This window comes from Nonomuraea sp. NPDC049129 (genome assembly GCF_040648495.1).
GTDB lineage: Bacteria > Actinomycetota > Actinomycetes > Streptosporangiales > Streptosporangiaceae > Nonomuraea.
Window position 1 is genome coordinate 55591 of record NZ_JBEZDU010000007.1, and the last position, 55049, is coordinate 110639.

At 69.4% G+C, this 55049-nt stretch carries 56 protein-coding genes (2 of these 56 only partly in view); 34 read left to right on the forward strand and 22 right to left on the reverse strand.

The window, feature by feature from the left end:
• The 9 genes from alr to tsaD form a co-directional block, all read left to right on the forward strand.
• Positions 1–43, forward strand: partial view of an alanine racemase gene (gene alr, locus AB0B64_RS22995; protein ID WP_357949468.1) — the end only. 1088 nt of this gene lie to the left of the window's left edge; only the last 43 of its 1131 coding nucleotides appear in the window; its start codon lies off the left edge, out of view; the stop codon is at positions 41–43.
• On the forward strand, positions 40–1089 hold the full coding sequence (locus AB0B64_RS23000) for an alpha/beta hydrolase (RefSeq protein WP_357948245.1): 1050 nt from the start codon (positions 40–42) through the stop codon (positions 1087–1089). The genes alr and AB0B64_RS23000 overlap by 4 nt, the downstream gene beginning before the upstream one ends.
• A complete protein-coding gene (gene tsaE / locus AB0B64_RS23005) occupies positions 1089–1553 on the forward strand; it encodes a tRNA (adenosine(37)-N6)-threonylcarbamoyltransferase complex ATPase subunit type 1 TsaE (protein WP_357948248.1) in 465 nt (154 codons plus the stop codon). The genes AB0B64_RS23000 and tsaE overlap by 1 nt, the downstream gene beginning before the upstream one ends.
• Positions 1554–1691: 138 nt before the next feature.
• Positions 1692–2387 (forward strand): hypothetical protein, encoded by a 696-nt coding sequence (locus AB0B64_RS23010; RefSeq protein WP_357948251.1) that lies wholly within the window; start codon positions 1692–1694, stop codon positions 2385–2387.
• A 3-nt stretch (positions 2388–2390) separates the two neighbouring features.
• A complete protein-coding gene (locus AB0B64_RS23015; RefSeq protein ID WP_225293872.1) occupies positions 2391–2927 on the forward strand; it encodes a class F sortase in 537 nt (178 codons plus the stop codon).
• Positions 2924–3853, forward strand: coding sequence for a phosphotransferase (locus tag AB0B64_RS23020; RefSeq protein ID WP_358179491.1), 930 nt, complete (start codon positions 2924–2926; stop codon positions 3851–3853). The genes AB0B64_RS23015 and AB0B64_RS23020 overlap by 4 nt, the downstream gene beginning before the upstream one ends.
• A 67-nt stretch (positions 3854–3920) precedes the next feature.
• Positions 3921–4565, forward strand: a complete 645-nt coding sequence (gene tsaB, locus AB0B64_RS23025) for a tRNA (adenosine(37)-N6)-threonylcarbamoyltransferase complex dimerization subunit type 1 TsaB (RefSeq protein ID WP_357948257.1) — start codon at positions 3921–3923, stop codon at positions 4563–4565.
• On the forward strand, positions 4562–5029 hold the full coding sequence (gene rimI / locus AB0B64_RS23030; RefSeq protein ID WP_357948259.1) for a ribosomal protein S18-alanine N-acetyltransferase: 468 nt from the start codon (positions 4562–4564) through the stop codon (positions 5027–5029). Before tsaB ends, rimI begins: the two co-directional genes overlap by 4 nt.
• A complete protein-coding gene (gene tsaD, locus AB0B64_RS23035; RefSeq protein ID WP_357948262.1) occupies positions 5022–6053 on the forward strand; it encodes a tRNA (adenosine(37)-N6)-threonylcarbamoyltransferase complex transferase subunit TsaD in 1032 nt (343 codons plus the stop codon). Before rimI ends, tsaD begins: the two co-directional genes overlap by 8 nt.
• Here the strand turns inward: tsaD and AB0B64_RS23040 are convergent.
• Positions 6034–6957 carry an NAD(P)-dependent oxidoreductase gene (locus AB0B64_RS23040; protein WP_357948264.1) on the reverse strand — a complete coding sequence of 308 codons (924 nt, stop codon included), beginning with the start codon at positions 6955–6957 and terminating at the stop codon, positions 6034–6036. The genes tsaD and AB0B64_RS23040 overlap by 20 nt on opposite strands.
• Positions 6958–7116: 159 nt before the next feature.
• On the opposite strand from AB0B64_RS23040, the gene sigJ reads away from it, so the two are divergent.
• Positions 7117–8004, forward strand: coding sequence for an RNA polymerase sigma factor SigJ (gene sigJ, locus AB0B64_RS23045; RefSeq protein ID WP_358179493.1), 888 nt, complete (start codon positions 7117–7119; stop codon positions 8002–8004).
• A gap of 1 nt (position 8005) precedes the next feature.
• Here the strand turns inward: sigJ and AB0B64_RS23050 are convergent, their stop codons facing one another.
• Both AB0B64_RS23050 and AB0B64_RS23055 read right to left on the reverse strand, forming a co-directional pair.
• Positions 8006–9928: a hypothetical protein gene (locus AB0B64_RS23050; protein WP_358179495.1), complete on the reverse strand. Its 1923-nt coding sequence runs from the start codon at positions 9926–9928 to the stop codon at positions 8006–8008.
• 191 nt (positions 9929–10119) lie between these two features.
• Entirely contained in the window at positions 10120–11367 is a 1248-nt protein-coding gene (locus AB0B64_RS23055; protein WP_358179497.1) for a class I SAM-dependent methyltransferase, read from the reverse strand.
• Positions 11368–11772: 405 nt separating this feature from the next.
• On the opposite strand from AB0B64_RS23055, the gene groES reads away from it, so the two are divergent.
• The 4 genes from groES (at position 11773) to AB0B64_RS23075 (ending at position 14960) form a co-directional block, all read left to right on the forward strand.
• On the forward strand, positions 11773–12087 hold the full coding sequence (gene groES, locus AB0B64_RS23060) for a co-chaperone GroES (protein WP_214633886.1): 315 nt from the start codon (positions 11773–11775) through the stop codon (positions 12085–12087).
• An 82-nt stretch (positions 12088–12169) separates the two neighbouring features.
• Positions 12170–13789 (forward strand): chaperonin GroEL, encoded by a 1620-nt coding sequence (gene groL, locus AB0B64_RS23065; protein ID WP_358179499.1) that lies wholly within the window; start codon positions 12170–12172, stop codon positions 13787–13789.
• 386 nt (positions 13790–14175) lie between these two features.
• On the forward strand, positions 14176–14811 hold the full coding sequence (locus AB0B64_RS23070; RefSeq protein ID WP_357651164.1) for a sigma-70 family RNA polymerase sigma factor: 636 nt from the start codon (positions 14176–14178) through the stop codon (positions 14809–14811).
• The gene (locus AB0B64_RS23075) at positions 14808–14960 is read left to right on the forward strand and encodes a hypothetical protein (protein WP_357650738.1); all 153 of its coding nucleotides are present in this window, start codon (positions 14808–14810) and stop codon (positions 14958–14960) included. The genes AB0B64_RS23070 and AB0B64_RS23075 overlap by 4 nt, the downstream gene beginning before the upstream one ends.
• Here AB0B64_RS23075 and AB0B64_RS23080 read toward each other — a convergent pair.
• Positions 14921–15298 carry a DUF5319 domain-containing protein gene (locus AB0B64_RS23080; protein WP_225293853.1) on the reverse strand — a complete coding sequence of 126 codons (378 nt, stop codon included), beginning with the start codon at positions 15296–15298 and terminating at the stop codon, positions 14921–14923. The genes AB0B64_RS23075 and AB0B64_RS23080 overlap by 40 nt on opposite strands.
• A 39-nt stretch (positions 15299–15337) precedes the next feature.
• Complete coding sequence (locus AB0B64_RS23085) at positions 15338–16369, reverse strand: LuxR C-terminal-related transcriptional regulator (protein WP_357948278.1); 1032 nt, start codon at positions 16367–16369, stop codon at positions 15338–15340.
• Between the two features lie 410 nt (positions 16370–16779).
• On the opposite strand from AB0B64_RS23085, the gene guaB reads away from it, so the two are divergent.
• A complete protein-coding gene (gene guaB, locus AB0B64_RS23090) occupies positions 16780–18261 on the forward strand; it encodes an IMP dehydrogenase (protein WP_357948280.1) in 1482 nt (493 codons plus the stop codon).
• Positions 18262–18264: 3 nt separating this feature from the next.
• Complete coding sequence (locus tag AB0B64_RS23095) at positions 18265–19386, forward strand: GuaB3 family IMP dehydrogenase-related protein (protein ID WP_357948283.1); 1122 nt, start codon at positions 18265–18267, stop codon at positions 19384–19386.
• A gap of 511 nt (positions 19387–19897) precedes the next feature.
• Here AB0B64_RS23095 and AB0B64_RS23100 read toward each other — a convergent pair.
• Positions 19898–20536 carry a helix-turn-helix domain-containing protein gene (locus AB0B64_RS23100; protein ID WP_358179501.1) on the reverse strand — a complete coding sequence of 213 codons (639 nt, stop codon included), beginning with the start codon at positions 20534–20536 and terminating at the stop codon, positions 19898–19900.
• 61 nt (positions 20537–20597) lie between these two features.
• On the opposite strand from AB0B64_RS23100, the gene AB0B64_RS23105 reads away from it, so the two are divergent.
• The 4 genes from AB0B64_RS23105 (at position 20598) to AB0B64_RS23120 (ending at position 22657) form a co-directional block, all read left to right on the forward strand.
• Positions 20598–21266, forward strand: a complete 669-nt coding sequence (locus tag AB0B64_RS23105) for a class I SAM-dependent methyltransferase (protein WP_358179503.1) — start codon at positions 20598–20600, stop codon at positions 21264–21266.
• Positions 21267–21353: 87 nt separating this feature from the next.
• On the forward strand, positions 21354–21827 hold the full coding sequence (locus AB0B64_RS23110) for a nuclear transport factor 2 family protein (RefSeq protein WP_358179505.1): 474 nt from the start codon (positions 21354–21356) through the stop codon (positions 21825–21827).
• 6 nt (positions 21828–21833) lie between these two features.
• The gene (locus AB0B64_RS23115) at positions 21834–22415 is read left to right on the forward strand and encodes a TetR/AcrR family transcriptional regulator (RefSeq protein WP_358179507.1); all 582 of its coding nucleotides are present in this window, start codon (positions 21834–21836) and stop codon (positions 22413–22415) included.
• A gap of 62 nt (positions 22416–22477) precedes the next feature.
• Positions 22478–22657: a hypothetical protein gene (locus AB0B64_RS23120; RefSeq protein WP_357948297.1), complete on the forward strand. Its 180-nt coding sequence runs from the start codon at positions 22478–22480 to the stop codon at positions 22655–22657.
• A 239-nt stretch (positions 22658–22896) separates the two neighbouring features.
• Here AB0B64_RS23120 and AB0B64_RS23125 read toward each other — a convergent pair whose 3' ends face one another.
• The 3 genes from AB0B64_RS23125 to AB0B64_RS23135 form a co-directional block, all read right to left on the reverse strand.
• Positions 22897–23664 carry an alpha/beta fold hydrolase gene (locus AB0B64_RS23125; RefSeq protein WP_357948299.1) on the reverse strand — a complete coding sequence of 256 codons (768 nt, stop codon included), beginning with the start codon at positions 23662–23664 and terminating at the stop codon, positions 22897–22899.
• Positions 23665–23758: 94 nt separating this feature from the next.
• Positions 23759–24631: an alpha/beta fold hydrolase gene (locus AB0B64_RS23130; RefSeq protein ID WP_358179509.1), complete on the reverse strand. Its 873-nt coding sequence runs from the start codon at positions 24629–24631 to the stop codon at positions 23759–23761.
• Positions 24632–24911: 280 nt separating this feature from the next.
• Positions 24912–25397 (reverse strand): hypothetical protein, encoded by a 486-nt coding sequence (locus tag AB0B64_RS23135; protein WP_358179511.1) that lies wholly within the window; start codon positions 25395–25397, stop codon positions 24912–24914.
• Positions 25398–26094: 697 nt separating this feature from the next.
• On the opposite strand from AB0B64_RS23135, the gene AB0B64_RS23140 reads away from it, so the two are divergent.
• The 3 genes from AB0B64_RS23140 (at position 26095) to AB0B64_RS23150 (ending at position 28946) form a co-directional block, all read left to right on the forward strand.
• On the forward strand, positions 26095–27528 hold the full coding sequence (locus tag AB0B64_RS23140) for a serine hydrolase (RefSeq protein ID WP_358179513.1): 1434 nt from the start codon (positions 26095–26097) through the stop codon (positions 27526–27528).
• A 180-nt stretch (positions 27529–27708) separates the two neighbouring features.
• The gene (locus AB0B64_RS23145; protein ID WP_357948309.1) at positions 27709–28269 is read left to right on the forward strand and encodes a sigma-70 family RNA polymerase sigma factor; all 561 of its coding nucleotides are present in this window, start codon (positions 27709–27711) and stop codon (positions 28267–28269) included.
• Positions 28266–28946, forward strand: a complete 681-nt coding sequence (locus AB0B64_RS23150; protein WP_357948311.1) for a hypothetical protein — start codon at positions 28266–28268, stop codon at positions 28944–28946. The genes AB0B64_RS23145 and AB0B64_RS23150 overlap by 4 nt, the downstream gene beginning before the upstream one ends.
• Positions 28947–28996: 50 nt before the next feature.
• Here AB0B64_RS23150 and pip read toward each other — a convergent pair whose 3' ends face one another.
• Positions 28997–29962 carry a prolyl aminopeptidase gene (pip, locus tag AB0B64_RS23155; RefSeq protein ID WP_357948314.1) on the reverse strand — a complete coding sequence of 322 codons (966 nt, stop codon included), beginning with the start codon at positions 29960–29962 and terminating at the stop codon, positions 28997–28999.
• Positions 29963–30171: 209 nt separating this feature from the next.
• Between pip and AB0B64_RS23160 the strand changes: the two genes are divergently transcribed.
• Positions 30172–31536, forward strand: coding sequence for a sigma-70 family RNA polymerase sigma factor (locus tag AB0B64_RS23160; protein WP_358179515.1), 1365 nt, complete (start codon positions 30172–30174; stop codon positions 31534–31536).
• Positions 31533–31877 carry a hypothetical protein gene (locus AB0B64_RS23165; protein ID WP_358179517.1) on the forward strand — a complete coding sequence of 115 codons (345 nt, stop codon included), beginning with the start codon at positions 31533–31535 and terminating at the stop codon, positions 31875–31877. Before AB0B64_RS23160 ends, AB0B64_RS23165 begins: the two co-directional genes overlap by 4 nt.
• A 21-nt stretch (positions 31878–31898) precedes the next feature.
• Here the strand turns inward: AB0B64_RS23165 and AB0B64_RS23170 are convergent, their stop codons facing one another.
• Positions 31899–33317: a hypothetical protein gene (locus AB0B64_RS23170; protein ID WP_358179519.1), complete on the reverse strand. Its 1419-nt coding sequence runs from the start codon at positions 33315–33317 to the stop codon at positions 31899–31901.
• A 229-nt stretch (positions 33318–33546) separates the two neighbouring features.
• Positions 33547–34824 (reverse strand): S1 family peptidase, encoded by a 1278-nt coding sequence (locus tag AB0B64_RS23175; RefSeq protein WP_358179521.1) that lies wholly within the window; start codon positions 34822–34824, stop codon positions 33547–33549.
• Between the two features lie 156 nt (positions 34825–34980).
• Here AB0B64_RS23175 and AB0B64_RS23180 point away from each other — a divergent pair, with 156 nt between their 5' ends.
• On the forward strand, positions 34981–35661 hold the full coding sequence (locus AB0B64_RS23180) for an SDR family oxidoreductase (protein WP_357948325.1): 681 nt from the start codon (positions 34981–34983) through the stop codon (positions 35659–35661).
• A gap of 8 nt (positions 35662–35669) precedes the next feature.
• On the opposite strand, the gene AB0B64_RS23185 is transcribed toward AB0B64_RS23180, so the two are convergent.
• Positions 35670–36401 carry a TetR/AcrR family transcriptional regulator gene (locus AB0B64_RS23185; protein WP_358179523.1) on the reverse strand — a complete coding sequence of 244 codons (732 nt, stop codon included), beginning with the start codon at positions 36399–36401 and terminating at the stop codon, positions 35670–35672.
• A gap of 110 nt (positions 36402–36511) precedes the next feature.
• On the opposite strand from AB0B64_RS23185, the gene AB0B64_RS23190 reads away from it, so the two are divergent.
• Positions 36512–36937, forward strand: a complete 426-nt coding sequence (locus AB0B64_RS23190) for a nuclear transport factor 2 family protein (RefSeq protein ID WP_358179525.1) — start codon at positions 36512–36514, stop codon at positions 36935–36937.
• On the opposite strand, the gene AB0B64_RS23195 is transcribed toward AB0B64_RS23190, so the two are convergent.
• Positions 36934–37503, reverse strand: a complete 570-nt coding sequence (locus tag AB0B64_RS23195) for a dihydrofolate reductase family protein (protein WP_357949471.1) — start codon at positions 37501–37503, stop codon at positions 36934–36936. The two genes, AB0B64_RS23190 and AB0B64_RS23195, sit on opposite strands and share 4 nt — an antisense overlap.
• Positions 37504–37593: 90 nt before the next feature.
• Here AB0B64_RS23195 and AB0B64_RS23200 point away from each other — a divergent pair, with 90 nt between their 5' ends.
• A complete protein-coding gene (locus AB0B64_RS23200) occupies positions 37594–38028 on the forward strand; it encodes a GNAT family N-acetyltransferase (protein ID WP_358179527.1) in 435 nt (144 codons plus the stop codon).
• A gap of 7 nt (positions 38029–38035) precedes the next feature.
• Here the strand turns inward: AB0B64_RS23200 and AB0B64_RS23205 are convergent, their stop codons facing one another.
• The 4 genes from AB0B64_RS23205 to AB0B64_RS23220 form a co-directional block, all read right to left on the reverse strand.
• Entirely contained in the window at positions 38036–38860 is an 825-nt protein-coding gene (locus AB0B64_RS23205) for a class II fructose-bisphosphate aldolase (protein ID WP_357948335.1), read from the reverse strand.
• A gap of 99 nt (positions 38861–38959) precedes the next feature.
• A complete protein-coding gene (locus tag AB0B64_RS23210; RefSeq protein WP_357948338.1) occupies positions 38960–39934 on the reverse strand; it encodes a 1-phosphofructokinase family hexose kinase in 975 nt (324 codons plus the stop codon).
• Positions 39934–41067, reverse strand: coding sequence for an N-acetylglucosamine-6-phosphate deacetylase (gene nagA / locus AB0B64_RS23215; RefSeq protein ID WP_357948341.1), 1134 nt, complete (start codon positions 41065–41067; stop codon positions 39934–39936). Before nagA ends, AB0B64_RS23210 begins: the two co-directional genes overlap by 1 nt.
• Entirely contained in the window at positions 41064–41936 is an 873-nt protein-coding gene (locus AB0B64_RS23220) for an SIS domain-containing protein (RefSeq protein WP_357948344.1), read from the reverse strand. The genes nagA and AB0B64_RS23220 overlap by 4 nt, the downstream gene beginning before the upstream one ends.
• A 128-nt stretch (positions 41937–42064) precedes the next feature.
• Between AB0B64_RS23220 and AB0B64_RS23225 the strand changes: the two genes are divergently transcribed.
• Positions 42065–42835 carry a DeoR/GlpR family DNA-binding transcription regulator gene (locus AB0B64_RS23225; RefSeq protein ID WP_357948347.1) on the forward strand — a complete coding sequence of 257 codons (771 nt, stop codon included), beginning with the start codon at positions 42065–42067 and terminating at the stop codon, positions 42833–42835.
• Positions 42836–43101: 266 nt separating this feature from the next.
• On the forward strand, positions 43102–44832 hold the full coding sequence (locus AB0B64_RS23230) for a glycerol-3-phosphate dehydrogenase/oxidase (RefSeq protein ID WP_357948350.1): 1731 nt from the start codon (positions 43102–43104) through the stop codon (positions 44830–44832).
• Positions 44833–44862: 30 nt separating this feature from the next.
• Here the strand turns inward: AB0B64_RS23230 and AB0B64_RS23235 are convergent, their stop codons facing one another.
• Positions 44863–46839 (reverse strand): beta-propeller domain-containing protein, encoded by a 1977-nt coding sequence (locus tag AB0B64_RS23235; RefSeq protein ID WP_358179529.1) that lies wholly within the window; start codon positions 46837–46839, stop codon positions 44863–44865.
• A 38-nt stretch (positions 46840–46877) separates the two neighbouring features.
• A complete protein-coding gene (locus AB0B64_RS23240; protein WP_358179531.1) occupies positions 46878–49019 on the reverse strand; it encodes a serine/threonine-protein kinase in 2142 nt (713 codons plus the stop codon).
• A 73-nt stretch (positions 49020–49092) separates the two neighbouring features.
• On the opposite strand from AB0B64_RS23240, the gene AB0B64_RS23245 reads away from it, so the two are divergent.
• The 3 genes from AB0B64_RS23245 to AB0B64_RS23255 all read left to right on the forward strand — a co-directional run bounded on the left by AB0B64_RS23245 (position 49093) and on the right by AB0B64_RS23255 (position 52419).
• Complete coding sequence (locus AB0B64_RS23245; RefSeq protein ID WP_358179533.1) at positions 49093–50598, forward strand: succinic semialdehyde dehydrogenase; 1506 nt, start codon at positions 49093–49095, stop codon at positions 50596–50598.
• A gap of 67 nt (positions 50599–50665) precedes the next feature.
• Entirely contained in the window at positions 50666–51424 is a 759-nt protein-coding gene (locus tag AB0B64_RS23250) for an MBL fold metallo-hydrolase (protein ID WP_358179535.1), read from the forward strand.
• A 14-nt stretch (positions 51425–51438) separates the two neighbouring features.
• The gene (locus AB0B64_RS23255) at positions 51439–52419 is read left to right on the forward strand and encodes a pyridoxal-phosphate dependent enzyme (RefSeq protein WP_358179537.1); all 981 of its coding nucleotides are present in this window, start codon (positions 51439–51441) and stop codon (positions 52417–52419) included.
• Between the two features lie 72 nt (positions 52420–52491).
• On the opposite strand, the gene AB0B64_RS23260 is transcribed toward AB0B64_RS23255, so the two are convergent.
• Entirely contained in the window at positions 52492–53229 is a 738-nt protein-coding gene (locus AB0B64_RS23260) for an N-acetyltransferase (RefSeq protein ID WP_358179539.1), read from the reverse strand.
• Between the two features lie 33 nt (positions 53230–53262).
• Entirely contained in the window at positions 53263–53739 is a 477-nt protein-coding gene (locus AB0B64_RS23265; protein ID WP_357948368.1) for an Lrp/AsnC family transcriptional regulator, read from the reverse strand.
• Between the two features lie 64 nt (positions 53740–53803).
• Here AB0B64_RS23265 and AB0B64_RS23270 point away from each other — a divergent pair, with 64 nt between their 5' ends.
• Positions 53804–55049, forward strand: the 5' portion of a protein-coding gene (locus AB0B64_RS23270) for a pyridoxal-dependent decarboxylase (RefSeq protein ID WP_358179541.1). Its footprint extends 113 nt past the window's final position; only the first 1246 of its 1359 coding nucleotides appear in the window; it begins with the start codon at positions 53804–53806; its stop codon lies beyond the right edge, outside the window.

Genomic DNA, 55049 nt, shown 5'->3' on the forward strand with positions numbered 1-55049 from the left:
CGGTTCGCGGGTGCCGCGGGTGTATAGGGGATCAGGGACATGACGACGACAACACGGCGGAAGGTCGGGATCGCCGGCGCCATCGTCGGTGCCGCTTCGGCCGGTGTGGCGGCGGCGGCGCTGGCCAAGCGTTACGCGGTGGGCCGTATGAGGCTGCGCCCCGACGCCGAGGCGAGCGAGCCGTTCGGCGAGCTGCGCGGCAGGGACCTCACGCTGGTCACCTCCGACAACACGGCGCTGCACGTCGAGATCGACGGGCCCGAGGACGCGCCGCTGACCATCGTGTTCTGCCACGGCTACTGCCTCAGCCTGGAGTCGTGGCACTACCAGCGCCGCGACCTGCGCGACAACCACCGCATGGTGCTGTGGGACCAGCGCTCACACGGCCGCTCGCAGCGCGCCACCGCCGAGGACTGCACGATCGACCGGCTGGGCGACGACCTGGCCGAGGTGATCGAACGCTTCGTGCCCGGCCCGTGCGTGCTGGTCGGCCACTCCATGGGCGGCATGACGATCATGGCGCTGGCCGACCGCCATCCTGAGCTGTTCGGTGACAAGATCCGCGCGGTGTCCCTCATCGCCACCTCGGCGGGCAAGCTGGCCGAGCTCACGCTGGGCCTGCCGGCGCTGCTGTCCAAGGCCGTGCACAAGGTCGCCCCGTCGACGATCTCGCTGCTGGGCCGGCGGGGCTCGTTCGTCGACAAGACCCGCAGCGCGGGCAGCGACATCGCGTTCCTGATGACCCGCTACATGGGCTTCGGCGACTCCAAGAACGTCAGCCCCACCCTGGTCGACTTCGCCGAGACGATGATCAGGGCGACGCCGACCGAGGTGTTCGCCAACTTCTACCCCGCGCTGATGAACCACGACAAACTGGCCGCCCTCGACGTGCTCGACCCGGTCCCGACCGCGATCCTGGTCGGCGACAAGGACTGGCTCACCCCGCCCGAGCACAGCAAGGCGATCGCCGCCGCGCTGCCCAACGCCCAGCTCACCGAGGTGCCCGACACCTCGCACCTGATCCAGCTGGAGCGCCCGGGCGTGGTCAACGACGCGCTGCGCGACCTGATCAAGCGAGTGGAGTTGTAGTGGCCGAGCGGCTTCCGACCGCCGAGGACATGCGCGCCTACGGCGCCCGGCTGGCCGCCGGCCTCCGGGCGGGCGACCTGCTGATCCTGTCCGGCCCGCTCGGCGCGGGCAAGACCACGCTCGTGCAGGGCATCGCCGAAGGGCTGAAGGTACGCGGCCCGATCACCTCGCCCACGTTCGTGATCGCCAGAGTGCACCCGTCGCTGCGCCAGGGGCCGCCGCTCGTCCACGCCGACGCCTACCGGCTGGGCGGTGACCTGGAGGTCGACGACCTCGACCTCGACGCCTCGCTGGAGGAGTCGGTGACGGTCGTGGAGTGGGGCGAGGGACTGGTCGAGGGGCTGTCCGACGACCGCCTGGAGATCCACATCGACCGCGAGAGCGGGGACGACGCCCGCCTGGTGACGCTGCGCGGCGTCGGGGCGCGATGGGCCGACACGCCGTCCGAACCTGCGGAAAAGTAAAATCCGCCCTGTCTTCCGGCAAAGCTGCCACCCTTGACGTACCTCACCATCGATAGAAAACATGATCATTGGTAAGGGATTCGCCCAGAAATTCTGGGTATCAGGAGGGGCGGCGTCCACTTTTTTGGTGGATGCTTGGTGCAGGACGGCGCGGAGTGGGGTGCGGCGGTGCTCAGGGTCAGGCGAGTCGCGTACGCGGGAGCCATCGTCATGATCGGTGCGGTCGGCTGCTCGGCCTCCGCGCAGACCTCAGCGACTCCCACACCCTCGGCCTCGGCCACCGGCTCGGTCAGCGCCACGCCGACCGCCACCGTGAGCAGGAAGCCCATCCTGGTCGAGCTCAGCCCCGCCAAGGTCACCGCGGGTGAGACCTCGAAGGTGTGGATCTTAGCCAATTGCCCCGTCCCCAGCGGCGGCCCCGCGCACACCGGCACCGCCACGTCCAAGGCGTTCATCAACGGCGTGTCGCTGACCACCGCGCCGACGTCCTCGACGGCCACGCCCGCCCCGACCGGCACCGCGGCCGGCAACCCGTGGGTACGCGGCGAGGCGCAGGTGTCGGGCACGGTCAAGCGCGGCACCTACCCGGTCGAGGTCAAGTGCGACGGCACCAACGACACCGGCAAGGCCACCCTGCGCGTCGTCAGCGCGACCGCTGACACCTCCGACGACAGCTCCACCAAGGCGCCCACGAAGGCGCCCAGAGCGGGCGGCGGCGGCACCTTCGGCAAGGACGTGGACGAGGGTTCGGGGATGCCGGTCGGCGGCGTACTGGTCGGTGCGGCCGTGCTGGCGGCGGCCGGGCTGCTGATCAAGCGCCGCGTCCGGGGCTAGCCGATGGCCCGCCCTGGACGGGTGGTCATCGCGGGCGCCGTCACCGGCCTGGTGCTGGTCGCGTTCGGCAGGTCCTATCAGGCCACCACCAAGTCGGCCGGCTCCGTCGTGCCCGAGAGCATCGACATCCCGTCGATCGAGGTCGAGGCGCCGCTGATGAAGCTCGGCCTGAGCAAGGACGGCGAGGTCGAGCTGCCGCCGTACGAGAAGCCCAAGATGGCCGGCTGGTACACCGGCAGCGCGGTGCCCGGCGACAAAGGCGCCTCGGTCATCATCGGCCACGTCGACACCAAGACGGCCCCGGCGGTGTTCTTCAAGCTCAGGCAGGTACGCAAGGGCGAGATCGTCAAGGTCGAGCGGAGTGACGGCAAGGTCGTCAAGTACAAGGTCGACTCGGTCGAGCAGGTGTCGAAGGACCACTTCCCGGCCAAGCGGGTGTACATCGAGGACGGCCTCAAGCTGGTGACCTGCGGCGGCAAGTTCGACTATGCCAAGGGCGAATACGTCGACAACATCATCGTCTACGCTTCCAGAGCGTGAGCGAGGAGACCGATCCGCCCGCGTCGGGCACGCGCGTTCCCTGGCCGGAGGTGCATCCGGCGGCCCGCGCCGCCGTCGAGGAGTTCCTCGGCGCCCCTGTGACCGAGGCCGTGACGCAGACGGGCGGGTTCTCGCCCGCGGCGGCCGCACGGCTGCGCGCCGCGAACGGCCGGCGCGTCTTCGTCAAGGCCGTCGGCCCGGAACCGAACCCCGACAGCGTCCGCATCTACCGGGCCGAACGCAGAATCGCCGCCGCACTTCCCGCGTCCGTGCCCGCGCCGCGGCTGCTGACCTCCTTCGAGATCGAGGGCTGGGTGGTGCTGGTCTTCGAGGACGTCGAAGGCCGCCATCCCGAGCTGCCCTGGCGCCGCGCCGAGCTCCACCGGGTGATGGAGGCGGTGCGGGGCATGTCGGCCGCGCTCACGCCCGCGCCGATCGAGGCGCCGCCGGTCGCGGAGGTGTTCGACAAGGCGTTCCGGGGCTGGCGCAGGCTGCTCGGGGAGGACACCACCGGTCTCGATCCGTGGGCGCTGCGCCACCTCGGCGCGCTGGCCGAGCTTGAGTCCGGCTGGGCCGTGGCCGCCGCCGGGGACACGCTGCTCCACGCCGACCTCCGGGCCGACAACCTGCTGCTCACCGAGGAACGCGTCTACGTGGTCGACTGGCCGTGGGCCTGCGTCGGCGCTGCCTGGTTCGATTCCCTGGCCATGCTGCCCTCGGTCGCCATGCAGGGCGGCCCCGCGCCGCAGGAGCTCTTCCCCGACTCCGATCCCGCCGCCACGGCGGTGCTCGCCGCGTTCACCGGCTACCTGGTACGGCAGGGCCGGCAGCCGCCGCCACCCGGCCTGCCCACGCTCAGGGCGTTCCAGCGGGCGCAGGGCGTCGTGTCGCTCGACTGGCTGAAACAGCGCACCGGCTGGGAGTGACTCTCTTGACCGGCTGAAACTGTGCACCGGCCGGGCGTGACCCGGCGGGCGGGTAGGCTAAACAGTCGTGCTGGTCCTGGCCTTTGATACCGCGACGCCCGCCGTCACGGCCGCGCTCCACGACGGGCGGCGTGTCCTCGCCGAGTCGACGACGATCGACGCCCGGCGACACGGTGAGCTGCTCATCCCCACCATCGAGACCGTGCTGCGCGAGGCGGGTGCCGCCCTGTCCGAGGTCACCGCCGTCGTGGCGGGCAGCGGACCGGGCCCCTACACCGGGCTGCGTGTCGGGCTGATGACCGCGCAGGGGCTCGCCACCACGCTGGCCGTCCCCGCGTACGGCATCTGCACCCTCGACGCCGTCGCCTACGGCAGCGGGCTCGCCGAGCCGTTCCTGGTCGCCACCGACGCGCGGCGCAAGGAGGTGTTCTGGGCCCGCTACTCCGACGCGCGCACCCGGCTCGACGGGCCGTTCGTCGACCGGCCCGCCGAGGTGCCGGTGGAGGGCCTGCCCGTGGTGGGTGCCGGTGCCGGGCTCTACCCCGACATCCTGGGGCAATCCGACGCTCCGCCGTACCCCTATGCCGGTTTCCTGGCCTCCCTGGCGGCCGAGCGCATCGCGGCCGGGGAGCCGCTCGGCCCGCCGCGCCCGATCTACCTGCGGCGGCCCGACGCGGTGGTGCCCGGCGCCCCCAAGAGGGTGACGGCGTGAAACCCCGGCAGGTGGACGTGCGGCTCCGGCAGATGACCGAGGCCGATCTGCCGGCGGTCATGGCGATCGAGCGCGACACCTTCCCGCTCGACGCGTGGAGCGAGGCCATGCTCCGCGGCGAGCTGGCCGACCAGCCGCGGACCAGGCACTACGTGGTGGCCCTCGTCGACCAGGAGATCGTCGGCTACGCGGGCCTGGCCGCCGCGGCCGACCAGGCCGACGTCCAGACCATCGCGGTCGTCCAACCGCACCAGGGCACCGGCATCGGCGGCGCCATGCTGGCGGAGCTGCTGGCCGAGGCCGGTCGGCGCGCGGTGCGGGAGATCTTCCTGGAAGTACGGGCCGACAACCCGCAGGCGCGGGGGGTCTACGAGCACTTCGAGTTCGAGGTGATCGGCCGGCGCCGCCGCTACTACGACGACGGCACCGACGCGATCATGATGAGAAGGAAGCTGGATGGCTGACGCACCCCTGGTTCTCGGCATCGAGACGTCCTGCGACGAGACCGGCATCGGCATCGTCAGGGGCCACACGCTGCTGGCCAACACGATCGCCTCCAGCATGGAAGAGCATGCCAGGTTCGGCGGCGTCGTGCCGGAGGTCGCCTCGCGGGCCCACCTGGAGGCGATGACGCCGACGGTGGAGGCCGCGCTGGCGCAGGCCGGGCTGAAGTTCTCCGACATCGACGCGATAGCCGTCACGGCCGGTCCCGGGCTGGCCGGGGCGCTGCTCGTCGGCGTCGCCGCGGCCAAGTCCTACTCGCTCGGCCTCGGTGTGCCCCTCTACGGCGTCAACCACCTGGCCGCCCACGTCGCCGTCGACCAGCTCGAACACGGCCCGCTGCCCAAGCCGTGCATCGCCCTGCTGGTCTCGGGCGGCCACTCGTCGCTGCTGCTCGTGCCCGACGTGGCCGAAGACGTGATCTCGCTCGGCTCCACCGTCGACGACGCGGCCGGGGAGGCGTTCGACAAGGTGGCGCGGGTGCTCGGCCTGCCGTTCCCCGGCGGCCCGCACATCGACAGGGCCGCCACCTCCGGGTCGGGCACGGCCGTCGCCTTCCCCCGGGGCAAGATCGACGACGGCACGCTCGACTTCTCCTTCTCCGGGCTGAAGACCGCCGTGGCGCGCTGGGTGGAGGCCCGCGAGTCGGCCGGTGAGTCCATTCACGTACCCGACGTGGCGGCCTCCTTCCAGGAGGCCGTGGTCGACGTGCTGACCCGCAAGGCGCTCCAGGCCTGCCGCAAATACGAGGTGCGTGACCTGCTGATCGGCGGGGGTGTCGCGGCCAACTCCAGGCTGCGCGCCCTGGCCCAGGAGCGGTGCGACGCGGCGGGCGTACGCCTGCGCGTGCCCCGGCCCGGACTGTGCACCGACAACGGCGCCATGGTCGCCGCCCTGGGCTCCGACCTGGTCGCGGCGGGCATCACCCCGTCGACGCTGGACATCCCCGCCGACTCGTCGATGCCGATCACGACCGTTCACGTTTGAGTCCCGTGCGATAGGTGGGGTAGGCGGGGATCCAGCCGAGTTCCCGCTTCGCGCGGTCGCTGGAGAGCCGGATGCGCACGCCGGTCATGAAGGCGTGGATGTACGGCGTCGGCCGCAGCAGCCAGCCGGGCACCCGTAGCGGTGCGGGCGCGTTCGCCGCCTCGGCCAGCGCCCGGACATATGCGTCGAAGCTCACCGGCTCGTCGTCCGCGATGTTGTACGCCCGCCCGGCCCCGCCCCGGTCCAGCGCGGCGACGGCGGCCGAGGCGGCGTCATGGACGTGCACGAGCGAGATGACGCCGGCCGGGTGGACCTCCGGCAGCATTCGCCGCCGCGCCATGGCCATCATCTTCCGCGTCGTCACCTCGGGGCCGTAGAACAGGCCGTAGCGCAGGGAGACGCCGTCGATGCCCGGCGTGTTGAACACCTGCTCCTCGTTGGCCCGAATCGTCCTCATGTGCACGCCGAAGGGGCCCCTGGCGGGCTCGGCGAACGGCCGGTCCTCGGTCACCGGCTCCGGGCCGTGGTCGCGGTAGCCGTACCCGAGGAAGAACGACTGCGTGACGAAGCGGTGCGCGCCGACCTCCTTGGCGGCCGCGATCAGGTTGGCCGTGCCCCGGTCGCGCAGCGCGCCCGTCGGATACAGCTGGCGGTGGAACAGCGGCAGGCCGGTGATCGCCGTGGCCTGGTGCATCACCGCGTCGGCCTGGTGACCCTTCACCGCGGCGAGCAGGGCGTCGCGGTCCATCATGTCCGCGACCAGGCCGGTCGCGCCCGCCTCCGCCAGTTTGGCGGCACCGCGCTCGGAACGGGTGAGGCCGAGCACCGAGTGGCCGGCGGCGAGCAGCTGCGGTATCAGCTCGGTGCCGATGGTGCCGGTGGCTCCTGCCAGAAGTACCTTCATGCCTGCTCTGTCTCCTTGTGCGTCGTGGGGTCCTCATTCAACGGATGCGTGGCGGGGTGCCGGATGTGACATGCCGAGCTGTCAGGTGCCCGCTGCGTGTCTGGTCCACGTGCCCGTTACGGTGGGCCGAAACCGTCTCCCAAAGATCTGGAGGGGGCCGTGGCCGATGCTGAGGCGGTGTTCGGAGAGCACCGGAGCCTGCTGTTCACGCTGGCCTACGACATGCTCGGCAGCGTGGCCGACGCCGAGGACGTCGTGCAGGACACCTGGCTGCGCTGGGCCGGTGTCGACCTGGCCCAAGTGAGCAATCCGCGGGCCTATCTGATCCGCATCGCCGTCCGGCGGTCCCTGGAGCGGCTGCGCGGCCTGCGCGCCGCCAGAGAGGACTACACCGGCCCGTGGCTGCCCGAGCCACTGGTGACCCCCGACTACCCGGTGACGGCCGCTGAGAACGTCACCACGGGCCTGCTGGTCGTACTGGAGACGCTGTCGCCTCTGGAACGGGCGGCGTTCGTGCTGCGGGAGGCGTTCGGGTTCGAGCACGCCGAGATCGCCCGCATCCTCGACCGCACACCGGCGGCGGCGCGCCAGCTCGCCCGCCGGGCTCGCGAACACGTCCGCTCCCGTCGCCCGCGTTACCCGGCCGACCCCCGGGTGGCGCGCGAGGTGGCGGAGCGCTTCGTCGCGGCGATGGCGGGCGGCAGCCTCGCCGACCTCCTGGCGGTGCTGTCTCCCGACGTCACCATGTGGAACGACGGCGGTGGCCGCGTGCACGCCTCACTACGCCCGATTCACGGCTCGGACCGGGTGTCCCGCGTACTCATGGGCATCGGGCCCAGGTACGTGGACCTGGACCTCCTCTGGACGGCTGGGCCGACGTTCCTGCTGCTGGCCGGGGGTCAGGTCCGGGTCGCGCTGACCGTGGAACCGGACGAGACGGGCACTCGGGTGGGCGGGCTGTATGCGCTGGTCAACCCGGACAAGCTTGCACATGTGCGTCGACCTGCTCGCGTTGGGTCGCGCGCCATGGCTGTGTCGGACGGGTAGCTCAGTCTTTTCTCGTGGGGCGGAGGAGGGCTTCGGCGAGGGCGAGCATGGTCTCCTCCAGAGCGCCCAGACGCCTGGTGAGGTCGGTGGTGGCGGGCTCGACGATGTCGGTCACCGTCTGGGTGAGCTCGGTGCGGTCGGGGCGGGCCGCGACCAGCTCCGTGAGCACCGCCGCGGCGGCGGCCAGGCGCTCGCCCTGGTGGGTGGTCTGGGAGTCGAGGAGCTCGCCCACCCGCTCGCCGATGCTGAGCGTCGCGGGCAGCTGGCCGATGCGCTGATTGACGGCCTCGATCCGGTCGTCGACGGCTTCGAGGTGCTCGCCGGCCTGCTCGGCGCGCTGGGCGAGGCCGGTCAGGTGGGTTTCCACGCCGTTGAGCTGGGTGCCGAGACCGTCGAAGCGGGTGGTCACCCGCTCCTCCACCTCGCCCAGGCGTTCGTCGAGCGTGTCCATGCCGTTGTCGAGCTGGTTGAAGCGGCCCTCGTTGCGGGTGGCGGAGTCGATGAGGTGGCGGTCGGCGGCGGCCAGGCGTTCGTCGAGCCGGATGAAGTGGCCGTCGACGCGGCCGTCGAGCGTGTCGAAGCGGTTGTCGTGGCGGGACAGGTGGCCGTTCACGGTGGTCAGATGTCCGCTTACCGTGCTCAGATGGCCGTTGACCGTGGTCAGGTGCTCGTCGACGCCGCCGAGCCGGCTGTCGAGGGCGCCGTGGACGTCGAGGAGCTTGCCGTCGACGCCGTCGAGGCGCCCGGCCACGCGCTGCTCGCTCTCGTCGAGGCGGCCCGCCAGGCGCTGCTCGGTCTGGTCGAGGCGGCTTGCCGCGCTCTGCTGGGTGTCGTCGAGGAGTTCGGTCAGGGTCTGCCCAGTTTCGTGGAGCCGGGCGGTCAGCGCCTGCTCGGCCTCGTCGAGGCGGTCGGCCAGGCCCTGCTCGGACTCGCCCAGACGGGCGGTGAGGCCCTTTTCGGCCCGGTCGAGGTGCGTGGTCAGGCTCTGCTCGGTCCTGTCCAGGCGGCCGGTGAGCCGCTGGTCCAGGTCGGTCAGTAGGTCCTCGGTCTCGCCCAGACGTACGGAGAGGCGCTGCTCGGTGCCGTCCACCTGGGCGACGAGCCGGTCCGTGGCCGCGGTGAGCTTGCCGCCGAGCTGGTGGGCGGCGGCGGTGAGCCTGCCGTCGAGCTGGTCGGTGGCCGCGTCGAGCTTGCCGTCCAAGTGTTCGGTCATCTGCTCGGCGGTGGCGGTGAGCTTGCCGTCGAGCTGCTCGGCGTTGGCGGCCAGCTTGCCGTCGAAGCTGTCGGGCAGCTCCAGCAGCGCGCCTTCGATGCGGTCCGTACGGGCGGTCAGCTCGGCGAGCGACTTGTCGATGCGGCTGAAGCGGCCGGCGGCGGCCTCCATGCCCGTGTTGAGGTGACCCAGCCTGACGCCCAGGTCGCTCATCCGCTTGGTGATGCCCTCCGTGAAGTCGAGGACCGCCTGCAGCTTCTTGAGCACCTCGTCCACGTTGTCGCCGACGGTGCCGACCTCGGCCCAGAGCCCCGGCAACTCCGCCACCGGCGCGACCCGCTGGTGAACCGACTCCACATGCGCGTCAACGGTGCCCACCTGCTCGCCGACGGCGTCGACGTGGTCGCGTACCGCCTCGACATGCTGGGCAAGGCCCTCCGCCCACATCGGCGGTTTGGCCGCGATGTCGTCAAGTCGCCCGCTCACCGTTTCGAGCGTGCCGCTCAGACCCCCCAACTCCCGCTCGCGGACCTCCCTGAGCAGCCACTCCATACCCTCAAGGCGCTGGCGGATCTCGTCGAGGACGGCACCCTGGGTCCGCTGCTCGTAGACGTGGTCCTGAGACGCACGCGCGAGCAGGTCCCGCATCCTTTCGGAGATGGCGGAATCGCCGCCTGCCTGTAGAAGGGTGGTGTGGTTGGCGTGATCCACCGAAAGGCTCCTTCGCTCGCCGACGGTCTGCCGCGCAGCGGTGGGATAGGTCCGGTTTGCAGATGAAACGAGAACGCGGCTAATCGCCAAAGGGGGAGGACTCCCGCGTGCTCACCTTAGCCGCTCGATCAAGGTCCGTCAGGAGCGAAGTAAAAGATCGGGGTTGGCCCGATAATGCCCTAGTTTGCCATTTATGCAGGTGGGGATGGGTGACAAATCAGGGCGGAAGGCTTATCCATGATGCGGGTAAGTATGATTACCGCAGATTTGTCACCCGAAAGTCGCAGGTCATTTCTGAGCCGTTCGATGTCGACCGCCGAGGCTCGCTTCTTGATGACGACATTTCCGACTTGCCGCTCGCGGAGAGTAGCGCGGAGGCGCTTCAGCGAGAACGGCAGCACTTCTTCCACCGCGTAACGCGCGGCCCATGGGGTGTCGAACGGCTCGTCGCCGGTGATGTAGGCGATCATCGGGTCGGGGAGGCGGCCGCCGACCATCTCGGCGACCTCCCCGACGAGGTGCGCGCGGATCGCGGCCCCGTCGGGTTCGTACACGAAGCGACCGACGGGGCCGGTCGGCGCCTCGGCCCCGCGGGCGACGAGTGTCTCGCCGCCGGGCAGCAACGTCGCCCGCCGCGTCGGCCCCTCGCCTCGCGTCGGCCCCTCGCCTCGCGTCGGCCCCTCGCCTCGCGTCGGCCCCTCGGCCCGCGCCGCCCCTTCGGCGGGGCTGGTCCAAAGGGCTGCCTCCTTCACCTCGCCCTTGTACGACACCCACTCGGCTTCGGCCTCGCCCGGGATGAACTCGTACGGGATGCCCGGAGCCACCTTCAAGCAGGCCCGCCGAGCCCTGGCGACCAGGTCGAGCACGACCGGCCACGGCGGCGAGTAGGCCATGGGGTCGAACGTCCTGCCGCGGCTGGTCCGGCGGGCGGGGTCGGCGAACAGCCAGTCGTAGTCCTCCGGAGAGACCGTCGCGGCGTCCGCCTGGCGTACGGTGACCCGATCCGCGAGCCCGAGCGCCTCCGCGTTGGCCCGGGCGACGGCGACGGTCAGCGGGTCGAGGTCCACGGCGTCCACGACGCAACCGGCGCGGGCCAGCGCGAGGAAGTCGCCGCCGATGCCGCAGCAGACGTCCACGACCCGCGTCCCGCCGGCGGTTCCGGCCAGGCGGCGGGCCCGGTGGGCGCCGGCCTCGGCTCGGGTGGCCTGCTCCAGACCGTGCGGAGTGAAGTACATGAGTGCCGCGTCGGCGCCGAACTTGGCCTTGGCGCGCTCGCGCAGCGCCGCCTGGGTGAGCGCGGCCGAAGTGAGGCCGGCGTCGTACGACCTGCGCAGCCTCGTCGCCGCGGCCACCGGATCGGCGCCCACCACCTCGACGGCCTCGGCGAGTGCGCGCTGCCCGCGCGGGGTGAGCAACTCGGTGAAGGCGTCGAGATCCACGTCACCCGACGTTAGCGCCTCCCCGCCGCACTCCAGCCTGCGGCCGTGCGCGTACGGTGGTGGACCGGAACGTCCGCCGTGCGCGTACGGCGGACGGCGGGAACGGCCGCCGTGAGCGTGCGCGGTGGCTGGAACGTCCGCTGTCCGCGGAGGTGCGGGCTCAGGCGTTCGCCCCGCGTCAACAGTGCGTGTCACCCCATTTAGCCCCAACCTTGGGCAAGCTCTTGGGCCTTATCGCTCTGAGCAGACGCGTTCGTGTTGACTGTCAAGCCCCTCTTGCATATGTTTCCTGTTGGCACTCTCCCCTTGAGAGTGCCAACGTGCGACGAGGCAGGTCTGACACCCGCGACGGCAGGCCCCGCTGGTCGCCTCTTCTAGATCATTCAAATCTGAAGGGGAGGTCCGATCGTGACGACCGCCACCAAGGTTCCCGTTAAGCCGCTCGGCGACCGCATCGTGGTTCAGCCGCTTGAGGCCGAGCAGACGACCGCTTCCGGCCTGGTCATTCCTGACACCGCCAAGGAGAAGCCGCAAGAGGGCAAGGTCCTCGCGGTGGGCCCGGGCAACTGGGATGAGGACGGCGACAAGCGTATTCCGCTCGACGTCGCTGAGGGCGACATCGTCCTCTACAGCAAGTACGGCGGCACTGAGGTCAAGTACGGCGGCGAGGAGTACCTCGTGCTCTCCGCCCGCGACGTTCTCGCGATCATCGAGAAGTAAGCCGGATGCGTCGGGCCCCGGGCGCGCGTCTCGTCTGAGCGCGTGCGGCCGGGGCTTTCGACGCTAGGAGAGGACTTTCAGCATGGCGAAGATCCTAGCGTTCGACGAGGACGCACGCCGCGCGCTTGAGCGCGGCGTCAACGCCCTCGCGGACGCCGTGAAGGTAACCCTCGGCCCCCGTGGCCGCAACGTCGTCATCGACAAGAAGTTCGGTGCTCCGACGATCACGAACGACGGCGTGACCATCGCTCGTGAGATCGAGCTGGAGGAGCGCTACGAGAACCTCGGCGCCCAGCTCGCCAAGGAAGTCGCCACCAAGACCAACGACGTCGCCGGTGACGGCACCACCACCGCGACGGTCCTGGCCCAGGCGATGGTCCGCGAGGGCCTGCGCAACGTGGCCGCCGGCGCCTCGCCGCTGTCGCTGAAGCGCGGCATCGACAAGGCCGCCAAGGCGATCAGCGACAAGCTGCTGGCCAGCGCGCGCCCGGTCGAGGACAAGAAGGAGATCGCGAACGTCGCGACCATCTCCGCTCAGGACGCCAAGATCGGCGACCTGATCGCCGAGGCGTTCGACAAGGTGGGCAAGGACGGTGTTCTCACCGTCGAAGAGTCCAACGCCATGGGCATGGAGCTCGAGTTCACCGAGGGCATGCAGTTCGACAAGGGCTACCTGTCGGCGTACATGGTGACCGACCCCGAGCGCATGGAGGCCGTCCTCGAGGACGCCTACATCCTGCTCACCCAGGGCAAGATCTCCTCGATCTCCGACTTCCTGCCGCTGCTCGAGCAGATCGCGCAGACCAAGAAGCCGCTGCTCGTGGTCGCCGAGGACGTCGAGGGCGAAGCCCTGGCCGTCCTGGTCACCAACAAGATCCGCGGCACGTTCACCTCGGTCGCCGTCAAGGCTCCGGGCTTCGGCGACCGCCGCAAGGCCATGCTGCAGGACATCGCCATCCTCACCGGTGGCCAGGTCGTGAGCGAGGAGGTCGGCCTCAAGCTCGAGAACGTCGGCCTTGAGGTGCTCGGCAACGCCCGCCGCATCGTCGTGACGAAGGACAACACGACCATCGTCGACGGCGGCGGCGACCAGCAGGCGATCGAGGACCGGGTCAAGGAGATCAAGATTGCCATCGAGCAGTCTGACTCCGACTGGGACCGCGAGAAGCTGCAGGAGCGCCTTGCGAAGCTGGCCGGCGGTGTGTGCGTGCTGCGCGTCGGCGCCGCCACCGAGGTGGAGCTCAAGGAGAAGAAGCACCGCCTCGAGGACGCGATCTCCGCTACGCGCGCCGCGATCGAGGAGGGCATCGTCTCCGGCGGTGGCTCCGCGCTGATCCACGTCGCCAAGGACCTCGACGACCTGGGCCTGACGGGCGACGAGGCGACCGGTGTCGCCATCGTCCGCCGCTCGCTGGTCGAGCCGACGCGCTGGATCGCCGAGAACGCCGGTCTCGAGGGCTACGTGGTCACCCACAAGGTCTCGGAGCTGTCGGCGGGCCACGGCCTCAACGCCGCCACCGGCGACTACGGCAACCTGCTCGACCAGGGCGTCATCGACCCGGTCAAGGTCACCCGTTCGGCCGTCCAGAACGCCGCGTCGATCGCCGGCATGCTCCTCACCACCGAGGCGCTCGTCGTCGACAAGCCGGAGGAGGAGCCGGCCGCCGCCGGTCAGGGCCACGGTCACGGCCACGGCCACTGAGCCGTTCTTTCACTGGGCCGTTTCTTCCTCACCCGACCCGCGCCTGATTTCCAGGTGCGGGTCGTGTGCTTTCTCCGGCGCGCCCCTGGGCCTCCAACCCCCGCAAAGCCATGTATGGCATATGACATACGGGCAATCCAGTCGAAGCTGCTGAGAGGGTGAGCGAAGGGTGATGAACCGGGAAAGTGGTTTATTCGGGTAAACCGGATGTGTGGCTTAAGCGTCTAGGCGTCTGACAATTTCTGCACATTTGGGGTTATGGGATGAAATATTCTTCCGCAATAAAGGCTTAGTGTGGCCGGTCGATTACCGCGCGTTATCGCCGCGTCAATGTGACCAATCCGTAGCCGTTCACGATGACGACAGGCCCGATCAGTGCGGGCATCATGCCTATCGTGAGCGAGGGAAGCGTCGCCGACGCCAAAATTGGGGTAAGGCTCGCGTCGAGACTTCCGGCACGGACGGATGACTCCGACCTAAGGGAACTGACGAGCCTCGCCGTACAGGGAGATCGCACTGCGATCGAATCCCTGCTCGGCGAGTTGCGTCCGATGGTGGTGCGCTATTGCCGCGCCAGGCTGGGCAGGGTTTCAGGGCAATATCACATTGCCGATGACGTAGCCCAGGAGGTGTGCATCGCGGTCCTGTCCGCGCTGCCGCGATACCGCGACATGGGACGGCCTTTCGCCTCCTTCGTCTTCGGTATCGCCTCGCACAAGGTGGCCGACGCGTTGCGGAGTTCGGTCCGCTCGGCCGTACCGACTCAGGATCTACCGGACGGGCCGGACGACGGACCGGGGCCCGAGGAGACGGTGGTCCGCTACATCGAGGTGGAGTACGCCCGCAGGCTGCTCGCCAGACTCCCCGACAACCAGCGCGAGTTGCTGTTGTTGCGGGTGGTGTCGGGGCTGTCGGCGGAGGAGACCGGTAATGTACTCGGTATGTCACCAGGTGCGGTCCGTGTTGCCCAGCATCGAGCGCTGGCGAGGCTGCGGCAGATGGCCGAACTGGAGTCGGCTTGACGCCGGAGGAGCAGACTGACGCGCTCCTCGACGTGCTGGCCCGCGGCGAGCTGCCCGATTCACGCGATCCGGCCGCGCGGCTGCTCGCCGCGCTGCTGGACGATGTGGATCAGCGGCGCTCCTCGGTGTCGATGACACCGTCGACGTAGCCTCTGGCGTATTCCCAGGTCACGTAGTCGGCCGGGTCAGGGTGAAAGGCCGGCTCGTGCATTTGGGGCTGGCCTTTGTCGATCATCTGGCGCAGATTGCCGCGCAGCAGCTCCCAGTCGAAGAAGTGCTGCTCGCCGCATTCCGGGCAGTCGAGCACCAGGCCCAGCACTCCCTGCTGCTCTAACAAGGAGCGGAAGACCTCGACGTCGGCCAGGTCGGTAATGGCCTCGTCGCGCTCGGAGGCGGTCAGCGGTTCGGCGTCGTCGAGCTCGCCCATCGCTGAGGAAGGGTCGTTCGGGTCGTCCGCGAACGGGTCGCGGGGGACGTCTTCCAGCACCTTCCCACCATATGACCGATGCGGCCACCGCGGTGGTGATTAGCTCAGCCATCCACGCCGGGCGGCCTCCACACCTGCGTGAAAGCGTGATTGCGCGCCAAGCTGAACCATGGCGTCGGCAAACCTGGCCCGTACCGTGCGCACGGAGACACCGAGCTGGCGGGCTATCGAGTCGTCGCACATGCCCTGCGCCGCGAGCCGCAGCACCTGCACCACGCCCTCGCCCCGGCGACCCCAGGGCAGGGGTACGGCCCGGCCCCACAGCTCCTCGAAGAGCGACCGGAGCATGCCCACGACGATCGGGGTCCGGACCAGGTAGAAGTTGTAGGCGTGGTCGGGCAGGTTGCCGCCCCACAGCGCGGGCAGGCCGGCGGCGTCGGGCCCGGCGGTCATGAACCAGCTCGGCACCCGGTCCAGCGTGCGTACGGTCCCGCCGGTGGCCAGCAGCCTGGTCAGCTGGTCGCGTACGCCGGGCAGGGTCAGGGTGGAGACCGGGATGACGGCCCGGACGTTCAGGAGTTTCCGCTGCTGTGCATCGATCCAAGGATCGGCAAATTTCCGTACGAAGTCCGCCATCGTCCGCTCGTCGGGAATGGCGGTGAGTAAGTGCATCGGCGGGGACTGGGACTGCACCGCCATGCCCACCACGCTCTCGTAGAGCACGTCGGCCCCGCTCACCATCTCAACCCGGAACGCGCCGTTCTGGTAGTCGTGCCCCACGTCGTAGTCGCGGATCAGCCCTCGGATCGAGCCGAGGGCGGAGTCGATGCGCCTGCTCTCCTCGGCCAGCCGGTCGAGGCGCTCGGCGATCAGCCGGCCGAGCGCGGCGGCGGGGTGCCGGGCGAGGTATTCGCCCGATTGTTCGTCGATCACCCCGAGCCTGACGAGATCGTCGAGCTGTCTGCTCACCTTGTCGACGGGACCGTCCATGGCCTCGGCCAGTTCGGTACGCGTAGCCCTGTGCAGGCGCAGCACCGCCGTGTAAAGCGCGGTCTGGGCCGGGTCGAGGCCCAGCGTCGCGAGGGGAGCGTCCGCGAGAGGGTCGGACAGGGCGTGGGACTCGCTGCGCATATAAGGGGCTCCGTAGGGGGGACACGGGCGTGTCGTGAGAATAACTCGGCGATACGTCCTTGTCCGCTCCTTGCGTGGACTCCTTGGCCACATGTGCAGCTTCGTGCAATTGCACGTTTTCACATTGCGGTGTGCCGATGAGTAACGCAGGCTTAACCCAGCGTCGGCATCCACTTGAGCTGGCAGCGCTTGCCATCAGGACGCGGAGGGGGGTTCGGTGGCGCTTTATGCGCTTCCGCCCGGATGTCGGTGGCCGGAGGATGGGGCGGATCACCGACCGCCCCATCCTCCGGCTCTTTGGGATGCCGGGGGTACGACGGGCCGTGGGGGTCATCGTGCTCCCGGCCTCGGGACGTTTTGCATGTAGGCCCTAGACTTGCCTCATCAGCATCGGCAGGAGGGGCCGCAGCATGTCCAAGTTCACCGAGACGGGTCTGACCTTCGACGACGTGTTGCTCGTCCCAAGCTATTCAGACCTGCAACCTGGTGACGCGGACACCGGTTCGCGCCTGTCGCGCGGCATCAACCTGTCGATCCCGCTGGTCTCCGCCGCGATGGACACCGTCACCGAGGCCCGCATGGCCGTCGCCATGGCCCGCCAGGGCGGCATCGGCATCCTGCACCGCAACCTGTCGGTGGAGGAGCAGGCCCAGCAGGTCGACCTGGTCAAACGGTCCGAGGCCGGGATGGTCACCAACCCGGTGACCTGCACTCCCGACGACACCCTGGCCGACGTGGAGCGGCTGTGCGCGACGTACCGGATCTCCGGGGTGCCCGTCACCGACCTCTCCGGCGTGCTCGTCGGCATCGTGACCAACCGCGACATGCGCTTCGAGACCGACCAGTCGCGGCCGGTGCGTGAGGTCATGACCCCGATGCCGCTGGTCACCGCCCCGGTCGGGGTGTCGCGTGACGGCGCGTTCGAGCTGCTGCGGCACAACAAGATCGAGAAGCTGCCCCTGGTCGATCCCGACGGCCGGCTACGCGGTCTGATCACGGTTAAAGACTTCACCAAGAGCGAGCAATATCCGCTGGCCACCAAGGACGCGGACGGCCGCCTGGTCGTCGGCGCCGCCGTGGGCGTCGGCGGTGACGCGGAGCTGCGGGCCAAGGCGCTGATCGAGGCGGGCGTCGACGTGGTCGTGGTCGACGTCGCGCACGGCCACTCCAAGGGCCTGGCCGACATGGTCGCTAAGCTCAAGGCCAACAGCAAGGTCGACGTCATCGGCGGCAACATCGCGACCAGGGCGGGCGCCCAGATGCTCGTCGACGCGGGCGCCGACGCGGTCAAGGTCGGCGTGGGCCCCGGCTCCATCTGCACCACCCGCGTCGTGGCCGGCGTGGGCGCGCCGCAGGTCACCGCCATCTACCAGGCGTCGCTGGCGTGCGGCCCGGCCGGCGTGCCGGTCATCGGCGACGGCGGTCTGCAATACTCCGGCGACATCGTCAAGGCCATCGCCGCCGGCGCCGACACGGTCATGCTCGGCTCGCTGCTCGCCGGCTGCGAGGAGTCGCCCGGTGAGCTGATCTTCATCAACGGCAAGCAGTTCAAGTCGTACCGGGGGATGGGCTCGCTCGGCGCGGTCCGCAACCGCGAGCGCGGCGGCATGTCGTTCAGCAAGGACCGCTACGCGCAGGCCGACATCGGCGGCGAGGACAAATACATCCCCGAGGGCATCGAAGGCCAGGTCCCCTTCCGGGGACCGGTCGCGGCGGTCGCCCACCAGCTCGTCGGCGGCCTGCGCCAGGGCATGTGGTACGCCGGCTGCCGCACGATCACGCAGATGCACACCGACTGTGAGCTCATGCCGATCACGGCGGCGGGACTCACGGAGAGCCATCCCCACGACATTCAGATGACCGTGGAAGCCCCGAACTATCACAGAAGGTAAGACATGACTCAGCAGGTGGAGATCGGCCGGGGCAAGACCGGTCGCCGGGCCTACGCGCTCGACGAGATCGGCCTCGTACCCTCCCGCCGCACTCGTGACCCGGAGGAGGTCTCGATCGCCTGGCAGATCGACGCTTACCGGTTCGAACTACCCGTGGTCGTCGCCCCCATGGACAGCGTGGTCTCGCCCGCCACCGCGATCGAGATCGGCCGCCTCGGCGGCCTGGCCCCCCTCGACCTCGAAGGGCTCTGGACCCGCTACGACGACCCGTCGCCGCTGCTGGAGGAGTGCGCCTCGCTCGACGCCGAGGCCGCGACCAAGCGGCTGCAGGAGATCTACACGGCGCCGATCAAGGAAGAGCTGATCGGCCGCCGGATCGCGGAGATCCGGGAGTCCGGCGTGACCACGGCGGTCCGCCTGTCTCCGCAGCGTACGGTGCAGTATCACAAGGCCGTCATTGACGCGGGCGTGGACATCTTCGTCATCCGCGGCACCACGGTCTCGGCCGAGCACGTCTCGGGCCGGGCCGAGCCGCTGAACCTCAAGCAGTTCATCTACGAGCTCGACGTGCCGGTCATCGTGGGCGGCTGCGCCACCTACACGGCCGCCCTGCACCTCATGCGTACCGGCGCGGCGGGCGTCCTGGTCGGCTTCGGCGGCGGCGCCTCCCACACCACCCGCAACGTGCTGGGCGTGGCCGTACCGATGGCCACCGCGATCTCCGACGTCGCCGCCGCCCGCCGCGACTACATGGACGAATCGGGCGGCCGCTACGTCCACGTGATCGCCGACGGCGGCATGGGCACCTCGGGCGACATCGCCAAGGCCATCGCCTGCGGCGCCGACGCGGTCATGGTCGGCTCCCCGCTCGCCCGCGCGACGGAGGCCCCCGGCCATGGCTTCCACTGGGGCTCGGAGGCACACCACCCGGACCTGCCTCGGGGCCGGCGGGTGGCGTTCGACACGGTGGGCAGCCTGGAGCAGATCCTGCACGGGCCGTCCAGCGTGGCCGACGGGTCCATGAACCTGATGGGGGCGTTGAAGCGGACGATGGCCTCGACGGGTTACTCGGACATCAAGGAGTTCCAGCGCGTCGAGGTCGTGGTCGCTCCTACCCAGCGCTGACCATTTAGCGCCCACCCGCTTCCGGCCCAAAGGCCTTCGCGGGTGGGCGCTTCGCGCTTCGGGGGCAGACGTTGCTCCCAGTCGGGCCGGAGGACTGAAGGGCCTCGCTCCGCTCGGACGTCCTTATGCAGCGCGGCTCCGCCACGCCCACGGCATATTGATGGGCCCCCAAGCTACCCATGATCGGATGGCCGGTAGCGTCTCGGTGATCGCTGTGGTGACCCGGTACAGTCGGCCGCCCCACTCCTCATCTTTGGCGCGGCCCCGGAAGTGATGTATTGATCAGGCGGTAAGTCGGTAGCCACCTGGTGGTAGGGCTGCGACCCTGGGGCCGGAGTCTTGTTTGTCGTGGTCGGCCTACCGGCCCCGGGGCTTGGGTGGTTGGGGTGATCTGGTCGGCGTAGGCCCGGTATGGGTGTCGGCCAGGTTGTCCGACCCGGCCCGCAGGAGGCCGGCCAGGTGGTTGGCCACCGGCATTGCGGCCTGGAGGACCATCGTGACGGCCGTCCGCTTAGCCGGGGTCGGCGCAGAGCTGGGAGGTCAAGGCGGTGCGGGCCCACTCTTCCCACATGTCCGGTGACCAGTCGCGGTCGCGGACGAAGATCAGGTAGAGCTGCGGGCTGAGCAGGCCGAACAGCAGGTCCGCCGCCATCTCGACGGAGAGGCCGGGGCGGATGTCGGGCTTGCGGGCCAGGGCTTCGGCCGCTGCGTACTGCACGGTGTAACGCGGGTCGGGGCCGTCCGGCCACTGTGCGGCGATCTCAGGGTCGGTGGCCGCGGCAGCCGCGATCAGCGGCATGATCGGGGCGACCCGGCCCAGGATCTCGCGAGTGCCGTGGACGTGCGCGCGCAATTGCCCGGCTGCGGTGGGCTCGGCGCACGCGGCGCGAAACCAATCACGATCCATGGTGGCGACCGGCTCGGTATCCCCGGCGATAGATGTGTCGACGACGTCCTTGAACAGCGTGCGCTTGTTGCGGAAGACGAAATAGACCGTCTGGACGGCCACGCCCGCCTGGTCCGCGACCTCCTGCAGGCTCGTCGCCCCGTAACCCTGCGCGACGAACAGCTCGCGAGCCGCCTCGACGACCTTTTCACGGGTGCGGCGTGAGCGCTCGGCTCGCTTGTCCGGCCGCTTGACTTTGTCCATATTGCGAGTATATCTCTAGAGTATGTCACTAGAGTTCAACTCTAGATTCTTGGAGGAGACGATGGACCAGCCCAACGCCATCCAGAAGCCGGAGCCGGACCTGGCCTCAACGCAGCGAGACCAGGAGGAGGAGTCCGTCCACCGCGCACTGGAGGGCTACTACCGCACCGGCAAGCCGCCGTGGGACACCGGCGTGACGCCGCCCGAGCTGGTCGCCCTGGTGGAGGGGCACGGCGCGCTGCCGCCCGGCCGCGCCCTCGAACTCGGCTGCGGCACGGGGACCAACGCCATCTACCTGGCACGGCACGGCTGGGAGGTGGCGGCCGTCGACCTGATCGACCGCGCCGTCGACCAGGCCAGGGAGAAGGCCGCGGAGGCGGGAGTGGCGGTACGGCTGCTGCACGGAGACGCCACCCGCCTCGACGAGCTCGACGTGCCGGGCCCCTTCGACCTGTTCTTCGACCTGAGCTGCTACTGCGGGGTCCCGCTGCACCGCCGCGACGCCTACGCCGCCGGGCTCACCCACCGCGCCGCTCCTGGAGCACGGTTGCTGATGTTCGGGTACGGCCCCGAGCCGCTCGGCAATCCGATCCCCGAGGTCACGTCGTGGGCGGCGGGCGTCACAGCCGACGAGCTCCGCGCCAGGTTCCCCGGCTGGGAACTACTCGACGTCACACCGGGCACCAACTCGGTGCCGACCTTCTGGTTCACGCTGCGCCGCGACGCCTAGCAATCTTCGGTCGCGGGTTTGTGTCAGCGCTCGACCTGGCAGCTGCGGCTGGTATGTTATTGGTTGATTACTAACCTAGGAGTGGGTATGACAGCCGACCAAGACCACGCCAGCCGCCGCGCCGCTGCCCAGCACACCGTGGCCGAGCACCTGCGCCTTACCGCCGCAGGACGCACCGACGAATGGGTGACGCTGTTCGCCCCGGACGCGGTGCTCGAGTTCCCGTTCGCGCCGGTCGGCGTGCCTCAACGGGTGACGGGGCGAGACGCACTGCTGGCGCACATGAGCAACTTTCCCGAGACCTTTGACGTGGAGTTCGTCGATCTGGTGTTCCACCCGACGGTCGATCCGAGTCTCGTGATCGCCGAATTCCGCTCGACGGGCACCGCGCTGCCGACCGGCAAGCCGTACGAGCAGAGGTGCGTCTCTGTCGTCCGGACCGATAAAGACGCGCGCATCACCCACTACCTGGACTACTGGAACCCGCTGGTGGCGATCGAGGCACTCACACCCCACGACGTGCCGGCCGACCCTGAGCTCAGCGTGACGTTTGGAGGTTGAGGGTCCATGCCCGCCGCCGGCACCAGCACGAAGAGCGACGAACGACGTCGGGCCATCGTGGCCGCCGCGATGGATTGCTTCGCGCAGAAGGGTTTCTACGGTACGACGACGCACGAGGTGGCCGAGCGGGTCGGCATCTCTCAGCCGTATCTCTATCGCCTGTACTCGAACAAGGAAGCGCTGTTCGCGGCGGTGGTCGACCACGTGTCCGTCGTGATGACCGAAACCTTGGTCGCGCACTCGCCGGCGTCGGGTGGGGGCGGGCTGACGTCCGAGGCGGCGTCGAGAGGGGCCGGGCCGGCGTCCGAGGCCGCGTTGGATGCGGCACGCGGTGCCTACACCGCGCTCATCGCGGACCGGACCATCCTGCGTTTCCTCATGCACGCGAACTGTGCCGCAGGCGAGCCGCTGGTAGGGCAGGCCGTGCGTCGGTGCTACGCGAAGCAGGTTGACACCGTTCGGCGGCTGCTGGGCGACGATGACGCCGTGCGGCGCTGGTTCGGCGCCGGAATGCTCGACAACGTGGTCGCCGTGCTGGGTCTGGCCGACATCGATGAGCCGTGGGCGCACGTACTCGCCGCTCGATGACCTGTCGCCGGGGGATACGCCCGATCGGGAACAGCAGGAGCACAGCGAGCACCAGCGTGACCATGGCGGAACCTGGCCGGGACGCCGTCGTGGGCGCGTACGTGGACGGCAAGTTCGCGGGCAGTGGCACCGCTGGGTCGCGGCCGCTCAACGGCGAAGGCGGCCCGATCCCGGCGGACTCCCGCTACTACCCCGGCTCCAACGGCACCCTGCGCGACGTACACCGCTTCAATGCCAGCTGAGGCAGGGGCGCCGGCGGCGTCGTCTCGACCACGAAGGACGTCAGTACCTTCCAGCGAGCCTTCGACCAGGGCAGGCTGCTGCCGCCGTCGCTACGGGAGATCCTCACCGGTGGGCCCCGTGGCAGCGGCGGCGCGCAGCAGGGCACGGGCCGGTGCGAAGAAGACCTGAGAATTCAGGGCGGCTCGGCGCCCGGCTGCACCACGCTGATCCTCTTCTCGACCGCTGGCCGGCAGCAGTTCTAGATTTCCGTCTCCAGGAAGTACGAGATCTCGTTCGCGACGACGTCGGGCATCTCGAGACCACACAGATGTCCAAGCTCGCTCAGCAGGACCGCACGGCTGCCGGGGATGCGCCGTACGTCGTCAAGCTGCTTGGCTTGATCTACGACGACGTCCTTTCCGCCGAGTATGTAGCAGGTCGGTATGCGTATCTCAGACAGCTCGTCGGCCTGGCTCGTCAGCGCACCGCCGGCCAGCCAGCCGTGCCACATCTGTTCGGTGACGGTCAGCATGCTGCTCGTCAGACTCGAGGTCTTCGACGGGTCCAAGGAGATTGCCGCCACTGCTTGGGTGAGGGCCTCGACGTTGCCGTAGGCGGCATCGAAGCCGGCGATCACCTCGTCCCCGGCAGTCGTCCCCGCGGCGTTCCACGGAACAACGCCAACCAGCGCACGCACATCATCCGGGTAGTCGAGCGCGATACGCACCGCGATCGCACTGCCAAGGGAATAGCCGACCAGGCAGTAGGCGTCGGCGCCCGCGTCGTTGATCGCCTCGTTGATCGCTTCGTGCAGGGTCGCGGCCAGTGTGGACAGTCTCCCGTCCGCCGGCGCGCGTACGGACTGACCATGTCCGGGCAGGTCGAAGATCAAGACGCGGAACCCGCTCAGGTGTCGCGCGATTCCGGTCATGAGATCAGCCGAGGCGCCGAATCCTGGCAGCATGACAAGGGTCAGAGGGCCCTGGCCGTGTTCCTCCCAGTAAATGCCTGAACTGGTGTGGGGCATCGCGATCTCCTTAGCCTCGGCGAAGGTTGTCGGGTATACACGTACGGCTCCACCCGCACCGCAGGCGGGTCCCGCCATGGGCGCATCATCTCGTTCAGTGCGCCTGGGGGGTGTGGCTCGCGGTGAAGGCCAGAAGAAGCGCGGCGGTCCGCTGCGGATCCTCCATGATGGGCGAGTGCCCAACACCGGCCAGCAACTCCACTTTCGCGCCCGGAACGGCGCTGTATTCGGCGGCGGAGGAGGATCGCCATCTCCGATCTTCCTCACCGAAGATCACCAGCAGTGGCTTGCCGAGGGGAATCAGCCGATCGGGGAGCGCGCGCTGATTCACATAGTCATCGCCGGTCTGCGTTGTCGCGATGAGGGCGTGGTAGGTCATGCCGCGCGCGTCGTCCACGACCGCCTGCGGGACCTCGTAGCCGCGGCGGCTGAACGCGGTGCTCGCGGCGTTGCGGATCAGGCTGTCGGTCCGAAGCCGCCACAGCAGTTGGCCGATGACGGGGGTGTACAAGAGCCCGCCGACGCCGCCGGCTGAGACGGCGGCGGCCAAACGGGGCGCGGTGTCGATGAGAACGAGCGAGGTCACCAGGTCGGGGCGTTGCTCAGCGAGAGCGGTGGCGACCGCGCCACCGGTGGAATGGCCGACCACTGTGGCGTGCTTGACCCCGAGCCGGTCCATTGCCTCACCGACCCGGAGTCCCTGCTCCGGCATCCCGTAGCCACCGCCGGCCGGCTTGGCCGACCGGCCGTGCCCGAGCAGGTCGATCCGGATGACGCGATGGGACTTGGTCAGCAGCGGAACGAGCGCGTCCCACGAGCGGGTCGACGCGGCGAGCCCGTGGATCAGTACGAGTGCCGGGGCATCAGCGGGGCCGTCCTGGCGCACGTAGATGTTCCCGCCATTGAGGGGCAGGGTCGGATCCCCACTGGCCTCGGCGCTCTGCCGCGTCACCACCTCCGCGTTCACGAGAAGCAACCCGACGACGACGAAGAGGACAGCCGAGGCGATCAAAAGGCGCCGCCGGCGCCGTGCCGCGCTGCTCACATCAGCCTGCCGGTGCGGAAACCGCAGGTCGGCGTCGGCGAAACAACGGGGTCATCGAGCCCCAGGGAAATAATCACGGCCCCACTGTCGTCCCTGGTGCGCGCCGGTAGCTTGTACAAATGTTCCGGTGAGAGCGTCGTTGACCGAATGTGATTACCGAGAGTTACCTTGGACTGGTTGCGCGAACCCGAATGGACCCCGTTCAAGCAGGCAGGTTCCACGAGGGGCCGTCAGGGTCGCCGAGCCACACCTTCTGCCCCTGCCCGGTGACCGTGAGGCCGTACCCCGACCGCGGCGGCTTCCCCGCCGCTTCCCAGGTCGAGACCGCCTCTTCGACGCCATCCCACAGCTTCAACGGCCCGTGCTGGCGTACCAGCCAACCTCCGTCCGGCGACGGCTCGGTGGTGGCCTGTGAGCCGGTTGCCACGTCCAGGAGGATGATCCGGTCGCCCGCCCCCATCTTCTCCGCCGACGGGGCGCCGAGCTGGGCCACGAACACGCCGGTCGGGTCGTTCAGAACGTGCGGATCGACCACGCTCTCGCGCTGCTCGCCGAGGCCGATCAGGTAGTGCGAGTGCGGTGGCCGGTCGTGGGGCCGGGCGAACATGAACGACAGCTCGTCGGCCAGGAAGGGTCCGGTCGCGGTGGCGTCGTCGGCACCCTCCACCCCATCCTCGCGCGCTGCCACGGCGTGAACTCGAAGGCTGCTTCGCGGCAATTACTGACGAGGATCCAGGCGATGGAGAGGTACGCATGAGCTCAAGCATGGCCGCGGCCGCCTTGGGTCGATCGGAGGCACGGCCCGGCAGACGCCCGTCGACGCGGCTTCGCTCGCGCCACCAGGGGTCCTCTCGCCAGAGATCAAAGCGCAGCTAAGATCATTCTGTTGGGGGCTCTCATGCGCGTGATCTTGGGAATGGCCGCGAAGCGTCCGGGGGCGGATATCGGGCGGCCCCTCGCCTTGGCCCGGTCGCTGCTCGGTGACGTTTTCCCGGTGCCATCGGAAACCGTCGATGCCGCTGAGTGGGTCGGGCCGGGGAGCCGCCTTGCTCGCCTGGTCCAATGAGCAAGCGGCTGATTCACGCCCACCGCTGATCGTGCGTGCTTACCGGCGCTTTTCCCGGGAAGCCGCCCGCGATCACCGATCTGATTCGTATCGATATCCCGCAGGAGATCTGAGGGAAGGCACCGGAAGTCCGGAATCAAGATCCAGACTGTGTTAAGGTCACGAACCTGCAACGGGGGCTGCAGGGTGACGGCTGCCCCTTTGGGTGTCCTTTCCATGAACCGGGCCGATTCCTCGCCGCGTTCGAAGTCCGCGTCACTAGCCCACACAGACCTGAACTCCCTCATCGGGAAACGTCTGCCAAGGAGAATTACAGATCGTGTCTATTTTCCGAACCAGAACGAGTCGTGCCGTGGTCGCACTGTCCACTGCCTCGGTGCTGTTAGCCGCCGTGACGCCGCCGGCCCAGGCCACCACCGATGGCGGCGGCGTCGCCGCCTTCCTGCGGGACACCATGAACGGTCTGCGCTTCGAGCAGGTCCTCGACCTGGCGCCGCCGGCATCCCCGCAGGCTCGGACGCTTTCCAATGGCGTCGACAAGGACGCGAAGACGGCCGCCGACTACGCCCGGTTGTTCGCCAATGCGGCCGACCCCAAACCCATCGTCCAGCAGCCGCAACTCGACGTGACCGTACTGGAGCTGGACCGGCGGGGCCGGCCGGTGTCGTCCGGCACGGTCCTGATGAGCCCGCAGTATCCGAACGGGATCGTCGTGCCGGTGGACCGGAACTTCCACACTGATCAGGTGCGCTGGCGGCAGTGGGACGACGCCGGATGGTACGCCAACCAGGGCAAGGGCACCATCGACATCGTGCCGGGCCGGGAGAACGCGCCCATCGACTTCATGCTCCCCTACCCGGCCTCCGTCCTGAAACTGATGGTCAACTTCGGGGTGCTGCGCCTGGTGGACAAGGGCGTGATCAAGCTTGACGACACCTACGACTACCAGCCGACCACGGTCAGCTCACTGTGCGGTGGGCCGTCGAGCAACACCATCAGCGCCTACATGGACGCCTCGATCACCTCTTCCTCCAACGCCGCGTCCTGTGCGTTGGTGAAGCTGCTGCACGACAAGGGCGCGGTGGACGAGCTCAACCAGACCTTCCAGGACCTGGGCCTGGAGACCATGCAGCTGAAGAACACCAACCCGGCCAACGGCGGGCGCTGGTCCAACCCGGTCACGATGAACTCGTTGGACACGGCCAAGCTGCTCGCGCTGGTCGATGGCGTACAGGGCACGGCGTGGACCGCCCCCAACGGTTCACCGGTCACCGGCGCGGTGCTGAGCCCCACCTCCCGCCAGGTCTTCAAGAAGCTGCTCGGCGAGCAGGGCTTCAACGACATGCTCTCCACCACCAACCGGTGCGGCAGCGCGTACCCGGCCGCGGGCATCCCGCAGCGGGTGGCTTCGCGGTGGGTGGCCGCCGATGGCACGGTGACGGTCGAGGGCAACAAGTTCGGCAAGGACGTCCGGCCGTGCAACAAGCAGGCGCAGGTCACCTTCGCGCACAAGACCGGCTGGGTCGGCAACTCGGGAGCTGACGCGGGCATCGTACGGTCCCTGCCGGGCAAGGCCGGCCGCCACTACGTCGTCGTGGCCTTCACCAACCTCGGCACCCAGTACGTGGACGCCAACCGGCCGGCGACCGAGCCCGGTGTCTACCCGGTCGCCTACACCGAGAAGCTGGCTCAACTGGGCTCGGCGATCGACCGGTACGAGGCCGCCGGGCTCGCCCAACGCACCAAGAGCTGATCAGCACCAAGAGCTGATCATCCGCAATAGCCTGCCGCGTTGATGGCGGGCCCATGATGCCGATGTTCCCGGCCCGCGAGACCGATGCGGCCGGGAACATCGGCATCATCTGTTCACTCTCATAACGCTTTTTCGGCAGCTGACCAAGAAGGGGTGTAATCGACGAAGGGAGCATGGCCGGTGCGTCGCAAACAGTCGGACATCGCCACAGACCCGGAGGCTTTCGAAGCCTTCTACCGGCGCCACGTTGACGCGATCGCGCGCTTCCTGGCTCGCCGGGTCGATGATCCGCACACGGTCGCCGATCTGGTGGCCGAGGTTTTCGTCGCGGTGCTCGACTCCGCTCACACCTACCGGCCCGGGCTCGGCAGCGAGATCGCGTGGTTGTACGGCGTGGCTCGCAACACTTTGTCGGCCGAGCGGCGGCGGGCGTTCAAGGAGACGAGGCTGGCCGATCGCCTGGGCGGGCGAAGGCTGCTCGACTCCGACGACCTCGCCGAGTTGGAAGAGCGGATCGACGCGGAAAGCGTGGCCAGGCGGGCCTTCCAGGCCATGGCCGGATTACCGGACGGTGATCGCGCGATGCTCGAACTGGTCGTCATCGACCAGCTCACGATCGGCGAGGCGGCCACCGCTCTGGGCATCCGGCAGGGGGCCGCCAGGGCCAGGCTGCACCGCGCCCGCCACGCGCTCAGAAATGTGCCGGAGATGGCGCCCTTCGTCATGGAAGGAATGCGATGAGATTCAAGGAGCAGCTGCTGATGGAGCTCAAAACCGAAATCGCCGCCCGGAACACGGCTAGACGTGTGGTCGTCAGGCGGCGTCTGCTCGCCGGAGCGGCGGTGGCCGCGATGGCGGCCGCGGCGGCCGTCGCGGTGCCATTCCTGACCGGGTCGGAGACCCCGGCCTACGCGGTCACGAAGAACGGCGACGGCTCGGTCACCCTGAAGATCACCGAGTTCAGAAACCCAGATCAGGTGGAGAAGGACCTGGCGACAGCCGGCGTGACCGCCGATGTCTCCTACGTCAAGCCCGGCACCCGATGCGCCCCCGGCCGTGGCGACGCCGACTTCGGCCCCTCGTTCTCCAAGGAGGAGATCACCAGTAAGGATCCCGCGGTCCAGAAGAGGGTCAAGGACGCGATCGAGAACTCGGTGAACAGCAAGACGTTCAAGTTGGGCCGTGGTGAGGTCCGGATCAGTCCGCAGTACATCAAGACGGGGCAGACGGCCGTCATGGAGTTCGTCGAGAACGCGGACCAGACCTCGGGCCCGGAGAAGCCCAGAGCCCTGTGGGGGTTCAGCGGCTATCTCATCACCGGTCCGGTCAAGCCGTGCAAGGTCATCGACGACCCGTCCTGGGACAAGATGCCCGACCCCAAGAAGCACCCCGAGGCATACCCGCCGGCCGGTAGCTGACTCGTGTAGCTGGCCCGCCGCCGGGCAGGCTCCCGCCCGGCGGTGGGCGCTTAACCGAGGGAGGCGGAGCGGTAGCCGTCCGTGGCCGCGATGAGCTCGTGCAGCGTGCCGGGCTCGGCGCCCGCGTGCCCGGCGTCCTCGACGATTCGCAGCTCCGCCTCCGGCCAGGCCAGATGCAGGTCCAACGCCGCGTCCGGCGGCGTCTTCATGTCATAGCGGCCGTTCACGATCACGCACGGGATGTGCCGGATCGCGGCCACGTCGAGCAGCTCGCCCTCCCGCAGGAAACACCCTTGGCTGAAGTAGTGCGCCTCGATGCGGGAGAAGCCCACCAGCTCCCGGTCGTCCAGAGGTGGCGGTGGGGCGGGGAGCAGGGTGTTCGCCGACAGCTCCCAGGCCGCCCAGGCCCGCGCGGCCGGTACGTGCACCTCCGGGTCCTGGTCGGACAACCGGCGATGGTAGGCGGCGACCAGGTCGTCCCGCTCCGCCTCCGGGATGAAACCGCGGAAGGCCGCCCACTCCCGCGGGAACAGCCGGGCCGACCCGGTGCCGGTGAACGCCCACGCGTCATCGGCCTTGCTCGCCAGGTAGACGCCGCGCAGCACCAGCTCGCTCACCCGCTCCGGGTGCCGCCGCGCGTAGGCCAGCGCGAGCGTCGACCCCCACGACCCGCCGAACACCTGCCAGCGTTCGATGCCGAGGTGCCGCCTGAGCCGCTCTATGTCCGCCACGAGGTGCCAGGTCGTGTTGGTCTCCAGCGACACCCCTGGGTCGGCCGCGTGCGGTCGGCTGCGCCCGCAGTTGCGCTGGTCGAACAGGACGATGCGGTACGCCTCGGGATCGAAGAACCGCCGCTGTGGCGGTAACGACCCGCCACCGGGACCGCCATGGAGAAAGACGACAGGTTTCCCGTCGGGGTTGCCGCTGACCTCCCAATAGATCTCGTTCCCGTCGCCCACATCAAGCATCCCGGTCTCGTACGGCTCAATAGGCGGATAAAACGTTCTTTGTCCCATGGGTATCAGACATACACGCCGACGCCGCCTGGCGCGCACGCTCGCCGCTCCTGATTCAGCTACTCGTCAGAAAGCATGTTCAGGAGGTGAAGGAGGCGCCGCTTACCTGATGTCCAAATGGCGAGACATAGTTCTTCCTTTTCCCCGGTGCGACCGTCGCGTCACTGGGTCGCGATCGTTCCGGACGGTGGAGCTGTCACGCTCGTAGGTTGCCGGACATCTACCGGCATGTGACATTCCTGAAGAAGGACGATGATGTGGGCACGGCGGAGTCCCAGCGGCGCTTCGAAGAGATCTACACGGAGCACTACGCCGCCGTCTCCGGCTATGTCCGGCGGCGTACCGACCACCCGGACGACTGCGCCGATGTGATCGCCGAGACGTTCACCACGGCCTGGCGGCGGCTGGCGGACCTGCCGGCCGGTGACGAGGTCAGGCTGTGGCTCTACGGCGCGGCCCGGCGGATCCTGGCCAACCAGCGCCGCGGGACCCTGCGCCGTACGGCCCTGACACTGCGCCTTCGCGAAGAGCTCTCAGCGTACGCCGGCACGACGTTCGACCAGGCCCCGGAAGGGGCCAGGGAGGCGTTCGCGCGCCTGTCGGACGACGACAGGGAGTTGCTGTCACTCGTGGGCTGGGAAGAGCTCAGCCCCACCGAGATCGCCAAGGTGCTGGGCTGCTCGCGGGTGGCGGTGCGCCAGCGCCTGCACCGCGCCCGCAAGCGCCTGGCCCCTGACCCCGGCCCCGGCCTCACACCGGGCGCGCGGGAGATGCTGACCCAGATCATGGACATGGCCGAGCCCGCTCCGCGCGCCCGGCGCACGAGGTGGCGGCCGTTGATCGTGTTGCCGATCGCGGCGGCGCTCGCCGGCGCGGGCTGGTCGGCCACGGTCGTCCTTGGCGCCACGCCCGCCGCCGCGCTGGACATCAAGGACGAAGGTGATCACTACCTCATCGAGGTCAAGGACCTGTACGCCAACAGCGAGGTGTACGAGACACAGCTCAACGACTCGGGCCTCGACATCTCACTCAAGGTCGTGCCCGTCTCCCCTTCCCTCGTGGGCGAGATCTCCCCCGACACCCCGGGATGGAGCGGTGGCCCGTTCCCCTACGCGGACAAGATCAAGACGATCGACCGCCCGGAGGGGTGCGATTTCTCGCGTAGCTGCCCGATCGGGCTCACCATCGCCAAGGACTTCACCGGCAAGGCCGAGATCAAGCTCGGCCGTAAAGGCCGTCCCGGGGAGGAGTACCAAGCAGTCGCCGGCCTGCACGATCGGGGCGAGCCCCTGCACTGCAAGCCGTTCTACAACCGCAGGGTCGGCGAGGTTCGGGGGAGCCTGGCCGCGCTCGGTATTTCCATCACCGACTTCTCGATCAAAAAGCCCGGCCAGCGGGGCGAGGACGCGGAGGTCAGCACATCCGTGCCCGACTCCATGTACGTGACCGGTGGCGGGATGTCCGAGCTCGGCAAGGCCTTCCTCGTCGTCAGCGAGACGCCGATGGACGAGGAGCTCATGCGCACGATCCTCCGGAAGGACGGCTGCGCCGCCGACGAGAAGAGCACGTCATGATCGCCGCCAGGGCGCTGACCGGTGCACTGCTGCTCAAGGTGACCGCCGCGACACCGTTATCGGCCGCCCGGGCGAGCGCCGGACCCGCCGGGAACACGGTGACCCTGATCACCGGTGACCGCGTCATGGTCGCCGGCAAGGGATACCGCGTGACACCCGGCCCTGGCCGGGAGGTGACGCGAACTCGAAGCGGGCCGGGCGGTCTCGGTGGAATCCCGAGCCGACCGGCCCGTTCTCACATGCCCGTGCGATCCCGGGTGAGGCATGATCGGTGTCAGAAACCCGCCACCGGGACCGCCATGGAGAAAGACGACAAGTTTGCTGATCCGCTGATCCGCTGATCCGTCCCAGCCGTTGAGCCGTCAGACGGAGGCGGTGAACAGCTTGCGCATGATCTCCAGAACCTCGTCCCGGTGGTCGGCGGTCATGGGGATCTCGTTGCGGCGCAGTTCGTAGATCGCGGCGTACGTGACCCCGACCGGTGCGGAGAGCGACAGGGACGTGATCACATGGCTGTGCCCAGAGCCGGCCGCGTAGTGATCGGTGGCCTGCGCGGTGGAGTCGGTGTAGGCGAGTACGGCCCTCTTGATCCACGTGGCCAGGAGCGAGCCGTTCGCTCCCAGGACGGCGTTCTTGATCCCGTCGAGCTCCATGGGCAGGATCTTCTTGTCCTGGACGGCCCGCCGCTCCGTCTCGGCGATGGCCTCGGCCTTGGCCGGAGCGTCACCGGGCCCTCTGGACAGCTCGTTCTTGGTCTTGCCGGTCGCGAGGGCGAACGCGTCACAGCGGTTCCAGATCAGTTCGCCCAAAGCGGCGGCGATGGCGTCGATGTTCGTGCGTAACTGGTTCAGGTACCGGTCCGCGAGCGGCCGCGCGGCGAGGGCCAGTACGTAGGCGTCGCGGCGCGACTTGGGGAAGAAGCGCTGCATGTTCTTGTCGTCGGCCTGGCCGATGGTGTCCGCGTGGCGGCTCTGCACCGACGCCATCGCGTCGTTCACGATCATCAGGGTGATGAGACCGACCTGATCCTTGGTCAGCAGGTAGCCGCCCTCGCTGGAGATCGCCTTGGCGCTCTTGGTCAGCTCCGCCAGCAGGGCCAGGGCGGCGGTGTGGCTCGAGGTTCCGGTGAGGTCGTACTTCGCCTTGTACGTGATTCCCGTCGTGCCGGTCACCACGTCCACGTCGTCGCCGGGATCGATCTTCTTGCCCGGCAGCCATCGGGCGGCGTTGATCAGGCAGATCTGGGTGATGGTCGTGGGCTTGGTGTACTGCACGGTGATCTGCACCGTTCCGGTGGCGGTCGCGGGCGCCTTGCGGTACCAGAAGAGCCCTTGCGCCCCGGGTGGGTACATGTTGACCGCCGCGCCCGGGGCGAGGATGATCATGTTGTCCGCGCTCGTCGCGGCCGTCGCCTGGTCGACCTCCTGCTTGATCTGCTGGCGCAGGTTGATGAGCGTGCCGATGTCGGCCTTCATGTTCGCCATCATCGTGTCGATGTTCAGGCCGTCCTGCTCGTGGCCCTCGATGACCCATTCGGCCGAGATGGTGTCGTTGGTGAGCCGGACCCGCCCGCTCTTGCAGACCTGGTGGTCGCTGTTGCGCTGAGCGCCCAGCCAGGCCTGGTTCGCGGGGTCGATGCTGTAGACACCGATGTTCTCGCCGCCGATGGTCAGCGTCCTGGCCGGGGCGACTGCCGTGCCCGGGTTCACGTTCCCCGGGAAGGACACCAGGTTCGTGAGGTTGGGGTCCTCGGTGTACTCGAGTCCGCCGTAGACGCTCAATTTCCTAACCCCCTTCATACGGGCCGTCAGGCGCGCGCACCCGGGGACACGCTGGGTCGCCAGGGGGCTGGAATCGCTGCGTCGCTGAAGCCGCCTCATGGTATGCCGGGCCGCCGCGGCCGCCTAGGCCCAGATTCGGCCCCGGGGTCCTGGCAGCCGGGAGCGCCCAGGGCCTCCCGTTGGGGTGGTCCTGGGCGCTGTGGCGGCGAAGCTCAGCCTGGTTGACGGACTACCAGACCTGGAGCAGGGCGCCGAATTCCAGGTCCACGTCCCAGACGCGGGAGAATACGATCACGGATCCGCCATCGGCGGCGCCGCAGTACACCTTCTTGCTGACGGCCGAGGTGATGCCCTGTGCGGCGACCTCGTCGAACCAGTTGGTGTAGGAGTAGATCGGGCCCCCGCTGTCACCGTGTGCGACGGCGCAGCCGCCGACGACGCTTTTGGCGCGGACCATGTGCTTGACGTACTGACCGTTGGTGTAGGTGCCGCTCCAGCCGGTCTCGGTCACCTTGATCAGGCAGTTCTCGCCCAGAGTGGCCCCGGAGTTGCAGACGAAGTTGCCCACGTGCGCCTTCCACAGCGCCACCACCTTGTTGCTGGTGGAGGCGGTGTTGCTGCCGTCGAAGACGTTCGCGGTCGCGTCGGCGAGCACGATCGCGGCGTCTCGCTTGGCGACGCGCCAGGACAGCTGACCCATGTAGTTCGCCGGGCTGATGCCTCCGCCGTCGTAGAACTGGTCCCCGACATTGCCGCAGTGAGCGGCGGTGAGGAACCCCGGGGTGCCGTACTTGTCGACGACCGCGAAGCCGGAGCTGCAGCCCGCCCCCGACTGCTGGTTCCAGGTCCGGCCGCCCGCGTAGTAGCTCGGCACGTCGTCCTGCCTGCTGTAGGCCGGGCTGAACTCCTCTCCTGTCTCCAGCGTGATCGGCGCGCTCGTGCCGCTGGGCCGCTGCAACTGCTGCGGGTCGGCGTCCTCCCCGGTGACCGAGAGCCGGATGCCGCTGCCGTCCGGCTGCGGCGCCGCGCCGCTCGCCTGGCCGGCCTCGGCCCACTTCTCGGCCTCCCGCAGGAGTTGCGCGTTGGTGTAGGCGGCCGGCAGTACGGCCACCGGAGCCGTCTGCCGTCCCTGGTCGATCGTGGTCTGTACGGCCGGCGGCACCGTGCCCCGCCAGTACAGGCGTACCTCGTGGTTCTCCGGTGCGACGACGATCCCCGCGTAGCCCTCGGCGTTCTCGGCCGACTCGATGATGCGGTCGGCCACCCCGTTCAGCCGAGTCTGCTCCGAGAACAGCGCCTTCCAGTCGGCGAACCCGCCCGGCACCGCCCCCCGCGGCCCCGTCGCGTCCCTGTCCGGCGTCTTGCCGCCCGGGTCGTCGATGGCCCGCGTGGTCACGGCCGGGTCGTCGGTGGCGGTCTGCGCCGTGGCTGCCCCCGCGCCCAGAAAGGGCAGCAGCGCACAGGCGGTGCTGAGGATGGTCAGGCGTAAGCGGACTTTCTGCTGCATGAGTGAAACCCCCGTGTCTGTGACAAACGCGAGTCATCACAGCATGGGGATCACGGTTTGTTCCGCGTCCAATTACGGGGGCGGTGTGTGCACCCCGCCCTTGTGCCTGATCAAGGTCAGGCTCAGGGAGCGGTTCCCGTGGGTAGGGTCGTACGAATGAATCGCGTCTGCCTGGTCACCGGGGCCAACCGGGGCATCGGATTGGAGGTCTCTCGCCAGCTCGCGCTGGCCGGGGACACCGTCATCCTGACCGCCAGGGATCTGGGGAAGGCGGAGAAGGCGGCGAGTGGACTGCGCGGGACCGTGGAGCCGCGGCAATTGGATGTCGGTGATCCGGTGTCGGTGCGCCGGTTCGTCGAGGAGTTGCCGTACGACAAGGTAGATGTCCTGGTCAACAACGCCGCCATCCACTACGACACCTGGCAGCGAGCCGAGAACGCCGACCTCGACGTCGTGCGGGAGGCACTGGAGACGAACCTGCTGGGGACCTGGCGGGTCACGTTGGCGCTGCTGCCGTTGCTGCGGGCCGGCGATCACGGGCGGGTGGTGAACGTCTCCAGCGAGGCCGGGTCGCTGGCCGTCATGGGCGGCGGCACCCCGGCCTACACCGTGTCGAAGACCGCGCTCAACGCGCTGACCAGGATGCTGGCCGCCGAGCTGCGCGAGGATCGGATCCTGGTGAACTCCGTCTGCCCTGGGTGGGTGGCCACCGACATGGGCGGGCCCGGCGGGCGGCCGGTCGACGAGGGGGCGCGGAGCGTGCTGTGGGCGGTGGATCTGCCGGATGGCGGGCCTACCGGGGGATTCTTCCGTGATGGCGAGGCTCTGGCCTGGTAAGCCGCCCGTCAGCCGGTGGTCCGGCGGCGGTGGGCCTTCTGCCTGCAGGCGCCGCCGCAGAAGCGGGGTGGGCGGCCGGTGCGGGACGTGTGAATGACGGTGCCGCACTCCTCGCAGCGGGCGGACTCGGTAGGGGTTTCGTTACGGGTCTTCTGTTTCGTAACGGGTTTCGTTACGGTGGGCAGCGGAGAGCGTCCGGTGCGGAGGCCGTCGAGGACGAGGGCGGTGGTCCTGCCCGGGGTGGTGCTGTGCGTCTCCATCGTGAGGCATCCCGCCATTAGGGCCATGACGTCCGTCAGCTGCGCGTCCGGGCGTACGGCTCCGGCCTGGCGGGCCCGGTCGAGCAGGGCGGCGAGGGCGGTGCCGTAGCGTCGCCGGGCCTCCAGCGCCATCTCCGCCTTGAGGCCGGAGGCGAAGGATTCGCAGAGCGCCTTGTTGAGTCCGGCCTGCTCGACGGTCGAGGCGAAGGCGGTGAAGAACGCCTCCCCGGTCTCCGCTTCGCCGGTGGCCAGCAGGGCGGTGAGCTCGTCGGCCAGGCGTTCGATCCGGTCGTGGACCACCGCCTCGAACAGCGCCTCCTTGCTGGGGAAATGCCGGTAGACCGTGCCCGCGCCGACGCCCGCGCGTCTGGCGATCACGTCGAGTGGCACTGACAGCCCCTCCGCCGCGAACGCCTCTTGGGCGGCCTCCAGCACGCGGGCGCGGTTGTGCCGGGCGTCCGCGCGAGCGGCGATCGTCATGTGGCCTCCCATGCGCCGGTCTCTGGTGCCCGGATTGACAACCGGAACGTGCGTTCCGTAGCGTCTAAGCGGGTTGACCGTTCCGATTCTATGCACAACGAGGAGTTCGCATGTCCGTACCGACATACCCGACCCCCCGAGAGGTCGTCGATCGCTTCCTGCGGGCGTCCGTGGACGGCGGGCTGGCCGACATGTACGCCCCCGACGTCGTGATCGAAATACCGTTCGCCCCGGCCGGCATCCCTCGGCGCACGCAGGGACGTGAGGAGCTGCGGGCCAGGTTCGAGGCCGCCAAAGGCGTGCTGCGCTGGGAGCGGACGGACAACGTGCTGATCCACGAGACCGCGGACCCCGAGGTGGTCATCGTGGAGTTCGAACTCCACGGCTCTCTCGTCGCCTCGGGGCGGCCTGTCGTCTCGACGTACATCATGGTCGTCCGGGTGCGGGAGGGCTTGATCGTCCATTCCCGGGACTACGGGAACCCCATGGGCATGGAGGAGTACCGCGAGGAGTTGATGAGCGCGCTGAACTCCTAGCGCGCGTACCTCATGAGGACCGCGCCGTTGCCGAACGTGCGCGTCGCGGTCAGGTTGAACGGGGTCGGGCGGAACTCGCCGTCGAAGGCGGGGATGCCCGACCCCGCGACCACCGGGTACGCCTTGACGACCAGCTCGTCGATCTCCGGCAGCAGCGTGCCGGCCAGCTTGCCGCCGCCACAGAGCCAGATGCCGAGCCCGTCGTCCTCCTCCTTCAGGCGGCGCACCAGCGCGAGAGGGTCGCCGGAGACGAGCTCCACCGCCGGGTCGGCGATCTCCGGGATCGTGCTGGAGAAGACGTATTGCCGCAGGTGGGCATAGGGGCTGGTCACGCCGACGTCGAGGACCGGCCCGTAGGTGCCCCGGCCCATGAGGACGGTGTCGAAGCGTTTGTTGGGGGCGTCGAAGCCGATCTGCTTCCGGATGTGGGTGGGGACGGTCTCGGGGAACTCCTCGTTGGCGTAGGCGGCCAGGTCATCGGACAGGGGGTAGAAGTCGAACTCGCCGTTCGGGCCGGCGATGTAGCCGTCGATGGACGTCGCGACGTAGTAGGTGAGCTTTCGCAATCGAGTCACTCCATCTGTAGTACTTAGATCGAAGTGATGCAACCGTAGTACTACATCTAGAGTGGTGTCAAGGCTGCGACGATGGAGGACATGAGGCGCGCGAAAGAGACGGACAGGGGTGCGGTCGAGGAGCTCGTACAGGCGGCCTACCAGCCGTGGGTGGCCGTCATCGGCGCGCGGCCCCGCCCTATGGAGGCCGACTACGCCGAGCTCATCTCCGAGGGCCGGGTACACGTGACAGACGGCGATCTCGACGGGCTCATCGTGCTGATCCCCGAGAACGGGGTGCTCTACGTCGACAACGTCGCGGTACGCCCCGGCCTCCACGGCAAAGGCATCGGCCGGAGCCTGCTGGCCTTCGCCGAGCAGGAGGCGCGGCGGCTCGGCCTGCCTGCCCTGCGCCTCTACACCAACGTCAAAATGGCCAGGAACATCGCTCTGTACGAGTCGCTCGGCTACGTCGTGACCGGCCGCAAGGAACGCGAGGGCCGCACGGTCGTGGCCATGCGCAAACAGCTTCCGTGACGGCGGCTCAGCCCGTGAGGACGCCGAGGAGGTGGGTCACCTCGCGGGCCACCGCGTCGCGGCCCGCCCGCAGGTACTTACGCGAGTCGACCACCTTCTCGTCGCCGGCCAGGTAGTCGCGTACGGCACCGGTGAACGCCTTGTTCAGGTGCGTGGCGATGTTGATCTTCTTCATGCCGTGCCGTACGGCCGCGCGCAGGGTGTCGTCGGGCACCCCCGACGAGCCGTGCAGCACCAGAGGGACCGCCACGGCGGCGCGGAGCTCGGCGATGAGGTCCAGGTCGAGTACGGCGTCCTTGGTGGTCATCGCGTGCGAGGTGCCCACGGCGACGGCCAGCGCGTCGACGCCGGTACGCGCCACGTAGTCCACCGCCTCGTGCGGCTTGGTCCGCGCGCCCGGCGCGTGCACGCCGTCCTTGCCGCCCACCTCGCCCAGCTCGGCCTCCACCCACACGCCGCGCTCGTGGCACCAGGCGGCCACGTCGGCGGTGGCGGTCACGTTCTCCTCGTCGGGCAGCGCCGACGCGTCGAACATCACCGAGCCGACGCCCAGCTCCACCGCCTCCTCGACCAGGGCGCGATCGGTGGCGTGGTCGAGATGCACCGCCACCGGCACCACGGCCCCCCTGGCGACCGCGAGGCAGGCGAGCGCGATGGGTTCCAGGGCGCCGTGGTAGCGGACGCAGTTCTCGCTGATCTGCAGGACGACCGGCAGGCCCAGGGCCTCGGCGCCCGCGACGATGGCGGTGGCGTGCTCCAACTGGATCACGTTGAACGCGCCCACTCCCGCAGGTGATTCGCGGACGATGTCGCCGATTCGGGCGAGGGGCATGACGGCTCCTTTGACGGTTCCTCAGGCGATTCTTCAGATGGCGAAGGCTCGGATGACGAGGGCTCGGACGACGAAGGCTCAGGCGGTGAAGGCGGTTTCTCAGGCGATGACGATGCGGGGGTGGATGTCGGCGTAGACGTCGCGGTCGAAGTCGCCCGCCACGGGCGCCGCGACCGCCGCCGCGCCCAGTGCCGCCGCCCGGATGAGCCGCTCGGGCCACGGGGACCGCTCCACGAGCCCCAGCGCCAGCCCGGCGACCAGCGAGTCACCGGCACCGGTCGGATTACCTTCCACCTTGTACGGCATGCGCGCCCGGAAAATCCCGTCGGGCGTGACGGCCAGCAGACCGTCGGCGCCCATCGACACGACCACCGACTCGGCCCCGCGACCGCGCAGCGCCTGCGCGCCCTCCTCGGGACCGCCTTCCGGCACGGCCCGCGCGAGCTCCTCGGCGTTCGGCTTGACGATCGAGGGGCGGCCACCGGGCGCGTGCCGCAGCGGCTCGCCGTCGGCGTCCACGATGGCGGGCACGCCGTGCTCGGCGGCGACGGCGGCCAGCGTCGCGTACGCGTCGAGCGGCACACCCCTGGGCAGGCTGCCCGAGATGACGACCGCCTCCGCCGTGGCCAACAGGTCGGTGAAACGGCCGACCATCCGCCCGAACTCGACCGCCGTGACCTCCGGCCCCGGCTCGTTGAACAGCGCGGTCTGGCCTCCGGAACCCCGCCCGACGCCCGCCACGGCGCTGGCTCCGGGACCCTGCTCGTCGCCCGCCACGGCCTGGCCGGAATCCGCGACCACCAGCGTCGTGCGCGAGTCGGCCGCGATCTCCACGAAGGCGTGCGGCAGTCCGGCCGCCTGGAGGTCGGCCTCGATGGCCTGGCCGGTCGGGCCGCCCGCGAGGCCGGTGACCAGCACGTCCTGGCCGAGCGCGGCCAGGACGCGGGCCACGTTGACGCCCTTGCCGCCGGCCCGCCGGTGTACGGCGGCGACGCGGTTGACCCCGTCCCAGTCGACGCGGGGCACCTGGTAGGTGACGTCGAGGGCGGCGTTGAGCGTCACGGTGAGGATCATCAGGGCTCCACGACCCAGGCTCCGCGCTTCATCACGCCCGCTACCTCCAGCTCGTCGGACAGGACCACCAGGTCGGCCGCCTTGCCCACGGCGATCGAGCCGGCGCGGTCGGCGACGCCCAGCACACGGGCCGGCGTCAGTGAGGTGAGCTGGACCGTCTCGGACAGCGTCAGGCCCATCTCCTGGACGGCGCGGCGGAAGGCCACGTCCATGGTGAGCGTGCTGCCCGCGATCGAGTCGCCTTCGGCCAGCCTGGCGACGCCGTCGGTGACGATCACGTCCATGGAACCCAGCACATACGTACCGTCGCCCATGCCGGCGGCGGCCATCGCGTCGGTGATCAGCGCGGTCCTGGCGGGCCCGGCCACCTCGTAGGCCAGCCGCAGCATGGCCGGGTGCACGTGCACGCCGTCGTTGATCAGCTCGATCGTGACCCGCTCGTCCTCCAGCAGCGCGGCGATGGGGCCGGGGGTACGGTGGCCGAGCGGCGGCAGCGCGTTGTAGAGGTGCGTGGCCACGGTCGCGCCGGCCTCGATGCCGGCCAGCGTCTGCTCATAGGTGGCGTCGCTGTGGCCGAGCGCGGCGAGCACGCCCTCGGCGGCGGCCATGCGGATCGTCTCAAGGGCGCCGGGCAGCTCGGGGGCGATGGTCAGCATGCGTACGTGCCCGCGTCCGGCCTTCAGCAGCTCGCCGAACTCCCGAGGAGACGGCTCACGCAGCAGCCCGGGGTTGTGGGCGCCGCAGCGGGCCCGTGAGATGTACGGGCCTTCGAAATGGATGCCGGCCAGCAGGCCGTCGTCGCACAGCTCGGCCAATGACGACGTGGCGCGGGCCAGGTCGTCGAGCGCGCCGGTCACCAGGCTGGCCACCATCGTCGTGGTGCCGTGGCGCTCGTGCAGCGCCACGGCGTCACGCGCTCGGTCCTGCTCGCCGGTCGGGAACGAGCCGCCCGCTCCGCCGTGGTTGTGCAGGTCGACGAAGCCGGGCACCACGTGCCGCCCGCCCAGGCTGTGGCCCGCGCGAGGGGCGGCTCCGTGCCCGACGTGCGTGATGCGGCCGTCTTCTATGGTCAACCATCCGTCGTGGACTCCCTCGGGAGTCACGATGCGGGCGTCGGCAAGAGTAAGGCTCATGAAGAAAGGATCACAGATCGGGTGAGGTGCAGGGGCTCGTCCGGGTCGAGACCCCTGGCGAACGCCCTGGCGACCGCGACCCGCTGCGCCCTGATCAGCTCGGCCATCGGGTCGAGGCCGGTCTGGAAGAATGTGCCGCCGGTCTCCTCGACCTGCTCGCGCAGGCCCTCGGGGGCGGCGCCGAGCATCCAGGTGACACGGCCGGGGCCGGCGATGCTGATGGGGCCGTGACGGTATTCCATCGCCGGGTACGCCTCGGTCCACGACCGTGACGCCTCACGCATCTTCAGCGCGGCCTCCTGGGCCAGGCCGACCGACCAGCCGATGCCGAGGAAGCTGAACTGCTCCGCGTCGGTGAGCTCGGCGGGGAGCGGGGCCGCCACGGCCTGCTCGGCGTCGGCGATCGCCTGGGTGAGGTCCTCGCCCAGGCTGGCGCGGAGCATGGCCAGCTGCGTGGTGGCGAACCGGGTCTGCACGACCGACTGCTCATCGGCGTAGTCGAGCACGATGACGTCGTCCGCGGCCGTCATGACCGGTGTGTTCGGGTCGGCGGTGATGGCCGTGGTCCTGGCGTCGGTCCTGCGCAGGAGTTCGAGCACCTCGGTCGTGGTGCCGGAGCGCGTCAGAGCCAGCACGCGGTCGTACGAGCGGCCGTTGGGGGCCTCCGAGGCGGCGAACGCGTCGGTCTCGCCCAGCCCCGCGCGCTCGCGCAGGGTGGCGTAGGCCATCGCGATGAACCACGACGTCCCGCAGCCGACGACGGCGACCCGCTCACCGGGGCGGGGCAGCGCGTCGACGGGTACGTCCGCGACGGCGCGACGCCAGCACTCGGGCTGGGAGTCGATCTCGGCCTCGGTGTGGGTGGTCACCACTTGCCTCCCCGGCGATTGATTGTTTCTGCTGTTTTTATAGCATAAAGGAGCAGAAATTTGCACCGGTGGCTTGACCTCCCAGGTTGTGCCACGCTTGGCCCGACGGATCTCAAAGGGGAGGCATCGTGTCCCGCTACGATCGTTGGAACGCGATTCTCGAGCTGCTCGCGCAGGAAGGACGGCTCTCCGTCGAGGAGGCCGCCCAGGAGCTCGACGTCTCCACCGCCACGATCCGCCGCGACTTCGACCAGCTCGCGCAGCAGCAGATGCTCATGCGCACGCGGGGCGGGGCCGTCGCGCAGAGCGTCAGCTACGACCTCCCGCTGCGCTACAAGACCGCCCGGCACGCCGACGAGAAACACCTCATCGCCGCGGCGGCCGCCGAGCTGGTCTCGCCGGGCGCCGTGATCGGGCTCAACGGCGGCACCACGACCTCCGAGCTGGCCCGCACGCTGGCCACCAGCCCAGCACTCGAATCGGGCGTCACCATCGTCACCAACGCCCTGAACATCGCCTCGGAGCTCACGGTCCGCCAGCACGTCAAGATCGTGGTCACGGGCGGCGTGGCCAGGCCGCAGTCCTACGAGCTCATCGGTCCGCTGGCGTCGGGCGTGCTCGAACAGGTGACGCTCGACGTGGCCTTCCTCGGCGTGGACGCGCTCGACGTGGAGCTGGGCGCCTCGGCCCACCACGAGGGGGAGGCCAGCGTCAACCACCTGCTCATCAGTCGTGCCGCGCAGGTCGTGGTGGTGGCCGACTCCTCCAAGATCGGTAAGCGGGCGTTCTCCCGCATCTGTCCCATCAACCAGATCGACACGCTCGTCACCGATGCCCAGCTCTCCGACTCCCTCGCCGGCGAGCTGACCGACGCGGGGGTAAAGGTCATCCGCGCCTGACGCCCCCGCATTCCCGCCTCCGCCTCAGGGTGTTCCCCAACACTTCCGCGGGCCGTAACGGCGCTCGGCCACCATCCGGTCAGAGGCCGTCTCCTGGAGGACCCCAGGCATGGTCGGCGGGTGGCGGGTAACCCATGCTTGCCGTACAAGAGCCTTCTCCTGAGGACCCCAGCCATGGTCGGCGGGTGGCGAGTAGCCCATACGTGCCGTACAAGAAAAGAGTGGAGTTTGTCGCAGAAGAGCCTGCGGCGGGTAAGAGGAGGGGCATGGCGGGAAGGGGAATCGCCCGGCTTGGGCCTGGAGAGCGGACCTCGGCGCTGGATTGGATGGGGGCACAGGAACTCGACGTGGTCGTGGTCGGCGGGGGAGTCGTCGGCGCGGGGATCGCGCTCGACGCCGTCACCCGAGGGCTCGACGTCGGCCTGGTGGAGGCGCGCGACTTCGCTTCCGGTACGTCGTCGCGATCCTCCAAGCTGATCCACGGCGGCCTGCGCTACCTGGAGCAGCTCAATTTCGAGCTGGTCAGGGAGGCGCTGCAGGAGCGGGCGCTGCTGTTGCAGCGGATCGCGCCGCATCTGGTCCGGCCGGTGCCGTTCCTTTTCCCGATGACCCACCTCGGGTGGGAGCGCCCGTACGTGGGGGCGGGGGTGGCCCTCTACGACACGCTGGGGTTCGCCACGGGGCTGGCTCGCGGGGTTCCGGGGCATCGGCACCTGTCCAGGAGCAGGGCGTTGCGGCTGGCGCCCGCCTTGAAGCGGACCGCGTTCACGGGCGCGGTGCAGTACTGGGACGCGCAGGTCGATGACGCGCGCTACGTGATGACGATGCTGCGTACGGCGGCCACCTACGGCGCGCACGTGGCGCCACGGGCCCAGGTCGTGGGGTTCCTGCGCGAGGGGGAGCGGGTCACCGGGGTGCGGGTGCGCGATCTGGAGAGCGGCGCCGAGCTGGACGTACGCGCCCGGCAGGTGGTCAACGCGACCGGCGTGTGGAGCGACGACATCCAGGAGCTGGTGGGCGGCCGGGGACAGATCCATGTACGGGCGTCGAAGGGCGTCCACCTGCTGGTGCCGCGCGACCGGATCCACTCGCTCACCGGAATCATCCTTCGCACCGAAAAATCCGTACTTTTCGTGATTCCGTGGGGGCGGCACTGGATCATCGGGACCACCGACACCGAGTGGAAGCTGGACAAGGCGCATCCCGTGGCGTCGCGGGTCGACATCGACTACCTCCTCGACCACGTGAACGCCGTCCTGTCCGTGCCACTGACGCGGGACGACGTCGAGGGCGTCTACGCGGGGCTGCGGCCGCTGCTGTCGGGTGAGTCGGAGGAGACGTCGAAGCTGTCGCGTGAGCACGTGGTGGCGCATCCGGTTCCCGGTCTGGTGATGATCGCCGGCGGGAAATATACGACTTATCGGGTTATGGCGAAGGACGCCGTCGACGCCGTCGCCCACGGGCTCGACCAGCGGGTGCCGAGGTCGTGCACGGACCGCATCCCGCTCGTGGGCGCCGAGGGCTACCAGGCGAGGTGGAACGCCAGGCACCGGCTCGCCCACACCTCGGGCCTGCACGTGGCCCGCATCGAGCACCTGCTCCAGCGGTACGGCTCGCTCGTCGACGAGGTCCTGGAGCTGATAGACCACGACAGGTCGCTGGCCCGGCCGCTCGGCGGGGCCGACGACTACCTGCGCGCGGAGATCGTCTACGCGGCCACCCACGAGGGCGCCAGGCATCTCAACGACGTACTGACCAGGCGGACGCACATCTCGATCGAGACCTTCCACCGCGGCCTGGCCAGCGCCCACGAGGCCGCCGAGCTCCTCGCCCAGCCGCTCGGCTGGGACGGGGAGCAGGTCAAGCGCGAGGTCGAGTACTTCACCAAGCGCGTCGAGGCCGAACGCCTGTCCCAGGAGCAGGACACCGACCAGGAGGCCGACGCGATCAGACTCGGCGCACCCGAGATCGTGCCGGTCGCCCTCCCGGAGCAGTGACGCCTTTCAACGGCCCTCTCATTGGGGCTTTTAGTGGAGTGGGATGTACGCCTGCTCGGCCAGCGTGGTCGCGTCGTTGACCTGGACGCCGTCCGTGGAGACGGTCCAGATCGAGTCGCCGATGACCATCGCGCGCTGGATGCTCGGCTGGTACGCCCCGTCCTTCGGCCGCTGGACCGGATGCTTGATCATGCCGAGCTTCGTCACCGCGGCGTCGTCGATCTTCAGGACCACGGCGCCGATCTCCTCCTTGTTCTCCGCGTAGGTGTTGAGCGGAATGACCGACAGGCCGGTCTTGGGCCAGTACAGGAACGCGTGCGGGTCCCACTCCGCCTCGGAGCCCGAGTTCTTCTGGAACATCTGCGACAGCCGCTTCGGATTCGCCGGGTCGCTGACGTCGAAGAGCGAGATCTGCGTGCCGAGCGTCCTGCCCTTCTCGCTGGCCTCCTGCCCGATCCCGATCAGCCGGCCGTCGGCGCCGGGGTGGAGGTAGGCGGAGTAGCCGGTGATCTTCAGCTCGCCGGTCACCTTGGGGGCGGCCGGGTCGCGCAGGTCGAGCGTGTAGAGCGGGTCTACCTGCTTGAACGTGACGCAGTAGCCGACCGGGCCGATGAACCGGACCGAGTAGATGCGCTCGCCCTCGCCCAGGCCGCCCACCTCGCCGACCTTGTCCAGGGTGTCGGCCTTGAGGACGTACACGCTGCTGGTGCTGGTCTTCTGGGCCTCGGAGTTGAGCGTGGTGGCGACGCGCAGGCTGCCCTCGTACTCCGACAGCGAGTACTGGTTCAGCAGCCGTCCGGGCACCTTGCCCGAGGCCACATAGGAGGGCGGACCCGGCTTGCTGATGTCGAACCGGTGAACCTCGGTCTCCTCAGGCGGGGCAGTCGGGGTGGGCTCGGGGCTGACGGTGGTTTGGGCCGAAGGGCTGAGGGTGACCTTGGCCGAGGGGCTGGGCTCGGTCGGGTCGGGTTCGGTGGCGGGGGCCTGGGGTGTGTCCTCCACGGCCGCCAGCGGCACCGGCCACCACCAGCGCGGATTGCTGCTCACGTACAGACTCTGGCCGGTGCCGTAGACCGTGTCGCCGTCGGCCGCGAGGCTGATCGGGTCAGTGCCCGCCTCCGTGAGGCCCTGGGCCAGGTCGATGGTGTGCACGGTCAGCAGCGAGGTGCCGGTGTAGTCGGCCGGATGGCTGACCCGCGCGCAGTCGACCGTCTTCTTGGTGACGGTCCCAGCCGCGTCCGTGATCTGGATCTTGGGCAGCCAGGCGTCGAGCGGCGCCCGGCGTACCGCGTCCGCGTTCGCCTTCTTCATCTCGGCCTCGGAGGCGTTCTGCTTCGGCTCCGGGAAGGTGATGTCGGGCTGGCTGCGGGTGACGAGCCTGACGGTCGAGCCGACCATCCTGGCGTCCACGTACGTGCCCTGCGGCTTGATCGTCCCGAGCACCTTGGGCTCACCGGACAGGTCCACCAGCAGGTATCTGGTCTCGCCGACAGGCGCGAACCCCTTGTACATGATGTCGCCCCCGCGATACAGCACCAGCGCGCGGTCGCCCGAGACGAGCAGGTCGGCGGGGGCGTAGGCGGGCTCGTCGGCCTTGGTGAGCTTGACGGATCCGGTGATCTTCCTGGTGGCCGTGTCGATGATCCGCAGCGTGCCGCCCGCGACCGTGATGATCCGGTTGCCGTCGGTCTTGACCAGGTCGGGCTCGTCCACTCCCGCCTCGTGGGTGTTGGTCGTGGAGTGCTCCGGGGCGGCGTCGTTGGTCGCCTCCATGGACTTCTGGCGGGTCATGTACATGGGCACCGGGCCGCCGAAGCCCCACTGGCCGACGTTGCTCGCCGCGTGCTCGCGCAGCCCGGCGAGCATGTCGTCGCACCCGTTGTAGGAGACCAGGCGCACCTGCAGGCGCTGCTTCACGGGCGTGGTGCCCCCCGGCGCCGAGGTGCAGGCGGAGATGGCCGTCGCGAGGGCCGCCCCGGCCACGACCGTACGGATCAGCGTCTTCATGACCTCATTGACGGATCTCCGCGCCGAGCGGTTCACGATCATCCAGGGGGGTCGACCGTGAAGACCGGGCTGAAGTCAAGGTTCTCGGGGATGTCGAGCAGCTTGCGCACCAGTTTGCCCTGGAAGTCGACCACCTGGATCTCGTCCCTGGTGGAGTTGTCCTGCTCCCAGCAGTAGAGGTGGGTCTCGTCGTACCAGCCGAGGACCTTGTCGCAGTCGGAGGTGAACCGGCGGACCCGGTTGCCGATCTCCGTGTTCCAGACGCAGTGGTCGCCGTCTCCGCCCTTGGGGCAGTTCGTGATGAACACCTTGCCAGAGGGGGAGAAGATGTCCTGCGTGCCGGAGGCCAGTGAGCCGATGTTCGCCATGGTGCGGGTGGCCTTGCCGCTCGTGTCGAAGAAGCGCAGGCCCCGCCCGGGGGACATGTTGACCACGCCCTCCTCCTCGCCGTCCCAGCCGAAGGCGGTCTTGCGGATCGAGGTGTCGGACACGGTGACCACCTTGGCGTCCTCCGCGGCCACGTCCACGATGACGAAGCCGAGGTAGAGCCAGTCCTTGCCCGATTCCTTCTCGATGTTGAGCAGGATCTTCTTGCCGTCCTTCGACCAGGCGCGGATGCTGCTGATCAACGGCTTGCGGACGGTCTTGATCGAGGTCCTGTCGCCGGACCGCCGGTCGGTGATGATCACCGAGTCGTAGTTGTCGGAGGTGTAGTTGCGGCCGCGGCCGACCATGGAGTGGCCGTCGGGCGAGACCAGCGTCTCCCAGTTGCCGGAGTATTTCGTGAACGTGCCGCGCAGCGAGTTGCGGGCGTAGTCGATCCAGTCGTCGGCCTTCTTGTTGTAGACCTCGTACGAGGTCAGCGTGATCGGGTCGGCCGAATTCTCGTACAGCGAAATGGCGCCGCCGGGTATTGCCCGCTTCGTGCCCCTCCGCGGCACGCCCGTCGGCGTGGTGCTGGGATTCCTGGCGGACGCCGTGGTGGAGGCGCGGCTGTTGGCGGTCAGTGTGGCGGCCGGGGGCTTGGTCTGGCTGATGACCACGCCGACGCCGGCCAGCACGAGCAGCGCGACGGCCACGGTCACGCCGATGACGATGGGCGCCCTGCTCTTCTTCTGCTGGGAGTGTCCGGCGGTGTACGGGCTCGGGTGCGTCGGCCGGTGGTCGCCCGTGTGCGGGTATCCGCCGCCGCCGCCCATGGACGGCGGTCCGTGGTGGTGGCCGGGCACCGAAGGCGGCCCTCCAGGCATGGAGGGCGGCCCCATGTGAAGAGGTTGACCGGTCACGGGCGGTTGACCGTAGGGCGCCGCCTGCCAGGGCTCCGCCGGGGCGGCGGCCGCCGCGGCCTGGGCGAGCATGCCGGAGTTGGGCACCGGGTGCTGCAGCAGGCGCATGATCACCTGCTCCGCCGTCGGCCGCTGCGCCGGATCCTTGGACAGGCACGCGGCCACCACGTCGAGCAGCGGACCGTGCAGCCCGCTCATGTCCGGCTGGTGGTTCAGCACCCGGTTGATCACCGCGGGCATCGTGTCGCTGCCGAACGGCGAGCGTCCCGAGGCGGCGAACACGATCGTGCTGCCCCACGAGAACAGGTCGGCCGCCGGCCCGACGGTGTGGCCCATCACCTGCTCGGGCGGCATGTACGAGGGCGTGCCGACGGGCATGCTGCTGATCGTCGAGGTGGCGTTGAGCGCCCTGGCGATGCCGAAGTCGATCACCCGTGGCCCGTCGGCGCCGATGATCACGTTGGCCGGTTTGAAGTCACGGTGCACGATCCCGGCCTGGTGGATCGCGGCCAGCGCGGTCGCCGTGCCGATGGCCAGGCGGTGCAGGGCCGTGCCGGTGCGCGGGCCCTCCTCCTGGACGACCCGCTGGAGGGAGGGGCCCTCGATGAACTCGCTGACGATGTACGGCCGGTCGTGCTCGATGCCCGTGCCGAGCACCGCGGCGGTACAGAACGGCGCCACCTGCTGGGCGACCTGGACCTCCCGCAGGAACCGGCCCACGCTCACCTCGTCGCCGGCCTGGTCGGGGCGCAGCCACTTGACCGCCACGTGTGTGCCCGCCGGGTCTCTGGCCAGGTAGACGACGCCTTGGCCGCCTTCGCCCAGCCGTCCTAGGAGAGGCAGACCGCCGAGCCTCTCGGGGTCTCCCGGTCTGAGTGGCGCGAAGGAAGGCATAAAGGGATTCTGTCCCCATGCCATGGATTGGCAAAAACTACCCGCCGGTAGCGATCCGGAATAACCTGCTGCCATGCATGTGACGTCCAGCGGCAAGACGACCGAGATCACCGCACCGTTCACCGGCGAACCCCTTGCCGACCTGCCGGTTTCCGGGGTGGATGACGTACATGAGGCATATGGGAAGGCGCGGGCGGCGCAGGCGGAGTGGGCCGCGCGGCCGGTCGCGGAGCGGGCGCGGCCGTTCCTGCTGCTGCACGATGCGATCCTCGACCGCAGGGACGAGATCCTCGACATCGTCCAGAACGAGACCGGCAAGGCCCGCAAGCACGCCTTCGAGGAGGTGCTGGACGTGGCGGGCTGCAGCCTCTACTTCGCCCGGCGCGCGCCCGGCCTGCTCGCCCCGCGCCGGCGCGCCGGCATCTTCCCCGTGGCCACCCGGGTGACGGAGCTGCGCCGGCCCAAGGGTGTGGTCGCGCTGATCACGCCGTGGAACTACCCGCTCTCCCTGGGCGTCACCGACGCCGTGCCCGCGCTGCTCGCCGGCAACGCCATCGTGCACAAGCCCGACACCCAGACCGCCCTGTCGACGCTGTGGACCATCGACCTGCTGGCCGAGCTGGGCCTGCCGCGCGAGGTCTGGCAGGTCGTGCTCGGCGAGCCCGCCGAGGTCGGCGACGCGCTGCTCGACGGCGCCGACTATGTGGCCTTCACCGGCTCCACCCGGGGCGGCAGGAAGATCGCCGAGGAGGCCGCCAAGCGGCTCATCGGCTGCTCGCTGGAGCTCGGCGGCAAGAACCCGATGGTGGTGCTCGACGACGCCGACCTGGACCTCGCCGTCCAGGGTGCGATCCGCGCCTGCTTCACCAACGCGGGCCAGCTCTGCCTGTCGATCGAGCGCCTGTACGTGCACACCACCGTGTACGACGCCTTCGCGGAGCGCTTCGCCGCACAGGCCGCCGACCTCAAGATGGGCGCGGGCCACGACTGGTCGGTCCAGATGGGCTCGCTCACCTCGCGGCGCCAGCTGGACGCGGTCAGCGCGCACGTGGACGACGCCGTGGCCCACGGCGCCACCGTGCTGACCGGCGGCAAGGCCAGGCCCGACCTCGGCCCGCTGTTCTACGAGCCCACCGTGCTCTCCGGGATCACCGAGGAGATGCGGCTCTGCCGCAACGAGACGTTCGGCCCGGTGGTCGGCCTCTACCGGTTCTCCTCGGATGACGAAGCGGTGGCGCTGGCCAACGACACCATCTACGGGCTCAACGCTTCCGTCTGGACCTCCGACCTCGCGCGGGGGCGCGCGCTCGCCGCCCGGATCAAGGCGGGCACGGTCAACATCAACGAGGGGTACGGCTCGGCGTACGCCTCCTACGACGCGCCGATGGGTGGCATGAAGGCGTCCGGGCTGGGCCGCCGGCACGGAGCCGAGGGCCTCCTCCGCTACACCGAGGCGCAGACGGTTGCCTCGCAGGCCACGTGGCTGGGCTTCGAGCCGCCTTTCGGCATGACGTACGACAAATGGGCGGGCGCCCTGGTCACCACGCTCAAGACGATGAAGAGGCTGCGCCTTAAGTAGGGCCTTAAGTAGGTATGTGAGGGATGCGGGGCGGAATACCGCGTGCGGCGCGGGTGTCATGATCTCCATGGAGATTCGTTACGTCGGCGGCCCGACCGCGGTCCTGGAGATCGGCGGGGTGCGGCTGCTGACCGACCCCACATTCGACCCGCCCGGCGACTACCCGATCGGGAACCGGGCGCTGATCAAGACGGCCGGACCGGCGTTCGGGCCGGACGACGCCGGGACCGTGGACGCCGTCCTGCTCTCCCATGACCAGCATCCCGACAACCTCGACAAGGCCGGGCGCGCCTTCCTGTCCTCGGCGCCGGTGGTGCTGTCGACGGGCTCGGCGGCCGAGCGGATCGGCGAGCCGGTGCGGGCGCTGCCGAACTGGACGCACACCGAGCTGGTACGCCCCGGCGGCGGCGCGCTGCGGATCACCGGCGTGCCCGCGCAGCACGGGCCTGACGGGAGCGAGCACCTGGTGGGCGAGGTGACCGGGTTCGTACTGAGCGGCGAGGCACTGCCGACCGTGTACGTGAGCGGCGACAACGCCTCCCTGGACGTGGTCAGGGACATCGCGGCGCGGGTCGGGCCGGTGGACGTGGCGGTGCTGTTCGCCGGAGGGGCGCGGACGCCGCTGGTGGGTGACGCGTACCTGACGCTGACCAGCGACGACGTGGCCGAGGCGGCCGAGATCCTGGGCGCCCGTTATGTGGTGCCGCTGCACTTCGAGCACTGGGGACACTTCACGCAGGGCCGGGACACGCTGGTCAAGTCTCTCGCGGGGCTCGGCGACCGCGTGCACCTGCTGGAGCCGGGCGAACGGGTGACCCTCTCATAGGGGATGCTCTGGGGATGAGCTGGGAGACGGCGGCGCTGGATCTGCTGGCGGCCGGGGCGCCCACGCCGCTGATCGAGTTCCCCGTCGGGGCGCCCGGGGTCACGCTGCTGCTGAAGGACGAGTCCGCTCAGCCCACCGGCAGCCTGCGGCACCGGCACGCCAGGGCGCTGTTCCGGCAGGCGGTGCTCGACGGGCTGATCACCGAGGGCACCACGGTGGTCGAGGCCACGGGTGGCAACGCGGCCGTGGCCCAGGCGTGGTTCGCCAAGCGGCTCGGCCTGCCGTACATCGTGGTCATGCCCGGCGTGCGCGGCGAGGAGCGGGCACGGCCGGTCGAGGAACTGGGCGGCGAGTGCCGGTTCGTCACGCCGCCGCTGGCGATCTACGACGCGGCGCGGCAGATCGAGGGGCACTTCCTCGACCAGTTCGGGCGGGCGGCCGAGCATGACCTGGCCGCCGAGCTGTTCGCCCAGGTACGTCCTGACTGGGTAGTGGTCGGCGCGGGCACGGGCGCGACCTCGGCGACACTCGGCCGCTGGTCCCGCGACCACGATGGGCCTGGGGCACGAGTGGTGGTTGCGGATCCGGAAAATTCCGCCTATTTCCCCGGCTGGACGCTCGACGCGCTCGACTACGCGACCGGGATGCCGTCGCGCATCGAGGGCATCGGCCGGCCGCGCATCGAACCCGGGTTCCGCCCGGATCTCGTCGATCTGGTCGTCCCCGTGCCCGACGCGGCCGGTGTCGCGGCGGCGCGGCTCATCAGGGAGGTCACCGGGCTGCCCGTGGGCGGCTCGTCGGGGACCGCGCTCTGGGCCGCACTGGAGGTGGTCGAGCGGATGCGCGCCAAAGGTGAGAGCGGCATGATCGTCTCCGTGCTCGGCGACGCCCACCCACGCCATCTGACGACATGTCACGACGAGGAATGGGCTATCGGGAAGGGGCTTGACGTGCGTGAATACGACGCCGAGCTGCGCCGCCGTACCGGCAGCTAGGGCGGCCGCTTCCTCGCCCTCCAAAGACCCTCAGCCACCACGGACCGGTGGGCGCGAGGCCAGGGGGTCGCGTCAGCCCAGCCGATGACTGACCCAGACGTTCGGCTCGATGTAGACGGCGTGATCCTGGGCGACGTCGCAGTACACCGGGCTGAGCGCCCCAGGGACCTCAACCGGCCCGGTCCGGTCGAACGGCAGGCCGGTCCACTCGCGCCACTCGGCGAGCGTGCCCGGTATCACCATCGAGCGCGGCGCGACCTTGACGATCTCCCCGCCGGCCCGTACGTGCACACGCAGCCAGGCATCGTGCGGCAGGCCGTCCTCGCGGGACCTGAAGGCGTACTCCGTCATCGGCGTGTGCGGTTCGAGGTGCTTCTGGTTCGGCCGGACCGGCGCCACCAGCTCCCGGAACCCCAGCCGCGCCGCGTGGTCCCGCATCCCGGCCACCATCGCCGGCGACACCCCCGAGCCCAGCAGGTCTTTCCTGACGGTGATCTCCAGCGCGGAGACGGCGTCAAGGGGGCGGTCCAGCTTGCGGGCCAGCCACCCTCGGCGGATCACCCCGTCCCAGCCGTCATCGGGCAAGTCGCCGGCCGGGAAGGGGATCATGCAGCCCCTGGCCACCATCCGGCCGGGCTCGGCGTCGTCATCGGCCACCAGCACGTAATCGGCGTAGTCCGTCGCCGCGACGGGATAGAAGAGGTCGGCGATCGGGTCGTTGAACATGAAGACCCGCCACGAGTGATCCATCTCCCATAGCGCGGACACGAACTCGGGACGCTCGGCGAGCGTGGTGATCCGGAGCGACATGCGGATTATTGTCACACCTGTCGCGATCTTCCCTCAGCCCATTTCGGCCGGCCGCTGGACGGGCTGGTGCTCGGTCTTGAAGATCAGGGTGGTGTGCAGGTGCACGATCTCCGTACGGATCAGGAACCGCTCCAGGGCCAGCCGGTGCAGGTGGTCGGCGTCGGCCACGGCCACGTGCACCAGGAAGTCCTCGGTGCCCGCGACGTGGAACAGCGTGATCGTCTCTGGGAGCCCCAGCACGAACGTACGCAGCGGGTCCACGATCCGGCTGGTGTGCGGCCGTACGCGCAGGGCGAGCAGCGCCTGGAGCGGTCGGCCGAGCCGGGCCGTGTCGACGGCGGCGCGGAAGCCGGTGATGACCCCGCGGCGGCGCAGCGAACGTACGCGTTCCAGCGCGGTGGAGGGCGCGACGCCGAGCCGCTCGGCGAGATCCTTGTTGGGCAGCCGGGCGTCCTTCTGCAACTCGGCCAGGATCGCGAGGTCGATCGAATCCAGTTCGGCGTTATGCACGATTACCGCCCCTCAATTCGGCAAGGCTAGTCGTACGCCACCCAATTGACGAGTATTTCGAGGTATGTGGAACATCGAGGAGTTCACCGCGGCCGCCGGGATCACGGTCGGCGAGCTGGCGGCCTACGTGGACCGCAGCCAGCGCGGTGACGAGCCCGCGATCAGCCGCCGCCCACCCCGTGAGCTGGCCGAACGGCTGAGGCTCGGCGAGCTGATCGCCAAGGGCGGCATGACGCCCGAAACCTACCGGGACTTCCTGCGGACCTTCCTCGGCGAGGGGACCCGGCTGCACCACCCCGCCTACCTGGGCCACCAGAGCGCCTCGCCCGATTTCCCCGCCGCGCTGGCCGACTTCATCCATGGCGCCACGAACAACCCGATGGCCATCTATGAGATGGGCGCGGCGGCGGCCACGGTGGAGTTCGAGGTGCTGAGGTGGATGCTGGCCAAGGTGGGGTTCCCGGAGGGTGGCGGGGTGCTCACCCATGGTGGCTCGCTGGCCAACCTCACGGCGCTGCTGGCGGCGCGGGCGCGGGCCGTACCCGAGGCATGGGAGGACGGTGTGCCCGGCGACCTGGTGATCCTCGCGCCTGAGTCGGCGCACTACTCGGTGTCGCGGGCGGCGTCGATCCTCGGGCTGGGGCAGCGGGCCATGGTGCCGCTGGCGACAGACCACCTCGGACGCATAGACATCACGAAATTGCCGGATATTTCGGGACGTAGAGTGATGGCGCTGGTCGCGGCCGCCTGCGCCACGGGCACCGGCCTGTACGACGACCTGCGCGCCATCGGCGAGTGGTGCCGCGAGCGGGACGTCTGGTTCCACGTGGACGGCGCGCACGGCGCCTCCGCCCTGCTCGCCGAGGAGCACGCGCACCTGCTCGACGGCATCGAGCTGGCCGACTCGGTCATCTGGGACGCGCACAAGATGCTCCGTACCTCTGCCCTGGCCGCCGCCGTCCTCGTACGCAGGGAGAACGACCTCGACGCGGCCTTCAAGCAGGAGGCCAGCTACCTGTTCTACGGCGAGCGCGGCTTCGACCTCATCGGCCGCACGGTCGAGTGCACCAAGGCCGAGCTCGGGCTCAAGATCTTCCTGAACCTGGCCTGGCGCGGCGAGCGCGGCCTGGGCGAGTACGTCGCACGCCAGTACGCCACGGCCCACCGCTTCTGGGAGCTGGCCCGCCGGCGGCCGGGGTTCGCGCTGCCGTACGAACCGGAGAGCAATATCGTCTGCTTCCGGTACGGCGACGCCGACCACGCGGACCTGCGCGAACGCCTCATGGCGGACGGCGCCTTCTACCTCACCT

What these genes read in the sequence shown, in the direction of transcription:
- AB0B64_RS23125 (WP_357948299.1), bottom strand. Translation starts at nt 23,664, where the DNA reads ATGCCCCACACCAGTTCAGGCATTTACTGGGAGGAACACGGCCAGGGC.
- AB0B64_RS23115 (WP_358179507.1), top strand. Translation starts at nt 21,834, where the DNA reads ATGCCCGCCGCCGGCACCAGCACGAAGAGCGACGAACGACGTCGGGCC.
- AB0B64_RS23230 (WP_357948350.1), top strand. Translation starts at nt 43,102, where the DNA reads ATGGCGGGAAGGGGAATCGCCCGGCTTGGGCCTGGAGAGCGGACCTCG.
- AB0B64_RS23200 (WP_358179527.1), top strand. Translation starts at nt 37,594, where the DNA reads ATGAGGCGCGCGAAAGAGACGGACAGGGGTGCGGTCGAGGAGCTCGTA.
- AB0B64_RS23000 (WP_357948245.1), top strand. Translation starts at nt 40, where the DNA reads ATGACGACGACAACACGGCGGAAGGTCGGGATCGCCGGCGCCATCGTC.
- AB0B64_RS23175 (WP_358179521.1), bottom strand. Translation starts at nt 34,824, where the DNA reads ATGCAGCAGAAAGTCCGCTTACGCCTGACCATCCTCAGCACCGCCTGT.
- AB0B64_RS23070 (WP_357651164.1), top strand. Translation starts at nt 14,176, where the DNA reads ATGCCTATCGTGAGCGAGGGAAGCGTCGCCGACGCCAAAATTGGGGTA.
- AB0B64_RS23210 (WP_357948338.1), bottom strand. Translation starts at nt 39,934, where the DNA reads ATGATCCTCACCGTGACGCTCAACGCCGCCCTCGACGTCACCTACCAG.
- groL (WP_358179499.1), top strand. Translation starts at nt 12,170, where the DNA reads ATGGCGAAGATCCTAGCGTTCGACGAGGACGCACGCCGCGCGCTTGAG.
- AB0B64_RS23110 (WP_358179505.1), top strand. Translation starts at nt 21,354, where the DNA reads ATGACAGCCGACCAAGACCACGCCAGCCGCCGCGCCGCTGCCCAGCAC.
- AB0B64_RS23100 (WP_358179501.1), bottom strand. Translation starts at nt 20,536, where the DNA reads ATGGACAAAGTCAAGCGGCCGGACAAGCGAGCCGAGCGCTCACGCCGC.
- pip (WP_357948314.1), bottom strand. Translation starts at nt 29,962, where the DNA reads ATGGGACAAAGAACGTTTTATCCGCCTATTGAGCCGTACGAGACCGGG.
- AB0B64_RS23250 (WP_358179535.1), top strand. Translation starts at nt 50,666, where the DNA reads ATGGAGATTCGTTACGTCGGCGGCCCGACCGCGGTCCTGGAGATCGGC.
- tsaD (WP_357948262.1), top strand. Translation starts at nt 5,022, where the DNA reads ATGGCTGACGCACCCCTGGTTCTCGGCATCGAGACGTCCTGCGACGAG.
- AB0B64_RS23165 (WP_358179517.1), top strand. Translation starts at nt 31,533, where the DNA reads ATGATCGCCGCCAGGGCGCTGACCGGTGCACTGCTGCTCAAGGTGACC.
- AB0B64_RS23185 (WP_358179523.1), bottom strand. Translation starts at nt 36,401, where the DNA reads ATGACGATCGCCGCTCGCGCGGACGCCCGGCACAACCGCGCCCGCGTG.
- guaB (WP_357948280.1), top strand. Translation starts at nt 16,780, where the DNA reads ATGTCCAAGTTCACCGAGACGGGTCTGACCTTCGACGACGTGTTGCTC.
- AB0B64_RS23040 (WP_357948264.1), bottom strand. Translation starts at nt 6,957, where the DNA reads ATGAAGGTACTTCTGGCAGGAGCCACCGGCACCATCGGCACCGAGCTG.
- AB0B64_RS23205 (WP_357948335.1), bottom strand. Translation starts at nt 38,860, where the DNA reads ATGCCCCTCGCCCGAATCGGCGACATCGTCCGCGAATCACCTGCGGGA.
- AB0B64_RS23150 (WP_357948311.1), top strand. Translation starts at nt 28,266, where the DNA reads ATGAGATTCAAGGAGCAGCTGCTGATGGAGCTCAAAACCGAAATCGCC.
- AB0B64_RS23120 (WP_357948297.1), top strand. Translation starts at nt 22,478, where the DNA reads ATGGCGGAACCTGGCCGGGACGCCGTCGTGGGCGCGTACGTGGACGGC.
- AB0B64_RS23240 (WP_358179531.1), bottom strand. Translation starts at nt 49,019, where the DNA reads ATGCCTTCCTTCGCGCCACTCAGACCGGGAGACCCCGAGAGGCTCGGC.
- AB0B64_RS23245 (WP_358179533.1), top strand. Translation starts at nt 49,093, where the DNA reads ATGCATGTGACGTCCAGCGGCAAGACGACCGAGATCACCGCACCGTTC.
- AB0B64_RS23255 (WP_358179537.1), top strand. Translation starts at nt 51,439, where the DNA reads ATGAGCTGGGAGACGGCGGCGCTGGATCTGCTGGCGGCCGGGGCGCCC.
- AB0B64_RS23190 (WP_358179525.1), top strand. Translation starts at nt 36,512, where the DNA reads ATGTCCGTACCGACATACCCGACCCCCCGAGAGGTCGTCGATCGCTTC.
- AB0B64_RS23085 (WP_357948278.1), bottom strand. Translation starts at nt 16,369, where the DNA reads ATGCGCAGCGAGTCCCACGCCCTGTCCGACCCTCTCGCGGACGCTCCC.
- AB0B64_RS23260 (WP_358179539.1), bottom strand. Translation starts at nt 53,229, where the DNA reads ATGTCGCTCCGGATCACCACGCTCGCCGAGCGTCCCGAGTTCGTGTCC.
- AB0B64_RS23105 (WP_358179503.1), top strand. Translation starts at nt 20,598, where the DNA reads ATGGACCAGCCCAACGCCATCCAGAAGCCGGAGCCGGACCTGGCCTCA.
- AB0B64_RS23015 (WP_225293872.1), top strand. Translation starts at nt 2,391, where the DNA reads ATGGCCCGCCCTGGACGGGTGGTCATCGCGGGCGCCGTCACCGGCCTG.
- AB0B64_RS23235 (WP_358179529.1), bottom strand. Translation starts at nt 46,839, where the DNA reads ATGAAGACGCTGATCCGTACGGTCGTGGCCGGGGCGGCCCTCGCGACG.
- nagA (WP_357948341.1), bottom strand. Translation starts at nt 41,067, where the DNA reads ATGAGCCTTACTCTTGCCGACGCCCGCATCGTGACTCCCGAGGGAGTC.
- AB0B64_RS23180 (WP_357948325.1), top strand. Translation starts at nt 34,981, where the DNA reads ATGAATCGCGTCTGCCTGGTCACCGGGGCCAACCGGGGCATCGGATTG.
- AB0B64_RS23095 (WP_357948283.1), top strand. Translation starts at nt 18,265, where the DNA reads ATGACTCAGCAGGTGGAGATCGGCCGGGGCAAGACCGGTCGCCGGGCC.